This window comes from Bradyrhizobium sp. SPXBL-02 (assembly GCF_051853065.1).
Classification (GTDB): domain Bacteria; phylum Pseudomonadota; class Alphaproteobacteria; order Rhizobiales; family Xanthobacteraceae; genus Bradyrhizobium.
In genome coordinates this window covers 3,113,321-3,167,719 of the sequence record NZ_CP182474.1, presented here as the reverse complement: position 1 = coordinate 3,167,719, position 54,399 = coordinate 3,113,321, and the positions used below count along the sequence as shown (strand labels likewise).

Annotated in this window: 60 protein-coding genes (2 of these 60 only partly in view); 32 read left to right on the top strand and 28 right to left on the bottom strand. The window is 65.2% G+C overall.

Going from position 1 to position 54,399, the window contains the following annotated elements; all coding sequences use genetic code 11:
- Positions 1–174: the beginning of a TetR/AcrR family transcriptional regulator gene (locus ACNJYD_RS14485; RefSeq protein WP_212258070.1), read on the bottom strand. Its footprint begins 519 nt before the window's first position; only the first 174 of its 693 coding nucleotides appear in the window; it begins with the start codon at positions 172–174; its stop codon lies off the left edge, out of view.
- Between the two features lie 109 nt (positions 175–283).
- On the opposite strand from ACNJYD_RS14485, the gene ACNJYD_RS14480 reads away from it, so the two are divergent.
- The 3 genes from ACNJYD_RS14480 to ACNJYD_RS14470 are packed head-to-tail and all read left to right on the top strand — an operon-like array spanning position 284 to position 1,506.
- Entirely contained in the window at positions 284–619 is a 336-nt protein-coding gene (locus tag ACNJYD_RS14480) for an ArsR/SmtB family transcription factor (protein WP_172783015.1), read from the top strand.
- Positions 616–1,077 (top strand): SRPBCC family protein, encoded by a 462-nt coding sequence (locus tag ACNJYD_RS14475; RefSeq protein ID WP_212258068.1) that lies wholly within the window; start codon positions 616–618, stop codon positions 1,075–1,077. Before ACNJYD_RS14480 ends, ACNJYD_RS14475 begins: the two co-directional genes overlap by 4 nt.
- Before the next feature lie 15 nt (positions 1,078–1,092).
- Positions 1,093–1,506, top strand: a complete 414-nt coding sequence (locus tag ACNJYD_RS14470) for a GFA family protein (RefSeq protein WP_439366729.1) — start codon at positions 1,093–1,095, stop codon at positions 1,504–1,506.
- 117 nt (positions 1,507–1,623) lie between these two features.
- Here the strand turns inward: ACNJYD_RS14470 and ACNJYD_RS14465 are convergent, their stop codons facing one another.
- The 10 genes from ACNJYD_RS14465 to ACNJYD_RS14420 all read right to left on the bottom strand — a co-directional run bounded on the left by ACNJYD_RS14465 (position 1,624) and on the right by ACNJYD_RS14420 (position 9,570).
- Positions 1,624–2,034 carry a DUF2000 family protein gene (locus ACNJYD_RS14465; RefSeq protein WP_439366728.1) on the bottom strand — a complete coding sequence of 137 codons (411 nt, stop codon included), beginning with the start codon at positions 2,032–2,034 and terminating at the stop codon, positions 1,624–1,626.
- Between the two features lie 65 nt (positions 2,035–2,099).
- A complete protein-coding gene (locus ACNJYD_RS14460) occupies positions 2,100–2,489 on the bottom strand; it encodes a DUF4189 domain-containing protein (RefSeq protein WP_172783011.1) in 390 nt (129 codons plus the stop codon).
- A gap of 197 nt (positions 2,490–2,686) precedes the next feature.
- Positions 2,687–4,291, bottom strand: a complete 1,605-nt coding sequence (locus ACNJYD_RS14455) for an NTP transferase domain-containing protein (RefSeq protein WP_439366727.1) — start codon at positions 4,289–4,291, stop codon at positions 2,687–2,689.
- Positions 4,288–4,989 carry an XdhC family protein gene (locus ACNJYD_RS14450; protein WP_212258063.1) on the bottom strand — a complete coding sequence of 234 codons (702 nt, stop codon included), beginning with the start codon at positions 4,987–4,989 and terminating at the stop codon, positions 4,288–4,290. The genes ACNJYD_RS14455 and ACNJYD_RS14450 overlap by 4 nt, the downstream gene beginning before the upstream one ends.
- Positions 4,990–4,991: 2 nt before the next feature.
- Positions 4,992–5,315 carry an XdhC family protein gene (locus ACNJYD_RS14445; protein WP_025037240.1) on the bottom strand — a complete coding sequence of 108 codons (324 nt, stop codon included), beginning with the start codon at positions 5,313–5,315 and terminating at the stop codon, positions 4,992–4,994.
- Between the two features lie 10 nt (positions 5,316–5,325).
- Complete coding sequence (locus ACNJYD_RS14440; protein ID WP_439366726.1) at positions 5,326–6,528, bottom strand: vWA domain-containing protein; 1,203 nt, start codon at positions 6,526–6,528, stop codon at positions 5,326–5,328.
- Between the two features lie 141 nt (positions 6,529–6,669).
- On the bottom strand, positions 6,670–7,593 hold the full coding sequence (locus ACNJYD_RS14435; protein ID WP_172783007.1) for an AAA family ATPase: 924 nt from the start codon (positions 7,591–7,593) through the stop codon (positions 6,670–6,672).
- A 61-nt stretch (positions 7,594–7,654) separates the two neighbouring features.
- On the bottom strand, positions 7,655–8,461 hold the full coding sequence (locus tag ACNJYD_RS14430) for an FAD binding domain-containing protein (protein ID WP_439366725.1): 807 nt from the start codon (positions 8,459–8,461) through the stop codon (positions 7,655–7,657).
- Between the two features lie 27 nt (positions 8,462–8,488).
- Entirely contained in the window at positions 8,489–8,974 is a 486-nt protein-coding gene (locus ACNJYD_RS14425) for a (2Fe-2S)-binding protein (RefSeq protein ID WP_014494194.1), read from the bottom strand.
- A 149-nt stretch (positions 8,975–9,123) separates the two neighbouring features.
- Complete coding sequence (locus ACNJYD_RS14420) at positions 9,124–9,570, bottom strand: SRPBCC family protein (RefSeq protein WP_036012850.1); 447 nt, start codon at positions 9,568–9,570, stop codon at positions 9,124–9,126.
- 172 nt (positions 9,571–9,742) lie between these two features.
- Here ACNJYD_RS14420 and ACNJYD_RS14415 point away from each other — a divergent pair, with 172 nt between their 5' ends.
- The 3 genes from ACNJYD_RS14415 to ACNJYD_RS14405 all read left to right on the top strand — a co-directional run bounded on the left by ACNJYD_RS14415 (position 9,743) and on the right by ACNJYD_RS14405 (position 12,391).
- Entirely contained in the window at positions 9,743–11,098 is a 1,356-nt protein-coding gene (locus tag ACNJYD_RS14415; protein WP_439366724.1) for a 3-carboxy-cis,cis-muconate cycloisomerase, read from the top strand.
- 15 nt (positions 11,099–11,113) lie between these two features.
- Positions 11,114–11,896, top strand: coding sequence for a 3-oxoadipate enol-lactonase (gene pcaD, locus ACNJYD_RS14410; protein ID WP_172783004.1), 783 nt, complete (start codon positions 11,114–11,116; stop codon positions 11,894–11,896).
- Positions 11,897–11,998: 102 nt separating this feature from the next.
- Positions 11,999–12,391: a carboxymuconolactone decarboxylase family protein gene (locus ACNJYD_RS14405; protein ID WP_212258060.1), complete on the top strand. Its 393-nt coding sequence runs from the start codon at positions 11,999–12,001 to the stop codon at positions 12,389–12,391.
- On the opposite strand, the gene ACNJYD_RS14400 is transcribed toward ACNJYD_RS14405, so the two are convergent.
- Positions 12,353–12,892 carry a hypothetical protein gene (locus tag ACNJYD_RS14400; RefSeq protein WP_212258059.1) on the bottom strand — a complete coding sequence of 180 codons (540 nt, stop codon included), beginning with the start codon at positions 12,890–12,892 and terminating at the stop codon, positions 12,353–12,355. The genes ACNJYD_RS14405 and ACNJYD_RS14400 overlap by 39 nt on opposite strands.
- Positions 12,893–13,154: 262 nt before the next feature.
- Positions 13,155–13,328 (bottom strand): hypothetical protein, encoded by a 174-nt coding sequence (locus ACNJYD_RS14395; protein WP_212258058.1) that lies wholly within the window; start codon positions 13,326–13,328, stop codon positions 13,155–13,157.
- Between the two features lie 264 nt (positions 13,329–13,592).
- Here ACNJYD_RS14395 and ACNJYD_RS14390 point away from each other — a divergent pair, with 264 nt between their 5' ends.
- From ACNJYD_RS14390 to ACNJYD_RS14370, 5 genes are all read left to right on the top strand, one after another.
- Entirely contained in the window at positions 13,593–14,510 is a 918-nt protein-coding gene (locus tag ACNJYD_RS14390; protein ID WP_212258057.1) for an ABC transporter permease subunit, read from the top strand.
- A gap of 5 nt (positions 14,511–14,515) precedes the next feature.
- The gene (livM, locus tag ACNJYD_RS14385) at positions 14,516–15,835 is read left to right on the top strand and encodes a high-affinity branched-chain amino acid ABC transporter permease LivM (RefSeq protein ID WP_212258056.1); all 1,320 of its coding nucleotides are present in this window, start codon (positions 14,516–14,518) and stop codon (positions 15,833–15,835) included.
- Positions 15,832–16,665 (top strand): ABC transporter ATP-binding protein, encoded by an 834-nt coding sequence (locus ACNJYD_RS14380; RefSeq protein WP_212258055.1) that lies wholly within the window; start codon positions 15,832–15,834, stop codon positions 16,663–16,665. Before livM ends, ACNJYD_RS14380 begins: the two co-directional genes overlap by 4 nt.
- Positions 16,662–17,399, top strand: a complete 738-nt coding sequence (locus ACNJYD_RS14375) for an ABC transporter ATP-binding protein (RefSeq protein ID WP_212258054.1) — start codon at positions 16,662–16,664, stop codon at positions 17,397–17,399. The genes ACNJYD_RS14380 and ACNJYD_RS14375 overlap by 4 nt, the downstream gene beginning before the upstream one ends.
- Positions 17,400–17,550: 151 nt before the next feature.
- The gene (locus ACNJYD_RS14370; protein ID WP_172782997.1) at positions 17,551–18,669 is read left to right on the top strand and encodes a branched-chain amino acid ABC transporter substrate-binding protein; all 1,119 of its coding nucleotides are present in this window, start codon (positions 17,551–17,553) and stop codon (positions 18,667–18,669) included.
- A gap of 107 nt (positions 18,670–18,776) precedes the next feature.
- Here ACNJYD_RS14370 and ACNJYD_RS14365 read toward each other — a convergent pair whose 3' ends face one another.
- Positions 18,777–19,163, bottom strand: a complete 387-nt coding sequence (locus ACNJYD_RS14365) for a response regulator (protein ID WP_439367476.1) — start codon at positions 19,161–19,163, stop codon at positions 18,777–18,779.
- Between the two features lie 234 nt (positions 19,164–19,397).
- Between ACNJYD_RS14365 and ACNJYD_RS14360 the strand changes: the two genes are divergently transcribed.
- Genes ACNJYD_RS14360 through ACNJYD_RS14350 form a run of 3 tightly spaced genes read left to right on the top strand, consistent with a single transcriptional unit; the run spans position 19,398 to position 23,546 of the window.
- Positions 19,398–22,223 (top strand): PAS domain S-box protein, encoded by a 2,826-nt coding sequence (locus ACNJYD_RS14360; protein WP_260379849.1) that lies wholly within the window; start codon positions 19,398–19,400, stop codon positions 22,221–22,223.
- 58 nt (positions 22,224–22,281) lie between these two features.
- Complete coding sequence (locus ACNJYD_RS14355) at positions 22,282–23,280, top strand: P1 family peptidase (RefSeq protein ID WP_439366723.1); 999 nt, start codon at positions 22,282–22,284, stop codon at positions 23,278–23,280.
- Between the two features lie 53 nt (positions 23,281–23,333).
- The gene (locus ACNJYD_RS14350; RefSeq protein WP_260379851.1) at positions 23,334–23,546 is read left to right on the top strand and encodes a KTSC domain-containing protein; all 213 of its coding nucleotides are present in this window, start codon (positions 23,334–23,336) and stop codon (positions 23,544–23,546) included.
- Between the two features lie 114 nt (positions 23,547–23,660).
- Here the strand turns inward: ACNJYD_RS14350 and ACNJYD_RS14345 are convergent, their stop codons facing one another.
- The gene (locus ACNJYD_RS14345) at positions 23,661–24,431 is read right to left on the bottom strand and encodes an EF-hand domain-containing protein (RefSeq protein ID WP_439366722.1); all 771 of its coding nucleotides are present in this window, start codon (positions 24,429–24,431) and stop codon (positions 23,661–23,663) included.
- Positions 24,432–24,685: 254 nt separating this feature from the next.
- Here ACNJYD_RS14345 and rpe point away from each other — a divergent pair, with 254 nt between their 5' ends.
- The 5 genes from rpe to ACNJYD_RS14320 all read left to right on the top strand — a co-directional run bounded on the left by rpe (position 24,686) and on the right by ACNJYD_RS14320 (position 26,663).
- A complete protein-coding gene (rpe, locus tag ACNJYD_RS14340; RefSeq protein ID WP_439366721.1) occupies positions 24,686–25,387 on the top strand; it encodes a ribulose-phosphate 3-epimerase in 702 nt (233 codons plus the stop codon).
- Between the two features lie 49 nt (positions 25,388–25,436).
- Complete coding sequence (locus ACNJYD_RS14335) at positions 25,437–25,925, top strand: hypothetical protein (protein ID WP_439366720.1); 489 nt, start codon at positions 25,437–25,439, stop codon at positions 25,923–25,925.
- 201 nt (positions 25,926–26,126) lie between these two features.
- Positions 26,127–26,267, top strand: a complete 141-nt coding sequence (locus ACNJYD_RS14330) for a hypothetical protein (RefSeq protein WP_172782990.1) — start codon at positions 26,127–26,129, stop codon at positions 26,265–26,267.
- Positions 26,268–26,272: 5 nt separating this feature from the next.
- Positions 26,273–26,452: a hypothetical protein gene (locus tag ACNJYD_RS14325; RefSeq protein WP_212258046.1), complete on the top strand. Its 180-nt coding sequence runs from the start codon at positions 26,273–26,275 to the stop codon at positions 26,450–26,452.
- Positions 26,453–26,474: 22 nt separating this feature from the next.
- Positions 26,475–26,663 (top strand): hypothetical protein, encoded by a 189-nt coding sequence (locus tag ACNJYD_RS14320; protein WP_025037262.1) that lies wholly within the window; start codon positions 26,475–26,477, stop codon positions 26,661–26,663.
- Positions 26,664–26,792: 129 nt separating this feature from the next.
- Here ACNJYD_RS14320 and ACNJYD_RS14315 read toward each other — a convergent pair whose 3' ends face one another.
- The 5 genes from ACNJYD_RS14315 to ACNJYD_RS14295 all read right to left on the bottom strand — a co-directional run bounded on the left by ACNJYD_RS14315 (position 26,793) and on the right by ACNJYD_RS14295 (position 31,142).
- Positions 26,793–28,226 (bottom strand): serine/threonine protein kinase, encoded by a 1,434-nt coding sequence (locus tag ACNJYD_RS14315; RefSeq protein WP_439366719.1) that lies wholly within the window; start codon positions 28,224–28,226, stop codon positions 26,793–26,795.
- A gap of 6 nt (positions 28,227–28,232) precedes the next feature.
- Positions 28,233–28,973: a metallophosphoesterase family protein gene (locus ACNJYD_RS14310; protein ID WP_439366718.1), complete on the bottom strand. Its 741-nt coding sequence runs from the start codon at positions 28,971–28,973 to the stop codon at positions 28,233–28,235.
- Positions 28,974–29,090: 117 nt separating this feature from the next.
- A complete protein-coding gene (locus ACNJYD_RS14305; protein WP_212258044.1) occupies positions 29,091–29,696 on the bottom strand; it encodes a hypothetical protein in 606 nt (201 codons plus the stop codon).
- A complete protein-coding gene (locus ACNJYD_RS14300; RefSeq protein WP_439366717.1) occupies positions 29,689–30,375 on the bottom strand; it encodes a hypothetical protein in 687 nt (228 codons plus the stop codon). Before ACNJYD_RS14300 ends, ACNJYD_RS14305 begins: the two co-directional genes overlap by 8 nt.
- Positions 30,372–31,142, bottom strand: a complete 771-nt coding sequence (locus tag ACNJYD_RS14295) for a MotA/TolQ/ExbB proton channel family protein (protein ID WP_172782984.1) — start codon at positions 31,140–31,142, stop codon at positions 30,372–30,374. The genes ACNJYD_RS14300 and ACNJYD_RS14295 overlap by 4 nt, the downstream gene beginning before the upstream one ends.
- 199 nt (positions 31,143–31,341) lie before the next feature.
- Here ACNJYD_RS14295 and ACNJYD_RS14290 point away from each other — a divergent pair, with 199 nt between their 5' ends.
- The 3 genes from ACNJYD_RS14290 (at position 31,342) to ACNJYD_RS14280 (ending at position 33,779) form a co-directional block, all read left to right on the top strand.
- Complete coding sequence (locus ACNJYD_RS14290) at positions 31,342–32,712, top strand: sensor histidine kinase (RefSeq protein WP_439366716.1); 1,371 nt, start codon at positions 31,342–31,344, stop codon at positions 32,710–32,712.
- A gap of 7 nt (positions 32,713–32,719) precedes the next feature.
- Positions 32,720–33,373 carry a response regulator gene (locus ACNJYD_RS14285; protein ID WP_212258040.1) on the top strand — a complete coding sequence of 218 codons (654 nt, stop codon included), beginning with the start codon at positions 32,720–32,722 and terminating at the stop codon, positions 33,371–33,373.
- Positions 33,374–33,479: 106 nt separating this feature from the next.
- Positions 33,480–33,779 carry a hypothetical protein gene (locus tag ACNJYD_RS14280; RefSeq protein ID WP_172782981.1) on the top strand — a complete coding sequence of 100 codons (300 nt, stop codon included), beginning with the start codon at positions 33,480–33,482 and terminating at the stop codon, positions 33,777–33,779.
- 28 nt (positions 33,780–33,807) lie between these two features.
- Here the strand turns inward: ACNJYD_RS14280 and ACNJYD_RS14275 are convergent, their stop codons facing one another.
- Positions 33,808–34,395, bottom strand: a complete 588-nt coding sequence (locus tag ACNJYD_RS14275; RefSeq protein ID WP_439366715.1) for a TetR family transcriptional regulator — start codon at positions 34,393–34,395, stop codon at positions 33,808–33,810.
- A gap of 553 nt (positions 34,396–34,948) precedes the next feature.
- Here ACNJYD_RS14275 and purB point away from each other — a divergent pair.
- Together purB and ACNJYD_RS14265 are read left to right on the top strand one after the other, a co-directional pair.
- Entirely contained in the window at positions 34,949–36,256 is a 1,308-nt protein-coding gene (gene purB / locus ACNJYD_RS14270) for an adenylosuccinate lyase (RefSeq protein ID WP_439366714.1), read from the top strand.
- 174 nt (positions 36,257–36,430) lie between these two features.
- Positions 36,431–37,603: a M20 aminoacylase family protein gene (locus tag ACNJYD_RS14265; protein ID WP_370140512.1), complete on the top strand. Its 1,173-nt coding sequence runs from the start codon at positions 36,431–36,433 to the stop codon at positions 37,601–37,603.
- A gap of 37 nt (positions 37,604–37,640) precedes the next feature.
- Here ACNJYD_RS14265 and ACNJYD_RS14260 read toward each other — a convergent pair whose 3' ends face one another.
- A complete protein-coding gene (locus ACNJYD_RS14260) occupies positions 37,641–39,482 on the bottom strand; it encodes a caspase family protein (protein ID WP_439366713.1) in 1,842 nt (613 codons plus the stop codon).
- Between the two features lie 172 nt (positions 39,483–39,654).
- On the bottom strand, positions 39,655–41,562 hold the full coding sequence (locus ACNJYD_RS14255) for an acyl-CoA synthetase (RefSeq protein ID WP_439366712.1): 1,908 nt from the start codon (positions 41,560–41,562) through the stop codon (positions 39,655–39,657).
- 229 nt (positions 41,563–41,791) lie between these two features.
- On the opposite strand from ACNJYD_RS14255, the gene ACNJYD_RS14250 reads away from it, so the two are divergent.
- Positions 41,792–42,871, top strand: coding sequence for a SecDF P1 head subdomain-containing protein (locus ACNJYD_RS14250; RefSeq protein WP_439366711.1), 1,080 nt, complete (start codon positions 41,792–41,794; stop codon positions 42,869–42,871).
- A 240-nt stretch (positions 42,872–43,111) separates the two neighbouring features.
- Positions 43,112–43,918 carry a Crp/Fnr family transcriptional regulator gene (locus ACNJYD_RS14245; RefSeq protein ID WP_172782974.1) on the top strand — a complete coding sequence of 269 codons (807 nt, stop codon included), beginning with the start codon at positions 43,112–43,114 and terminating at the stop codon, positions 43,916–43,918.
- Between the two features lie 10 nt (positions 43,919–43,928).
- Here the strand turns inward: ACNJYD_RS14245 and ACNJYD_RS14240 are convergent, their stop codons facing one another.
- Positions 43,929–44,570 (bottom strand): glutathione S-transferase family protein, encoded by a 642-nt coding sequence (locus ACNJYD_RS14240; protein ID WP_439366710.1) that lies wholly within the window; start codon positions 44,568–44,570, stop codon positions 43,929–43,931.
- Positions 44,571–44,791: 221 nt separating this feature from the next.
- On the opposite strand from ACNJYD_RS14240, the gene murI reads away from it, so the two are divergent.
- From murI to ACNJYD_RS14215, 5 genes are all read left to right on the top strand, one after another.
- Positions 44,792–45,589 carry a glutamate racemase gene (murI, locus tag ACNJYD_RS14235; protein WP_439366709.1) on the top strand — a complete coding sequence of 266 codons (798 nt, stop codon included), beginning with the start codon at positions 44,792–44,794 and terminating at the stop codon, positions 45,587–45,589.
- A 61-nt stretch (positions 45,590–45,650) separates the two neighbouring features.
- The gene (locus tag ACNJYD_RS14230) at positions 45,651–46,424 is read left to right on the top strand and encodes an HpcH/HpaI aldolase family protein (RefSeq protein ID WP_439366708.1); all 774 of its coding nucleotides are present in this window, start codon (positions 45,651–45,653) and stop codon (positions 46,422–46,424) included.
- Between the two features lie 216 nt (positions 46,425–46,640).
- Positions 46,641–47,408: an acyltransferase gene (locus ACNJYD_RS14225; protein WP_260379870.1), complete on the top strand. Its 768-nt coding sequence runs from the start codon at positions 46,641–46,643 to the stop codon at positions 47,406–47,408.
- 221 nt (positions 47,409–47,629) lie between these two features.
- Positions 47,630–48,247 carry a 30S ribosomal protein S4 gene (rpsD, locus tag ACNJYD_RS14220; RefSeq protein ID WP_439366707.1) on the top strand — a complete coding sequence of 206 codons (618 nt, stop codon included), beginning with the start codon at positions 47,630–47,632 and terminating at the stop codon, positions 48,245–48,247.
- A gap of 87 nt (positions 48,248–48,334) precedes the next feature.
- A complete protein-coding gene (locus ACNJYD_RS14215) occupies positions 48,335–49,402 on the top strand; it encodes a threonine aldolase family protein (RefSeq protein WP_439366706.1) in 1,068 nt (355 codons plus the stop codon).
- A 63-nt stretch (positions 49,403–49,465) separates the two neighbouring features.
- Here the strand turns inward: ACNJYD_RS14215 and ACNJYD_RS14210 are convergent, their stop codons facing one another.
- Genes ACNJYD_RS14210 through grxD form a run of 4 tightly spaced genes read right to left on the bottom strand, consistent with a single transcriptional unit; the run spans position 49,466 to position 52,940 of the window.
- Positions 49,466–50,725, bottom strand: a complete 1,260-nt coding sequence (locus ACNJYD_RS14210) for a serine hydrolase domain-containing protein (RefSeq protein ID WP_439366705.1) — start codon at positions 50,723–50,725, stop codon at positions 49,466–49,468.
- 1 nt (position 50,726) lies between these two features.
- Positions 50,727–52,013 (bottom strand): serine hydrolase domain-containing protein, encoded by a 1,287-nt coding sequence (locus ACNJYD_RS14205; protein WP_439366704.1) that lies wholly within the window; start codon positions 52,011–52,013, stop codon positions 50,727–50,729.
- 42 nt (positions 52,014–52,055) lie between these two features.
- Positions 52,056–52,610: an O-acetyl-ADP-ribose deacetylase gene (locus ACNJYD_RS14200; protein WP_439366703.1), complete on the bottom strand. Its 555-nt coding sequence runs from the start codon at positions 52,608–52,610 to the stop codon at positions 52,056–52,058.
- A 3-nt stretch (positions 52,611–52,613) separates the two neighbouring features.
- A complete protein-coding gene (gene grxD, locus ACNJYD_RS14195; RefSeq protein ID WP_018647423.1) occupies positions 52,614–52,940 on the bottom strand; it encodes a Grx4 family monothiol glutaredoxin in 327 nt (108 codons plus the stop codon).
- 239 nt (positions 52,941–53,179) lie between these two features.
- On the opposite strand from grxD, the gene egtB reads away from it, so the two are divergent.
- On the top strand, positions 53,180–54,399 hold the 5' portion of the coding sequence (egtB, locus tag ACNJYD_RS14190) for an ergothioneine biosynthesis protein EgtB (protein WP_439366702.1). The gene runs 79 nt beyond the window's last position; the window shows 1,220 of its 1,299 coding nt (coding positions 1–1,220); its start codon is at positions 53,180–53,182; its stop codon lies beyond the right edge, outside the window.

The window sequence follows — 54,399 nt, the reverse complement described above, 5'->3', positions numbered from 1 at the left end:
CGCAAAGCCGCGCGCGATGAACTCCTCCATCGCCGCCTCGACGATCGCCGCACGCCGCTCCGCCGCCCGCGTGGCGCGGTTCGAGGCAGGTGCTGCATCGGGGCCTGCAGGCGCAGGACCGGTCGCGTGGGAGGCCGGAGAGGGCAAGGCGGCTTTGGTCGGCTTCTTCGTCATTTGAAATTTATGACTGACTAGTCAGTCATAGTCAAGACCGCAAAGAACAGGCCATTCCAGTAGACGAATTAGTGTTGACTAATGCATTAGTATTCGCTAATTTGATTTCATGATCGAAGCCGCCCCAAATCCCGTCACCACCGTGATGCGCGCCCTTGCCGATCCGACCCGCCGCGCCGTGTTCGAGCGCGTGTTCGACAGCAAGGAGATCAGCGTCGCCGAGCTGACGCGCGGCAGCGGCGTGACCCAGGGCGCGATCTCGCAGCACCTGAAGTCGCTGAAGCAGGCCGGCCTCGTCGCCGAGCGCGCCGAGGGCCGCAACGTCTATTACCGCGCCGCGCCGCAAGGACTCGAGCCGCTGGTCACCTGGATGGACCATTACGGCGTCTTCTGGCGCGAGCGTTTCCAGAACCTGCGTGACCTCTTGAAGGAGATCGACCCGTGAGTGCTGCCGCGTTGAAAGCCGACACAAGAGACATCGTCATCGACGAGGTCTTCCCTCACACAGCCGAGACGATCTGGAAGGCGCTGACCAGCGCGCAGCTGATCGGGCGCTGGCTGATGCAGCCGACCGGCTTTGAAGCCGTCGAAGGCAAGGCCTTCACCTTCCAGACCACCCCCGGCGGCAATTGGGACGGCGTGATCCATTGCCGGGTTCTGGAGGTCGTGACCCTCAGGCGCCTCGTCTACGCCTGGAAGGGTGGCGACGAGCGCAACACCGGCTATGGCGCACCGCTCGACACCGTCGTGACCTGGTCCCTCACCCCGGTCGAAGCCGGCACGCGGATCCGCCTCGTCCATGCGGGCTTCGTCCTGCCCAGGAACGAGTCGGCCTACACGGTGATGAGCGGCGGCTGGAAGAAGGTCGTTCGCAAGCTCGATGAGATCAGCGGCGAAGGTTGAGTGGGAGATATCGCGATGGAAAAGCCCTATACCGGCGGCTGCGCCTGCGGCGCGATCCGCTATTCGATCGAAGGGGAGCCCCTCTTCAGCAATCACTGCCAGTGCCGGGACTGCCAGCGGGAAAGCGGCAGCGGCCATGGCTCCTACGCGACCTTCGCGCGCGCCGGTGTCACGCTGACGGGCAATGCCAAACACTGGGACATGGTCGCCGATAGCGGCAAGGTGAAGACGCGCGGCTTCTGCACACAATGCGGCGTAGCCGTCTACATGACCTTCGCCGCGCAGCCCGATGTCTTCACCATCCGCGCGGCAAGCCTCGACGAGCCCGCCCGCTACAAGCCGCAGGCGGTGACCTTCGCCGCCCGCGGCCATGAGTGGGACCCTCTCGACGCCGGCCTGATGAAATTCGAGGGCATGCCGCCGGGGTAAACACGCACTCCGTCATTGCGAGGAGCGAAGCGACGAAGCAATCCAAACACTTGCGCCGAACGATTCTGGATCGCTTCGCTTCGCTCGCAATGACGATGGAGCTCTTGAGCGGTGCGACTAACTATGGAATTTCAGGCCATCGACGATCTTGTCGATCACCTTGCGCTCGGCGCGCATGGCGATACCGACGAGATTGAGATCGGCGCGCGCAACCGCCCTCACCGCCTCGCGGTTGGCGGCGTCGTGCGTGGTCTTGAACATGTCCTCGGTGTAGACCGCCACCTTGACGTTGCGGGTGAGCGCGCGGTCCAGCGCGCGCGACAATGCAGGACCATCGGCGCCGTAGATCAGAATCGGCTGGCCGATCAGCGCATGATACTTGGTGCCCGAGGCGTCCTCATAGGCTTCGCCGATGCATTCCGGAAAGGCCGCGGCGATGCCGCTGGTGAGGAAGGACGCGACGTTGAGCTTCTGCCAGGCTTGAAGATCGGTGCGGATCACGACGGCGATCTTGGTGTCGAACTGCATATGGGCCTTCCACTGTCATTCCCAAGGCGATGCTACGCAACGCCCCATCACGACAGCAAGAGGAATCAGCCTTTCGCGTCGCAGGCCCAGGCGCGGATCACGCATTCCTTGCCGCCGTATTTGTAACATTCACGCGTAGCGGCATTGAGCGAGGCCGAGATCTGCGGCTTGACGGCGTAGCCATAGGCGCCGCAGGGGTTGGTCATATCGACCGACATCGCGGCACAGGCGCGCTTCATCGTCACGGTGGTGCAATCGCCCTTGCACTGCTTCTGCGCGGCGGCGCGGGCCTCGTGCTCGTGGCCATAGTCAAAGGCCTGGCCGTAGGCGCCGCACTTGCCGACTGCAAACGCGCCGGCCGCGTGCGCATCCGTGATGTGGCGGGCGCCGGCGACGCAAACGGACAGCGCAAAGAAAAACATCGCGCAACGGCGCGCGACGACGTTCGAAGCCATGGAAAAACCCCTCCCCCCAAGGCAGGTCGGGGCAACTCTAAGCGGCGGTCGTTTCCAGATGGTGAATGGGTGGTTGAAATCGGGAGGCTTGGGAGGCGCCGTAGGGTGGGCAAAGCGCAGCGTGCCCACGAATTGTCGATCGCAATGACGAGACGGTGGGCACGGCGCTGCGCGCCTTTGCCCACCCTACGGCACCCTCATCCGCGTCTTGCCGCTTCCAATGCCTGCGGCGTGTCGATGTCGAGGAAGGCGCTCTCGCCGTCCACCGGCACCTCGGCGACGGCCTCGGTGTGCTTGGCGATCAAATGCCGCGCGCCAATGTCGCCGTCGAGCGTCATCAGCTCCTTGAAGAAGCGGCGCGACCACAGCACGGGGTTGCCGCGGCGGCCTTCGCTGACGGGCACGACGATGAGGTTGCCGCGGTCCGGTGCAAAACTGTCGATGAGCCGGTCGATCAGGCCGGCGTCGATCAGCGGCATATCGCCGAGACACACCACGGCGCCGTCGCAGGTCTCGGGCACGGCCGCGATTCCCGCCTTGACCGAGCTGGCGATGCCGCCGGCGAAGTCAGGGTTGCGGACGAATTTCACCTTCAGGCCTTGCAGCGCCTGCTCGACCAGTTCGGCCTGATGACCGGTGACGACGATCACCTCGGATGCCTTGGAGGCCAGCGCCTGCTCAGTGGCGAGGCGCACCAGCTTCTTGCCGTCGAGCTCGGCGAGCAGCTTGTTCGGTCCGCCCATCCGCGTCGAGCGGCCCGCCGCGAGCACGATGGCCGCGACCTGGCTGTTGCCCTCGGTCTCGGGCTTGGCGCGCGGCTGCGGCCGCGTCACGATCTCCATCAAGAGGCCGCCGACGCCCATGCCCATCAGCTCGGACCGCGTCACCTCGATGCCGGCGAGAAGCCGCATCAAGACCCAGTCAAAACCGTTCTCGACCGGCGAGCGCGCGCAGCCCGGCGCGCCCAGCACCGGCACGTCGCCGGCGCGGGCGATCAGCAAGAGATTGCCGGGGTCGACCGGCATGCCGAAATGCTCGATCTCGCCGCCGATTCCGGTCACCGCCGCTGGAATCACGTCGCGGCGGTCGGCGATCGCTGACGCGCCGAACACGATCACGAGCTCGGCGCCGAGCCCAAGCAATTCCTTGATCGCGGCCGACAGCGCCTGCTCCTCGTGCGGGACCCGGCGCTCGGCAATGATGCTGGCGCCGGCCGGGGCCAGCCGTTCGGCGGTGACGCGCAGGGTCTTGTCGATCACCTTGGTGGACAGGCCAGGCAGCAGCGTCGAGACCACGCCGACGCGCTTGATCACGTAAGGCGCCACCTTCAACACGTCCTTGCCCGCCGCCTTCACCGCGGCATCGCGCAAACTCGCTTCGACGCCGAACGGGATGATCTTGACGGTGCCGACCATCTCGCCCTCGACCACCGGCTTGTAGGCGGCGAGCGTCGCAAAGGTGATGGCTTCGTCGATGTTGTTGATACGGTCGACCGCGGCGCGGTCGATCACCAGCACGCCCGCTCGCGCGGCGAACAGATTGGCGCGGCCGGTGAACGCGCGCTCGACATGGATGCCCTCGCCGCCGGTGGCGAGCGCGATGCTGGCGGCCGCAACGTCCTCAGAGACGTCGCCCGCCTCCAAGCGCACCACGACGATGTCCTTGATGCCGGCGCGCTCCAGCGCCTCGACCTCGGCAGGCCCAATCGTCGTGCCCTTCTTCAGCACCAGCGATCCCTGGCGCAGGGTGTGGACGGTCACCCCGCCAATCGCATCCCTCGGGCTCGCCGGGCCGAACTTCATGCCGCTTCTTCTTTTTCCTTGGGAGGCAGCCGAAGCACGGCCGTGATCTCGGCCATGATCGCCACCGCGATCTCGGATGGCGAGACCGCGCCGATCGCAAGGCCAATGGGCGCGTGGATGCGCGCGATGTCGCTTTCCTTGGCGCCCTGCGCCCGCAGCCGGTCGCCGCGCTTGGCATGCGTCTTCCGCGAGCCGAGCGCGCCGATGTAGAAGCAGTTGCGCTCGAAGGCGTGCAGCAGCGCGGGGTCGTCGATCTTGGGATCGTGCGTCACCGCGACGAACGCCGTGTAGGCGTCGACGTTGAGCGGCGGCAGCGCAGTATCAGGCCATTCGGCGATCAGCGGAATGTCCGGAAAGCGCTCCGGGCTCGCGAAGGCCGTGCGTGGATCGACCACGGTGACGTCATAACCGAGCGAGCGCGCCAGCGGCGCCAGCGCCTGGCTGATATGGACCGCGCCGACGATGACGAGCTTTGCCGTCGGAGCATAGACGTTGAGGAACAGCTTCTTGCCGGCGGCCTCGACACTGGCGCTCTTGCCCGTGCGAAGCTGCTTGTCCAGCTCGGCGCGCAGCGGATCCCTGGCGAAATCCTTCGCCTTCACCAGGCGCTGCTCGCCGCTCTCGGTGTCGGTCACCAGGATCACCGGTCGGCGCGCGGCGCGCTCGGCATTAAGTTCGTGCAGGATATCGAGCTTCACGGCTAACCGACCTTCTCGACGAAGACGCGGATGGTGCCGCCGCAGGACAGCCCGACATTCCAGGCGGTCTCGTCGGCGACGCCGAACTCCAGCATCTTCGGTTTGCCGCTCTGGATCACATCCATGGCTTCGGTGACCACGGCGCCCTCGACGCAGCCGCCGGACACGGAGCCCAGGAAGGTGCCTTCGTCGTTGATGACGAGGCTGGAGCCCGCCGGGCGCGGCGCCGAGCCCCAGGTCTCGACGACCGTCGCCAGCGCAACGCCTCGGCCGGCCTTCTGCCAGTCCTCCGCCGCCTTCAGGATGTCCTCGTCGCGATCGAGCATGGCTGGCCTCTCAAGCTGCGGAGCGGATCAGGCTGCGGTGATGCGGGGGCAGCGGCTGGGAGAGCGTCGTGATCAGCTCCTGGATCGAACTCAAATTATGCACGGGCCGGAATTCGTCAACGTGGGGGAGCATCATTTTGATGCCCTGCGCCTTGGCCTCAAAGCCGCCAAACCGGAGCAGCGGGTTCAGCCAGATCAGCCGCCGGCAGGACCGGTGCAGCCGGTCCATCTCGAAGGCGAGCCTGGAATCGGCCTCCCGTTCCAGCCCATCGGAGATCAGGAGCACGATGGCGCCCTGGCTCAGCACCCGCCGCGCCCACAATTTGTTGAAGTTGTGCAGCGAGGCCGAGATGCGGGTGCCGCCGGCCCAGTCCTCGACCGACGCCGAACAGCTCGCCAGCGCCTCGTCCGGATCGCGTTGGCGCAGCGCCCGGCTGACATTGGTGAGGCGCGTGCCGAACAGGAACACCGAGACGCGCTTGCGGGCATCCGTGATCGCATGCAGGAAATGCAGGAACAGTCGGGTGTATTCGCTCATCGAGCCCGAGATGTCGAGCAGCGCCACGATCGGCGCCGGCTTCTCGATCCGCCCGAGGCGATGGATGTCGATGATGTCGCCGCCGGTGCGTAAGGATGCGCGCAGCGTCCGGCGGAGGTCGAGGCGCAGGCCGCGGGCATCGGGCCGTTGCCGGCGCGTCAAGAGCTCGGCCTGCGGCAGGTGCATCCGCTCGATGGCACGGAGCGCCTCGGCGATCTCCGCCGCGCTCATCTGCGCAAAATCCTTCTTCTGCAGGATCTCCTTGTCGGAAACCGACAGGCGCAAATCCTGCTCCTGGTGCTGCGGCGTCTCGGTCATGCGCGGCTGCGACATCGCCTCCTGGACGCGGCGGGCGCCGGCCTGGGGCTTCTTCTTGGCCTCGTCCGGCAGCGGCACCGAGTCCAGCATGTGCTTCCACTCTTCCGAGGCACGGAAGAACAGGTTGAAGGCCTGCTTGAAGATCAGCGCATGCTCGTGACGCTTGACGAAGATCGCCTCCAGCGTAGTGAAGACGTCGGAGCGGTTGCCGATGTCGATCACCTGCAGCGCGCTCATGGCATCGATGACGGCGCCCGGCCCGACCGGCATGCCGGCGGCACGCAGCGCGCGGGCGAAGCCGACGATGTTGTCGGCGAATTGCTCGGTCTTTTCGGGGGCAAGGTGGTTGATGGCCATGGTCTATCCTCGCTCCGTCATTCCGGGGCGCGCCACTTGGCGCGAGCCCGGAATCCATTCATCCACCGTCGCCGCTGCCCAATGGATTCCGGGTCCGCGCTGACGCGCGCCCCGGAATGACGAACTCAATCTGACGCGAGATCAATTCTCGCTCGTCGCGTCCTTCAGCACCTTCTGCAGCGTGTCGCCCTGCATGCGGGTGATGTCGTCCTGGTACTTGAGCAGCGCGCCCAGCGTGTCGCCGACCACTTGCGGGGTCAGCGAGCGGGCATCGAGCTCGGACAGGGCGGTGGCCCAATCGATGGTCTCGGCGACGCCCGGCGACTTGTAGAAGTCCTGGTTGCGCAGCGCCTGCACGAAGCGCACGACCTGCTGCGACAGCTTGGCTGAGATGCCGGGCACGCGCGTCTTGACGATCGCAAGCTCGCGCTCGGCGGCGGGATAATCGACCCAGTGATAGAGGCAGCGCCGCTTCAGCGCGTCGTGGATCTCGCGGGTGCGGTTGGAGGTGATGATGACGATCGGGGGGTGCGGTGCCTTCACCGTGCCGAATTCGGGGATGGTCACCTGGAAGTCACTGAGGATCTCGAGCAGGTACGCCTCGAACGCCTCGTCGGCGCGGTCGAGCTCGTCGATCAGCAGCACCGGCGGTCCCGCGACATCGGGCTCAAGCGCCTGGAGCAGCGGCCGCTTGATCATGTAGCGATCCGCGAAGATGTCGCTGGACAGCTGATCGCGATCGGTGTCGCCGGCGGCTTCCGCCATCCGGATCGCGATCATCTGCGCGGCGCTGTTCCACTCGTAGACCGCGGAGGAGACGTCGAGGCCTTCATAGCACTGCAGGCGGATCAGCTTCCGCCCCAGCGCCGCCGAGAGCACTTTTGCGATCTCGGTCTTGCCGACGCCGGCCTCGCCTTCCAGGAACAGCGGCCGGCCCATGCGCAGCGACAGATACGTCACCGTCGCCAGCGATCGCTCGGCGAGATAGCCGCGCGACGTCAGGAGTTCGAGCATCGCATCGACCGATGCCGGCAAAGCACCGGAAGAAGTGGCCGCTGAAGTCATGAAAAAGCCAGTCTCGCTACGCCCTCACCGGGACAGGTCTGGACCGAGGAATGAGGTCAGCTCATTCCTTGGCATTGGCGGCGTCGACGGCGCGGCGCGTCAGCACGCCGATGAGATGCGCGCGGTATTCGGCGCTGCCGTGGATGTCGCTGTTGAGGCCTTCCGCCGGTACCGCGATGCCCTCCAGCGCCTTCGAGGCGAAGCGCTTCTTCAGGGCCTCCTCGAATGCGGTGACGCGGAACACGCCTTCGGAGCCCGCACCGGTGACGGCAACGCGCACATCCGACGGACGCCGCGCCACGAACACGCCGACCAGCGCATAGCGCGAGGCCTGGTTGCGGAACTTGACGTAGGCGGCCTTCTTCGGCAGCGGAAACATCACCCTGGTGATGATCTCGTCCGCTTCGAGCGCGGTCGTGAACAGGCCCTGGAAGAACTCTTCCGCCTTGAGACGGCGCTTGTTGGTGACGATGGTGGCGCCGAGCGCGAGCACCGCGGCGGGATAGTCGGCCGTCGGATCGTTGTTGGCGAGCGAGCCGCCGATCGTGCCCCTGTGGCGCACGGCGGGATCGCCGATTCCGCCGGCGAGATTCGCCAGCGCCGGGATCGCCTCGCCGACGATGGCCGAGGTCGCGACCTCGGCGTGCTTGGCGGTGGCGCCGATCACCAGCGAGCGGCCCTTCATCTCGATCGTGTTGAGCCCCTCGATGTGGGAGAGGTCGACCAGATGCGGTGGGCTCGCGAGGCGCTGCTTCATGACGGGAAGCAGCGTGTGACCGCCGGCGATCACCTTGGCGTCCTCGTTCTTCACCAGGAGGTTGGCCGCCTGGCGCACGGTGCCGGGGCGATGATATTTGAATTCGTACATTTGAATGTCCTGATCGCGGGGTGCGCGTTACGCGAGATCGGATTTCGCCATTGCCTTGGCTCCGGCGGAGATCGACGCCACGATGTTCTGGTAGCCCGTGCAGCGGCAGAGATTGCCTTCGAGCTCCTCGCGAATGGTGTGGTCGTCGAGTTCGTGACCCTTGCGGTGCACGATGTCGATCGCGGTCATGATCATGCCCGGCGTGCAGAAGCCGCACTGCAGGCCGTGGTGCTCGCGGAAGGCCTCCTGCATCGGATGCAGCGGCGCACCGTCGGCAGCGAGCCCCTCGATCGTCTTGACCTCGTGACCGTCGGCCATCACCGCAAGCGTGGTGCAGGACTTCACGGCCTTGCCGTCGAGATGCACGACACAGGCGCCGCACTGCGAGGTGTCGCAGCCGACATGGGTGCCCGTCAGCCGCAGATTCTCGCGCAGGAATTGCACCAGAAGCGTGCGGGGATCGACGTTGGCCGTCACAGGATTGCCGTTCACGATGAGGGAGATTTTTGCCATAAGCACTCTCTATCAGCGCCCCAACGGGTCCCGTCGAAGCGGTTCTTATAATTATTCCAACCCATCATATGGGCCATTATGCCCCGGGGCAACATCGCCCAGGGCGCAAGGCGCCATGCCGAAGGCGCTATGCTAAAGGTATTGGACCTTCAGCCCTGCACCGCCTTGGCGAAGTTCGCGAAAAATTCGTCGGCCAGCTTCTTGGCGGCGCCATTGATAAGGCGTTGGCCGAGCTGCGCCAACTTGCCGCCGATTTGCGCCTCGACGTCGTAGGAGAGCAGCGTGCCGCCGTCCTTCTCGGCGAGCTTGACGGCCGCGCCGCCTTTGGCGAATCCGGCCACCCCGCCCTCGCCCTCGCCGGAAATCTTGTAGCCGTTCGGCGGGTCGAGATCGGACAGCGTGACCTTGCCCTTGAAGCGCGCCGACACCGGCCCGACCTTCATTTTCGCCGTCGCGCGGAAGCCGCCGTCGTCGGTCTTCTCCAGCTCCTCGCAGCCGGGGATGCAGGCCTTCAGCACCTCGGGATCGTTGAGCTTGGCCCACACGGCCTCGCGCGGCGCCGCAAGCTGGACTTCGCCGTTCATCGTCATGGCCATGAGGGTGCCTCCCGGATCGCGCAACTATAGTGCTGATCAAGTAACGCAGCGACGCGGCAAAGAAAAGGCCGGCGCCCGGTCACGTGCAATGCATATTCGCAACTGCAAAATGACGTGTGCGGGCGGTGGGGGATTGGCAGGGCCGGGCCATGATGATTAGGTCGCGCGCAACATGAGCACATCCATCTCCCCCCTGCTCGCACCGATGCTGTCGAGCGCCGCCGTGCGCGCGATCTGCGACGATCGGTCGACCCTGCAGAACATGCTCGATTTCGAGGCAGCCCTGGCACGCGCCGAGGCCGCCAGAGCGGTGATTCCGGCATCCGCCGTCGGACCGATCGAGGCGGCATGCAAGGCCGATGGCTTCGACCTCGCCGCACTGGCGGAGGCCGCGACGCGATCGGGCAATCTCGCCATTCCCCTGGTCAAGATGCTGACCGCGAATGTCGGCAAGAATGACGCGGACGCCGCGCGCTACGTGCATTGGGGCGCGACCAGCCAGGACGTCATCGACACCGCGACCATGCTGACGCTGCGCGCCGGCATCGCCGCATTGGACGCCGACCTCAGCCGCGCCATCAAGGGCTTTGCCGCGCTGGCGCGCACCCATCGCAATACCGCGATGGTGGCGCGGACCTGGCTCCAGCACGCGCTGCCGATGCCGTTCGGGCTGAAGGCAGCCGAATACGCCTCGAGCCTTGCCCGCGCCCGCTGCCGCCTGCGGCGGCTCTCCCGCGAGGGCCTCGCCCTGCAATTCGGCGGCGCCGCCGGCACGCTCGCTGCGCTCGGCGACAAGGGGCTCGCGGTGGCCGAACGGCTGGCGCAGGAGCTGAACCTGCCGCTGCCGGAGGCGCCCTGGCATACCCATCGCGACCGCATCGCCGAGGCTGCATCCTGCTTCGCCATTCTCGCCGGCAGCTGCGGCAAGATCGCGCGCGACGTCTCGCTGCTGATGCAGACCGACGTCGCCGAAGCGTTCGAGCCGGCCGGCGAAGGCCGCGGCGGCTCCTCGACCATGCCGCACAAGCGCAACCCGGTCGCCGCCGCAAGCGCTCTGGGCGCTGCGACCATGGCCCCGCACCTTGCCGCGACGATTTTCGCCGCGCAGGTGCAAGACCACGAACGCAGTGCCGGCCCCTGGCACGCGGAATGGCCGACGCTGCCGCAATTGATGCTGGTCACCTCCGGCGCGCTGGCTGCCGTCGTCGACATCGCCGAGGGTCTCGAGGTTGATGCGGCCCGCATGCGCAGCAATCTCGATGCGACGCACGGGCTGATCATGGCGGAGGCCGTCACCTTCGCGCTCGCCGAAGCCATCGGCAAGAGCGACGCACATCATCTCGTCGAGGCCGCGAGCAAGCGCGCCGTCGCCGAGAAGAGGCATCTGCGCGAGGTGCTGTCGGCCGATTCGCAAGTCACCGCGCACCTTACGCCGGAAAAAATTGCGGCACTGTTCGAGCCGATGGCCTATCAAGGGGCGTCACAGGCGCTGATCGACCGCCTGCTCGACAACCTCGATCAAGATTAGGAGTGGAGACGCCGCATGCCCATGATCGATGCCGACGGATGCCTCCTCAACGTCTCCGTCGAAGGCCGCGACGGCGGGCCGACCTTGATGCTGTCGAACTCGCTCGGCTGCACGCTGCAGATGTGGGAGCCGCAGATGAAGGCGCTGACGCAGGTGTTCCGCGTCATCCGCTACGACCGCCGCGGCCATGGCAAGTCGAACGTTCCGCCCGGCCCCTACACGATGGAGCGCTTCGGCCGCGACGTGCTCGCGATCCTCGACGATCTCAACATCGAGAAGGTGCATTGGTGCGGCCTGTCGATGGGCGGCATGGTCGGGCAATGGCTCGGCGCTAACGCGCCCGAAAGGTTCGGCAAGCTCATCCTCGCCAACACCTCCTGCTATTATGCCGAGCCGACCCGATGGCTGGAACGAATCGAAGCGGTGAAAAAAGGCGGCATCGCCGCGGTCGCCGACGCCGTGATCGCGGGCTGGCTCACCCAGGATTTCCGCGAGCGCGAGCCTGCGATCACCGCAAAGATGAAATCGATGCTGCTGGCGTCACCCGTTGAAGGCTATCTCGCCTGCTGCGAGGCGCTGTCGACGCTCGACCAGCGCGCGCTGCTGCCGAAGATCAAGAGCCCGACGCTGGTGATCGCCGGCCGCCACGACGTGGCGACGCCGATCTCGGCGGCCGAATTGATCCGCTCCAACATTCCCGGCGCCAGCATGACCATCATCGACGCCGCGCACATTTCGAACGTCGAGCAGCCGCATGCGTTCACGGATGCGGTGGTGGGGTTCCTGACGCAGCGCTGATCTCACAACTCGTCATTGCGAGCGCAGCGAAGCAATCCAGACTGCCGCCGCGGAAAGATCCTGGATTTGTGCGCTGCGCTCGCAATGACGAAGGAGGAAACAATGGACGACCAGAAGCGCCGCGATGCCGGCATGAACGTGCGCCGCAAGGTGCTGGGTAATGCCTGGGTCGACAAGTCGATCGCGAACCGCAATGCGTTCAACACCGACTTCCAGGACTTGATCACCCGCTACGCCTGGGGCGAGATCTGGACGCGGCCGCATTTCGACGAGCGCACGCGGCGCGTGCTCGTGATCGGCACCATGGTCGCGCTCGGGCAATGGGACGAATTCCGCCTGCACGTGCGTGCGGCGCTCGCCGAGGGCGGCTTCACGCCCGACGACATCAAGGAGATCCTGCTGCAGCAGGCGATCTATTGCGGCGTGCCGGCGGCGAACCACGCGGTCAAGGAAGCCTCAGCGATTGTGCAGGAGCTCGGCCTGCTCAAGATCTAAAGGCTGAAGATTCGGCGGCGCGGCGGCCTCGGCCGTCTTCGGCGCAGCCGCCGGCTTCTCGATCACGACCACGATGGCCGCACCGAGCAAGAGCAGCAGCTCGGTGGCGTGCAGCCGAAGCGCGGCCAACTCGCCGACCTTCGAGGCCATCACCATGCTGGCAAAGGAGATCAGGCTGCCGATCGCCAGCGCAATCCCGAGCGCCTCGTCACTGCCGCCGCCCTTGCGGGTTCGGGGAATGCAGAGCAGCACGAGATAGATCGCGAAGAACGCCACCACGGTCAGCCGTCCGAGCGCCAGCAGCCAGGCGGCACGCACCGTGTCCATGCCCGCCATCTGCAGGTGGTCGCTCAGGTACAGCGCCACCGCGACGCTCGGCCGCTCGTAAAGGCCGTGCACGGGCGCAACAATGATGTTGAAGGCGACGAGGCTCCATACGGGAATGAAATAGGCCGCCAGCAGCGCGCCGTTGACCGAGCCGATCCGCCAGTTCCTGAACATCCGCTTCCCGCCTGGTTTGCCGCGCCTTCGATGGAAGGCGGCGGCCATGCCGGAGCTAACTCGCATCAGAGTGTGGCGGCAATTTAAACCCTTTGTTTACCTTAACTGCCTGCTCCCGTGGCGTCATTCGGGTGCGCAGCCCCAGACCCGGAATCTCGAGATTTCGGGTTCGGCGCTTCGAGTCGCCCCGGAATGACTCTTCAATAAGAAAAAGGCCCCGCCTCTCGGCAGGGCCTCACCCTCTTACTCCTGGGCTCCCAAACTACTTGTCCTGCTGACCCTGCTGGCCCGGGCGATCACCCTGGCGCATCGGATCGTTCTGCTGCTGCTGTCCGGGTTTCTGACCGCCGCCCTGCTGCTGCCCTGGCTGACCTGGGCGCTGCTGGCCGGGGTTCTGGTTCTGCTGACCCGGATTCTGGTTCTGCTGCTTCGTCATTCGGGGAAACTCCCTTGTTGGACGTCAGAGGGAAGACAACGACCCGCATCCACTTTGGTTGCCTGCGGAACCCGGTTCCTCGCAGGTGCGGGAACCCAGCGGGCAAAATGATCTCTGTACAAGCCTTAAGGCGGAGACCGGGCCAGTTGCAGCCGCCAGTTCCCTCCTGTTACAAAACCATGTGAACGCTCAAGGGCTGCCGGGGCCCAAGAACTCTCTGCAAGAGCTCCCTTTGAGCCGCGTCAAGTTTGGGTACGGCAGCTTATGGATTATTTCGCCCAGCAGCTCATCAACGGCCTCGTGCTCGGCTCCATCTACGGCCTGATCGCGATCGGCTACACGATGGTCTACGGCATCGTCGGCATGATCAACTTCGCCCATGGCGACGTCTTCATGATCGGCGGCTTCATCGCCCTCATCACCTTCCTGATCCTGATCTCGCTCGGCCTCACAGCCGTTCCCGTGATCCTGCTCGTGGTGCTGCTGGTGTCGATGGCAATCACCGCGCTCTATGGCTGGACCATCGAGCGCATCGCCTACCGGCCGCTGCGCCATTCCTTCCGCCTCGCCCCGATGCTGTCGGCCATCGGCATGTCGTTCGTGCTGACGAATTATTCGCAAGTGGCGCAAGGCGCCCGCGTCAAGCCGATCCCGCCTTTCATCACCGGCGGCTATACGCTGCACGAGAGCGCCGACGGCTTCGTGATCCAGCTCTCCAACATCCAGATCATGGTGGTCCTCACCACCATCGTGCTGCTGGCGATCTTCACCTGGCTGGTGTCGCGCACCCGGCTCGGGCGCGACATGCGCGCCTGCGAGCAGGATCAGACCATGGCGGCGCTGCTCGGCGTCGACGTCGACCGCACCATCTCCATGACCTTCGTGATCGGCGCCGCGCTCGCCGCCGTCGCGGGCCTGATGTACCTGCTGTATTACGGCCTGGTCGACTTCTTCATGGGCTTCGTCGCCGGCATCAAGGCCTTCACTGCCGCCGTGCTCGGCGGCATCGGCTCGCTGCCCGGCGCCATGCTCGGCGGGCTTGCGATCGGCCTGATCGAGACGTTCTGGTCGGCCTATTTCTCGGTCGAGTACAAGGACGTTGCGGCGTTCTCGATCCTGATCGTCGTGCTGATCTTCATGCCGACCGGCCTGCTCGGCCGTCCCGAAGTCGAAAAAGTCTGACGCGCGTGACAGCTCCCTCGACCCACACGACCAAACCTGCAACGGGCATCCCCGCCCTCCTCAAGACCGCCTTCATCAACGCAGTGATCGCGCTGGTGCTGTTCTCGCTGATGGTCGGCATCCGCACCGAGGCGGGCTCCGACGGCCAGCTCACTTACTGGACGCGATTCGGCGAGCTCGCCTCCCTCGTCGCCGCCGTGTTCGGCGGCTCGATCGTGATCGAGCTGCTCAGGCAATGGATCGGCCCGGCCGGCACCGAGAAGCTGGTGCCACCAGCGGTGCAGAAGGGCATGTCGCTGGTCGGCCGCTACCTTGCACCCGCGCTGCTGATCTTCACGCTGCTGGTGCCCGTCATCTTCTATAACCAGCGCTACATCCTCGACCTCGCCATTCTCGTGCTGACCTATGTGATGCTGGGCTGGGGCCTCAACGTCGTGGTCGGGCTCGCCGGCCTGCTCGATCTCGGCTACGTCGCCTTCTATGCGGTCGGCGCCTATTCCTACGCGCTGCTCGCCACCAATTTCGGCTGGTCGTTCTGGATCTGCCTGCCGCTCGCCGGCATCCTCGCCGCATTCTGGGGCGTGCTGCTCGGCTTTCCCGTGCTGCGCCTGCGCGGCGACTATCTCGCCATCGTGACGCTCGCCTTCGGCGAGATCATCCGCCTCGTCCTGATCAATTGGCAGAGTCTGACCGGCGGACCGAACGGCGTATCCGGTATTCCGCGTCCGACCCTGTTCGGCATTCCGCTGAGCAACACCGACGATGGGCTGGCCGCCATGCTCCGCATCGAGTATTCGCCGACCCACCGTATCGTCTTCCTGTTCTATCTGATCCTGGCGCTGGCGCTGCTCACCAACTGGGTGACGATCCGCCTGCGCCGGCTGCCGATCGGGCGCGCCTGGGAGGCCTTGCGCGAGGACGAGGTCGCCTGCCGCGCGCTCGGCATCAACACCACCACCACCAAGCTGACGGCGTTCGCGACCGGCGCGATGTTCGGCGGCTTCGCCGGCGCCTTCTTCGCCACCCGCCAGGGCTTCATCAGCCCGGAATCCTTCACCTTCCAGGAATCGGCGCTGGTGCTCGCCATCGTCGTGCTCGGCGGCATGGGCTCGCAGCTCGGCGTCGCGCTCGCGGCGCTGACCATGATCGGCGGGTTCGAGCTGTTCCGCGGCCTCGAGACCTATCGCATGCTGGTGTTCGGCTGGGCCATGGTGCTGATCATGATCTGGCGGCCACGGGGCCTCGTCGGCCATCGCGCGCCGACCGTCTATCTGAAGAAGGCGCAGGCCATCTCCTCCGACCTCGTCAAGGAGGGCCACGGATGAGCGGCGAGCGTATCCTCCACGTCGATCAGCTCACGATGCGCTTCGGCGGCATCGTTGCCGTGCAGGACCTGTCGTTCGCGGCGGAGCGGCGCAAGATTACGGCGCTGATCGGACCGAACGGTGCGGGCAAGACCACCGTGTTCAACTGCATCACCGGCTTCTACAAGCCGACCGGCGGCGCCATCCGCCTCACCCACGATGACGGCAGGGAAATCGCGCTCGAGCGGCTCAACGACTTCCGTATCGCCAAGCAGGCCAAGGTCGCGCGCACCTTCCAGAATATCCGCCTGTTTCCCGGGATGACCGTGCTCGAAAACCTGATGGTGGCGCAACACAACATGCTGATGCGCGCCTCGGGCTTCACCTTGCTCGGCCTTGTCGGCGCGCCGGCCTATCGCGACGCCGAAAAGCGCGCGATCGATCTCGCCACCGACTGGCTGAAGCGGGTCAGCCTGCTCGACCGCGCCGACGATGCGGCCGGCAATCTCGCCTATGGCGATCAGCGCCGCCTCGAGATCGCGCGCGCGATGTGCACCGAGCCTGCACTCCTGTGCCTTGACGAGCCGGCTGCAGGCCTCAACGCGCGAGAGAGCGCCGCGTTGAACGAACTCCTGCTTTCGATCCGCAACGACCTTGGAACGTCGATCCTCCTGATCGAGCATGACATGTCGGTCGTGATGGAGATCTCCGACCACATCGTGGTGATGGATCACGGCGTGAAGATCGCACAAGGCACGCCGCGCGAGGTGCGCGACGATCCCAAGGTGATCGCCGCCTATCTCGGCGCCGACGAGGAAGAGGCCATGGCCGTCATGGAGAGCGGATCGTGACGGCGGCATCCCCCCTGCTCGCGATCCGGGGCCTGCGCGCGGCCTACGGCAAGATCGAGGCCTTGAAGGGCGTCGACGTCGACATCAATTCCGGCGAGATCGTCGCGCTGATCGGCGCCAACGGCGCCGGCAAGTCGACGCTGATGATGACGATCTTCGGCAAGCCGCGCGCCCGCGCCGGGCAGATCCTGTACGAGGGCAAGGACATCACGGCCGTCCCGACCCACGAGATCGCCCATTTGCGCATCGCGCAGTCGCCTGAAGGCCGCCGCATCTTCCCGCGCATGAGCGTCGCCGAAAACCTCCAGATGGGGGCCGACGTCACCGAGAGCACGCCGGCGGAACGGGAGAGCACGCTCGAGCGCGTGTTCGCCCTGTTTCCCCGCCTGAAGGAGCGTTTCGCCCAGCGCGGCGGAACCCTGTCCGGCGGCGAGCAGCAGATGCTGGCGATCGGCCGCGCCTTGATGAGCCGCCCTCGCCTGCTCATGCTCGATGAACCCTCGCTGGGGCTCGCCCCGCTCATCGCGCGGCAGATTTTCGACGCCATCCGCACACTGAACCGGCAGGACGGCCTGACCGTGCTGATCGTCGAGCAGAACGCCAACCATGCCCTCAAGCTCGCCCACCGCGGCTATGTCATGGTCAATGGCCTGATCACGCTGGCCGGCAGCGGCGCCGAATTGCTGCAGCGCCCCGAGATCCGCGCCGCTTATCTGGAAGGCGGCCGGCACTGACCGGCCCCGCCCTGCGCGAGAATGCGGCTAGATATCTTGACCTATGCCCGTATTTTGCCGGTGACTTCTCCTCGAATTCATTCAAGAATGGCGCCGGTTTGAACCGGGCATGCCCGGCAACTTCCACAGGCGACCACCCGCGAGGTATCTCATGAAATCACTGAAGCTCATCGGTCTAGCATTCGGCGCATCGCTCGCGCTGTCGAGCGCGGCATTCGCGCAGGATGTCACCGTCGCAGTCGCAGGCCCGATGACCGGCGGCGAGTCCGCCTTCGGCCGCCAGATGAAGAACGGCGCCGAGATGGCCATCGCCGACATCAACGCCGCCGGTGGCGTCAACGGCAAGAAGCTCGCGCTCAACGCCGAGGACGACGCCTGCGATCCGAAACAGGCCCGCTCGGTGGCGGAAAAGATCGCCGGCGCCAAGATCCCGTTCGTCGCCGGCCATTTCTGCTCGTCGTCTTCGATCCCGGCCTCTGAAGCCTATGCGGACGGCAACGTCCTGCAAATCACTCCGGCTTCGACCAACCCGCTCTTCACCGAGCGCAAGCTGTGGAACGTGGCGCGGGTCTGCGGCCGCGACGACCAGCAGGGCCTGATCGCCGCGCAATACATCGCCAAGAACTACAAGGGCAAGAACATCGCCATCCTCAACGACAAGACCACCTACGGCAAGGGACTTGCGGACGAGACGAAGAAGGCGCTCAACAAGGCCGGCATCACCGAGAAGCTCTACGAGAGCTACAACAAGGGCGACAAGGACTTCAACGCGATCGTCTCGCGCCTGAAGAAGGAGAATGTCGAGCTCGTCTATGTCGGCGGTTACCATCAGGAAGCCGGCCTCATCCTGCGCCAGATGCGCGATCAGGGCCTGAAGACGGTGCTGATGTCGGGCGACGCGCTCGCCGACAAGGAGTACGCCTCCATCACCGGTCCCGCCGGCGAAGGCACGCTGTTCACCTTCGGTCCCGATCCGCGCAACAAGCCGACCGCGAAGAAGATCGTCGAGGCGTTCAAGGCCAAGGGCATCGATCCGGAAGGCTATACGCTCTATACCTACGCTGCGCTGCAGGTCTGGACGCAGGCGGTCAAGAAGGCCGGCACCACCGACGCCAAGAAGGTCATGGAGACCATCAAGGCCGGCAAGTGGGACACGGTGCTCGGCCCGATCGAAATTGACGCCAAGGGCGACCTCAAGCAGATCGACTATGTCGTCTACAAGTGGGACGCCAAGGGCAATTACGCCGAGCTCGGCGCCAAGGGTTCTTGATCAAGGGTTCCTGATCAAGGAAGCTCGTCGGGGATCCCGATCAGCGATCCCCGAAGGCTCTGCCATCGCGACCGCGCCCCGGCTTGCCGGGGCGTTCTTTTGCCCGGTCAGAACGCGGCCGAGATCTCGCCGCCCGCCGCGGCCTGGGCCTTGCGGAGCGCTTGCAGCAGATCGTCCGGCCGAAACGGCTTTTGCAGGCAGGCGACGTTAGCGAGGTGGGGCGATTGGTCCATGAAATCGAGCGCCGTCATCCCGGATACCGCAATCACGGGCAGCGCCGGCGCGCGCTCGCGCAGGGCCGTGATGACATCGACGCCATTGGTATCGCCGAGGAAGATGTCGACGATCGCCGCGTCAAAGGGGCTTTCCGCAAAGGCCTTCAGCCCCGCCGCGCCGCCTTCGGCCTCCACGACCTCGAAACGATTGACCCGAAGCACGATCGCGATCATCGCACGGACGTCCTTCTGGTCGTCGATGATGAGCACGCGTGGCATCGGAGCAACTCCCGATCTCGAAACCAAAATCGCCTGTTTCAAACCTGGAACCCGCCGCAGCGGATGGGCATTATGACCCCGCCCCGTAAAGCGCACCTTACTGATCCCTGTTCCGTGCATCCACCGAAATTAGGTAAGCTGTAACCCTCGGTTGAGTCGCAAACCGGTTCCGTCACGACCCGCGCCCAAAACCCGCTAGGATGAACGGATTGCCGGCGAATGAGACTAGCGGAGATGCTCAAACCCGACCTACTCAACACCGAGGCGCGCGAACTGGACGTGCCTGCGACGATCGACCGAACCACCTTTCTGTCGACCCTGCCGGCCACCTCGACCGACCGCACTGCAGCATTGACGATTGTCGGTGTGTCCTCCCTGCTGTTCGCCGCGGCCGTGCCCTTCGCCGGTACCCCGCTCCTGCCGGTCCCCGCCTTCGTCGCCAGCTATCAATCCGCGCTGGCCGTGAGCGACATCGTCACGGCCGTGTTGCTGCTATCGCAATTTGCGATTCTGCGGACCCGCGCGCTGCTGTGGCTCGCGAGCGGCTATCTCTTCACCGCCGCGGCGGCGCTGGTTCATGCCCTCACCTTCCCCGGCCTGTTCGCACCGACCGGACTCCTGGGCGCGGGCCGGCAGACCACGGTCTGGCTCTACATGGTCTGGCACGCCGGCTTTCCGCTCTGTGTGATGGCGTATGCCTGGCTGAAGGAAAAGGACGGTGGCCCCCGGATCCGCGGCGCGGCAAGCAACGCGATTTATGGCAGCGTGCTCTGCGTCATCGCCGCGATGGCCGTCTTCGCCTGGATCGTCACCGCACAGCACGATCGGTTGCCGGTCCTGCTGAGCGAGGGCCGCTACACGGCGACCATGATCGGAGTCGTGTCCTTCGTGTGGTCGCTGAGCTTTGCCGCGCTGGTCTCGCTCTGGTTCCGCAGGCCGCATACGGTGATCGATATCTGGCTCATGGTGGTCATGTGCGCCTGGCTGTTCGACATCGCACTGTCGGCGATCGTCAACGTCGCGCGCTTCGATCTCGGCTTCTATGCCGGCCGGCTCTACGGCCTCGCCGCGGCGACCTTCGTGCTCGCGGTGCTTCTGATCGAGAATGTCCGCCTGCAGGCGCGTACGGTGGGCCTCGTCGGAAGGCTGCGCCAGCAATCGGCCTCGGAACGCGACTATTTCGGCAAGCGCCTCGCGCTGTACGGCGCAGTGGTCGAATCGTCCAATGACGCGATCATCACCAAGTCGCTCGACGGCATCATCACCGGCTGGAACAAGGCCGCCGAACATCTGTTCGGCTACTCCGCCACAGAGGCCGTCGGCAAGCCGATCGACATCATCGTGCCGCCGGATCGCAAGGGCGAAGTCAGGAGCATCCTCAACCGGATCGCCAGCAACGAGTCGATCGCCCAGCACGAGACCGTCCGAACCCGTAAAGACGGCCGCCCGCTGGACGTCGTCCTGAACATCTCACCGCTGCGGACCGACGATGGAGAGATCATCGGCGCTTCCAAGATCGCCCATGACATCACCGAAGAGAAGCAGGCCAGAGAGAAGCTGCGCCGCGAGACCGAGGAACGGCAGCGCATCTTCGAGACATCGCAGGACCTGATCCTGGTCACCGACGGCTACGGCAATTTCGTCCAGGTCAGCCCGAGCGTGCAGAACATTCTCGGCTACAGCCCCGAGGACATGGTCGGGCACAGCGCGATCGAGTTCATCCATCCCGACGATCTCGAGAAGACGCGGAGCGAGATGCGCGCAGCCCGTCGCGGCGCGGTCAAGCGGAGCTTCGAGGCGCGCTATTACCATTACGACGGTCACGAGGTCTCGCTGAACTGGATGGGCACGTGGTCCGAGCCGGTGAAGCGCCACTTCTTCATCGGCCGCGACCTCACCGACAAGCAGGCAGCCGAAGCCCAGCTCCGGCAGGTCCAGAAAATGGACTCGATCGGCCAGTTGACCGGCGGCGTCGCCCACGACTTCAACAACGTGCTGACCGTCATCACGGGCACGATCGGCATTCTCAGCGACGCGGTCGCCGACCGGCCCGAGCTTGCCGCCATCACCAAGCTGATCGACGACGCCGCCGAGCGCGGCGCGCAGCTGACCAAGCATCTGCTCGCCTTCGCCCGCAAGCAGCCGCTCCAGCCGCGCGAGATCGACGTCAACGCACTGGTGCTTGAAGCCGCCAAGCTGCTGCATCCGACGCTCGGCGAGCAGATCAGCATCATGCCGCAGCTCACCGAGGATGCCTGGCCGACGCTGGTCGACCCGGGCCAGTTGTCCACCGCGATCCTCAATCTCGCGCTGAACGCGCGCGACGCCATGCCCGAGGGCGGCACCCTGGTGCTGGAGACCCGCAACATCTTCCTCGACGACGGCTATGCCAGCATGAACCCCGACGTCGTCGCCGGCAATTACGTGATGATCGCCGTCAGCGACACCGGCAGCGGCATTCCTGCCGAGCTGATCGACCGGGTGTTCGATCCCTTCTTCACCACCAAGGAGGTCGGCAAGGGCACCGGCCTCGGCCTCAGCATGGTGTTCGGCTTCGTCAAGCAATCGGGCGGCCACATCAAGATCTACAGCGAGGAAGGCCACGGCACGAGCGTGAAGATCTACCTGCCACGCTCGACCGGGGTGCAGGAGACCGAGTTCGAGGCGCTCCAGAATGCGCCCATCACCGGCGGCAACGAGAAGATCCTGATCGTCGAGGACGATGCGCTGGTGCGGCAGTATGTCGTGACGCAGGTCAAGAGTCTCGGCTATACCGCGCTCGAGGCCGCCAACGGCGCCGAGGCGCTCAATATCATCGACAGCGACGAGACCATCGACCTGCTGTTCACCGACATCATCATGCCCGGCAACATGAACGGCCGCCAGCTGGCCGACGAAGCGCACAAGCGCCGCCCAGATTTGAAGACGCTGTTCACCTCGGGCTACACCGAAAACGCCATCGTCCATCACGGCCGGCTCGATTCCGGCGTGCTGCTGCTGGCCAAGCCCTACCGCAAGTCCGAGCTCGCCAAGATGCTCAGGACCGCGCTCGCCTGTTGAGCCTGCGGCATTGCCGCGCTATCGCAGATCGTGAATTGCTCTCGACGACGAGGCCGCCGTGAAGAACCTTCTCACCGATATCGCCGGCGTCCGGGTCGGCCATGCCGAGGACCCGAAAGTCGGCTCCGGCGCGACCGCGATCATCTTCGATTCTCCCGCGATCGCCGCGATCGACGTTCGCGGCGGCGGCCCCGGCACGCGCGAGGATGCACTGCTCGATCTTGCCAACACGGTCGAGCGCGTCGACGCGATCGCGCTGTCGGGCGGCTCGGCCTTCGGCCTCGACACCGGCGGCGGCGTGCAGGCCTGGCTCGCCGAGCAGGGCCGCGGTCACCGGGTTCGCGAAGCGCTGATCCCGATCGTCCCTGGGGCGATCCTGTTCGACCTGCTCAATGGCGGCGACAAGGCCTGGGGACGCTTCTCGCCCTATCGCGACCTCGGCTATGCCGCGGCGACCGCCGCCGCCAGCGCGGATTTCGCCCTCGGCAGCGTCGGCGCCGGCTTCGGCGCCACCACCGCGACGTTCAAGGGCGGGCTCGGCTCGGCATCGGCCGTGACGCCGAGCGGAATCAAGGTCGCGGCGATCGTCGCCGTCAACGCGGTGGGCAGCGTCACCGTCGGCAATGGCCCGTGGTTCTGGGCGGCACCGTTCGAGGTGGACGGCGAATTCGGCGGACGCGGCCTGCCGGACAAGTTCACCGAGGACATGCTCCGCATGCGCATCAAGGGCGGACCTGCCGCGAGCGCGCGCGAAAACACCACCATCGGCGCCGTCGTGACCAACGCGGTGCTGACCAAGCCCCAGGCCAAGCGGCTGGCGATGATCGCGCATACCGGCTTCGCCCGCGCGATCTATCCGGTGCACGCGCCGACCGACGGCGACGTGCTGTTTGCCGCCGCCACGTGCGAAAAGCCGATCGAGCCGCTGGTTGGCCTCACCGAGCTCGGCACGATCGCCGCCAACGTGGTCGCCCGCGCGATCGCCCGCGGCGTCTACAGCGCGACGCCCTTGCCCTTTCCGAGCGCGCAGGCGGCCTGGAAGGACCGGTTCGGCTAGGCCAGAAACGAAACGGCCCCCAAAGCGTTACCCCGCGGACAAGGTGTGCGGCCATGCCCTCTTCCGTGATCCGCTTCTTTCGCTATGCGCCCGATACACGCGAGCTGAAGGTGACGTTCGTCAGCGGACGCCTCTATGTCTATGAGGATGTTCCGCCCGAGGTCGCTGCCGCGTTCGGGGATGCGCGCGCAAAAGGAACGTTCTTCAATCGCGAGATCCGCGACCGCTATGCCTATCGTGACATCACGCACGAATATGCGAGCTAAAGCGCGATGCGATGAGGATGAATCGTCATCGCGCTTTAGGTTATTGTTTGAGCATGATCTTTTCGGAGAACCGCTACGCACTTTTCCGGATCATGCTCTAGCTTCAGGATGCACTCACACGCTGATCGACATCGATGAAGCCGCTGCTCCCGCAGTGGCCTGCGCCTGGCGCTGCATCATCTGCCCGAACCAGTCATAAGGCGAGTTGCCGCCACCTTTCGCATTCGACGCGCTGGCGGCGCCCGGCACCGTCGTCGACATCTTGAAGCCGTCGGCATAGGTGACGGTGGTGGTGGTCGAGCCGTCGGCATTGGTCGTCGTGGTCGACGTCGAGCCGCGGCTGGATTGCGACGAGGAATCCGAGCCATCGCCCGCGCCCTGCGCGTGATCACGGCCGTGACCGCCCCTCAGCGCCTTCGTCATCTCGCCGAGATTGATGCTGCCATCCGCATTCGCATCCATCTTCGAGAACACGTCGTCGGCCTGGGCCAGGTTGGTGCCGCCCGCGCCGAGCGCGTCCTCGAACTCGGACTGGGTGATCTTGCCGTCGCCGTCCGCGTCGATCTGCGAGAACAGATCCTTCAGCGCAGCCTCCCGGCTCTTCGACGTCGAGGAGGTCGAGTTCGACGAGGCCGCGCCGTCGGCCGACTGGCTCTGCGCCGCGAACAGCGCGTTCATCGTCTCCGACGAGATCTGCGGATATTTGCCTGCATTGACCGACGAGGTCGCGCCGGCCGTGCTGCTGCTGCCACTGTCGATTGCGAACGGATTGACCGGCGCGCTCTGCGAGGCGCCCGTCTTGTGCGCCGCCGAGGACGATTTCGAGTTCGTCAGCGACTGGATCGCGTCGAGCGCGCTCGATACCGCACCTAGGGCTAACAACATTGCACAACTCCAACGGGATGCGACATGCCGCGATCAATGTTCTCCGGCTGAAGTCAGCAAGCACCGTGCCATCGCGAAAAGCTCAATGAAATCCGCACCCATCAGGTCGTGCAGGGCGCGGGAACATCGGCAATTCATGCCGCCAGCGGCAGAAATTTCCGCCCACAGGAAGCGCGTCCCTCCTGCATTGCCCGCCACAAGGGCCCATGTTAGGCGAGGCCATTCGTCGTCCGTCCGCCACGGGAAAACGCGCCATGACACAAGCTTTCGCCCCCCGCCCACTGGCCATCGCGCCCTCGATCCTGGCCTCGGACTTCTCCAAGCTCGGTGAGGAGGTGCGCAGTGTAGACGCCGCCGGTGCCGACTGGATCCATCTCGACGTGATGGACGGGCACTTCGTTCCGAACATCTCCTATGGCCCTGATGTCATCAAGGCGATGCGCCCGCACACCAAGAAGATCTTCGACGCGCATCTGATGATCTCGCCCTGCGATCCCTATCTCGAGGCCTTCGCCAAAGCCGGCTGCGACCACATCACCGTGCACGCGGAGGCGGGTCCCCACCTGCACCGCTCGCTCCAGGCGATCCGCGCGCTCGGCAAGAAGGCCGGCGTCTCGCTCAATCCGGCGACGCCGATCAGCGCGCTCGAATACGTCCTCGACCTCGTCGACCTCGTGCTGGTGATGTCGGTCAATCCGGGCTTCGGCGGCCAGGCCTTCATTCCCTCCGCGATCAACAAGATCCGCGACATCCGGGCGATGGTCGCGGGCCGTGCGATCGACATCGAGGTCGACGGCGGCGTCGGCGCCGATGTTGCGGGCGCGCTCGCCGCGGCCGGCGCCAACGCCTTCGTCGCCGGCACCTCGGTGTTCAAGGGCGGCACGCTGGACGCCTACAAGACCAATATCGCCGCGATCCGCAACGCGGCGGCAACGGCGCGCGGCGAGGCGATCTGACGGCGCTTCGCGGTCCGAACCGGCCTTGCGGCCGCTGCGACCAATGGGAATGGATGAAATCCGCGCCACTCTGTTTTGCGCAGGCCTGCGGCGCCTGCTCGCCGAGACCCTTCAGGAGGGGGAGCAGGTGGTCTGGCAGGGTCAGCCCGACGGCGTTGCCCGCATGATGATGTGGCGGTTTCTCTGGTGGATCGGATTCCCCTGGCTGTTGCTGACAGTCATCGCCGTCAGGAACGATTGGATCGACCAAGCGACCCAACCTCTCGCGATGCTTGGAGTTGGGATGGTTGCAGCTCCGTTCGTGATGCTGCTGCAAGACCTGCAGACGCTTTATGTGATCACCGACCGCCGCGCGCTGATCGTGCGCACGGCCTGGAGCAGACGCAGCGTGACTGCTACTTCGTTCGACGCCATGGATGCAGTGTTCGAAATCCTCGACATCGGCGGCGGCGTCGGCCACCTCAACTTTGCGTCAGGGTGCTCGACCCGTTCGCCCGATACCGACTACACCGGGCGCTATGGGTTTCGCTGTGTTTGAGACGCACGGCGCATCCGGGATATCCTCGATCATGCGCGCACCGGCAAAGTACGTCGGTCGCACCCGGAAAGAACTGCGGCTTCTACGGGTTCTGCAACGCGCAAAGCTTAAAATTGTAACCGTGGTCCGTACTCATCCGGACTTCACTGATTCGCGCAAATCACTGCAAGTGATTCCTGCCTGTTTTCGCGGGAGCACATCATGACGACGACCCTGGTTTGGACTGGCGTGGCGTTGTGGATTGGTTTCAGTGCGTTTGTCGTGTTTGGTCCATCGGCCGGCCCGGTCGAGGCCCCGGCCCGTTCGGCCCGCAACATCGGCCGCGCCCGCGACAGGGGCTGACGTCCATGCAGATCGCACTCGTGAAGCGTCGGCCGAAGCGCAGGTGCCGGATTCCACGGCGCCCGCATCCGAGCCTCGATGATTTCTTCGGCCGCCTCGAGCGCACCGATGGCACGCTGGACGATAATGCCGGGCCCGACAATTCGGACCTCGAGCGTTCGCTTGGCTCGCCGCGCCGCCACTGAGACTTCTTTTCCGGACCGCCCCATGAAACCGCATTGCCCGAACTGCCTGAAGGAAATGACCAAGGCGTCCGCGTCGCGTAACCTGTTCAATTGCGAGCCTTGCCGCGAGATCATCCAGTATTTTGGCGGCAGCGCGGATCACGGCGAGCCGGGGCCGCAATTCTCCTGGCCGATCCGCCGCAAGCGCGCCATGGCCGTCCACGCGGCCTGATCCAGCCCCGCAAATGACCCCGGCCGGCCTAAAGCGCGATGCGATTAGGATGAATCGCCATCGCGCTTTAGGTTATGGTTTGAGCATGATCTCTTCGGAAAACCGCTGCACACTTTTCCGGATCATGCTCTAACCTTCGCCGGCCTCCGCTCCTTCGGCGTCCCCAGCCATCCGCGGCGGCCGCACCACGGTGACGGTGCAGCTCGCCTCCGAGGCCACCTTGGCCGACACGCTGCCGAGCAGCGTGCGCCGGAACGAGCTCTGCCGGGCGCCGATGATGACGTGGTCGACCTGGTTGGCCTCGGCAAACTCCAGGATCGCGGCGGCGGGGTCGACCGCCTCCAGCACGTGAGCCGACAGCCGGCTCTCGTCCAGCTTGAGCGGCGTTGCCCAATGCCTGAGCGCGACCAGGCGGTCGATATGCTTGTTGGAGCCCTGCTCGTCCAATGTCCGATCGATCGCGATGCGGTTCAGCTTGAGCACGTTGACGCAGGCAAGCCGTGCCGAAGGCAAGGTGGCGAGGATGCGCTCGGTGGTCACGCGCAGCGCCTCATTCAGCTCCGGAGCGCCCTCCGCGGTGTCGAGCGCAACGGCGAGGATTGGGCTCGATGCGATCTGGGCTGCGACGTCCGATTTCGCGCGCGGCGCCATGGCGCCCTGGTTAAAGCGCCGCCGCCAGGCGACGCCGAGCGAATCGCGTTTCACCCGCTCCGAGCGCGCGGTGAGCTTGACCTTGTCGGGATGGGCGAGATCGAAGGCGAGCTGGGACGCCGTCGGATAGCGCCACACCGGCTCGATCTCCAGACACCGCAACACCACCTCCTGAAGCCAGGGCGGATAATCCGCGCGAAGCTTCCGCGGCGGATGCGGATCGCGCCACAGCCGGCGCCGCATCGCCCGTAGCGTCTCGCCCTCGCCGAACGGCCGCTCGCCGGTGGTGAAGAAATAGAGCAGCACGCCGAGCGAAAACAGATCGCTGCGCGGATCGTCGCGCACCCCGAGCAGCCGCTCGGGTGCCATATAGGGCGCGGTGCCGTAAGGCAGGCGGAATTCCTCCTGGAGGAGGTCCGGCAGGTGGTTGTGATGCGACAGGCCGTAGTCGATCAGCACCGCCTCGCCGCTCTCGCGAAACATGATGCTGCTCGGCTTGATGTCGTGATGGATCACGTTCTGCCGATGCAGATCGGCAAGCGCTGTCGCGATCCTGGCGACGAGCTGCCGCGCCTCGTCATAAGGCAGCGGCAGGTCGGGGAGCCGCTTGTACAGCGTGGCACCTGAAATGCGCTCGATCACGACATAGGCTTGGCGGGCAAAATCGCCGGTGCCGAAGCAGGCCGGCACGTGCGGCCCCGCAAGCCGCGGCAGGATCATCATCTCCATCTCGAAGGAGACGATCGCGGCGGGGTCCTCGCCCTCCGACACCCGCGGGATCTTCATCAGCATGGGCACGTCGATGCCGGGATGGGTGACGGTCCACAGCGTCGCCATGCCGCCGGCATGCACGCATTCGCCGATGGTGTAACCGTCGATCTCCGCACCTGATCTGACCAGGGGTTTCGGCATCGGCCTCTAGCGCCCCTGCGACAGGCGGTCGGCGAGCCAATGCGGCAGGCCGTTCTCGCGGATCCGGCTCGCGGCCGTCTCGATATCGTAGGGCGCACGGCAATAGGTGATCTGGCTCGACACGGTGTCGAACAGCGCGAAGGCCGCCGACGGATCACCATCGCGGGGCTGGCCGACCGAGCCGAGCACCGCGAGCCATTGCCGTCCGCGCAGGAGCTGCACGGGGACGTCGGTCTTCGGCACGAAGCTCGTCATCTTCGCCGTCACCGACATCGAATAGAGCGCCGGCCTGTGGATGTGGCCGCAAAAGGTGACATGGGCCTGCGTCGCAATCAGGCTCTTGGCGGCGTCCACGGTCGAGCGGACATAGTGCCAGCGCTGCGGATGCGAGGCTTCCGCGTGCACGAACAGGCGGCCATCGTCCTCCACCTGCATCGGCAATTCGGCCAGGAACCGCCGCTGCGCGGTGTCGAGGCGGCCGCGGGTCCATTCGATCGCGATCTGCGCCTCGGTGTTCATGGTCTCGGCCGTGGAATTGATCGCCTGGTCGTGATTGCCGCGCACCGCGACGGCGCCCTGCGCGACCAGCTCCATCGCGGTGTCCACCGCCCATTCCGGATCGGCGCCATAGCCGACGAAATCGCCGAGCAGGACGAACTGCTCCGCGCCCCTGGCGCGGGCAACCCTCAGGCAGGCCTCGAACGCCTGCCGGTTGCCATGGATATCCGAGAAGACAGCGAGAAGCACGCACCCTCCACCCTCAAATTCCTATTCGAGGCCGATGAGGCCAAATTGAGGGACGTCAACAAGATGCGCCAGCACCGGGCCGTTTGCCAGCACTGCCCTGCCGTGATGGTGAAGGGCCTATTGCTCGTCCTTCGGCGGCATCCGAGGCGGCGGAATCGGGGTGAACACGGCGCCTTGGGCACCGGCCGGCGGGGCATTGAACTCGCCGGTCGAGGAATCGCCGCCGCTGGTCTCCAGGATGGTCTTGGGCGTCACATACTCCCGGACCATGTCGATCAGGCTGCCGTCGCCGCCGCCGAAATCCGCGGCGCGCCCGCCTTGCGGATGACCGGCCGCGATCTCGTTCTCCGCGGCGTGGGTCTTGTCGGCCAGCCGGTCATTGTAGGGCACACGAAAGGCGCGCGGGATGCCGCTCGGGCGATTGTCCTCGTCCAGCGCCTCGACCCAGAGATAGATCGAGCCGGGATCGCCCTGAAGCGAATGCGGCTCGACGATGCGGGCCTTCAGCAGCTTGAAGGTCGCCGGTAGCCGGTCGGAGCTGGCCCAGCCGAGCAGGCCGCGCATTTCGGTGAAGCTGACGATGTAGAAGGTGCTGGTCACGACCACGGCGACCGCCTTCAGCGACCAGTGCAGCCGCGCATAGACCAGAACGACCAGCAGCAGCGCGCCGATGACGGCATACGCGACCGACAGCGTCAGGATGACCGTCTGCGGATTACTCACGGCGCACCCTCACAGCGTTCCTGCTCACACCGGTCTTGGGGTCGACGTCGGCGCCGTTGCGCCAGCTGCTGCGAAACGTCTCCAGCAGCGATTTCGGTCGCTGATCGACATTGACGACCTTGCCTTCCGCATCGATCCGGAAACGGACCGCGGTCTTCTCGTCGCCGGTATGGTCGAGCGTGAACTTGTTGTCGAAGATCACCTGCGCGGTCGGATTGAGCTTCTGCACCTTCACATTGGCTGTCACAGGCGCGCCGGTAGTGGCAACGAAATGCGAGACGTTGACGGTGTATTCTCCAGCGAGGATGCCGCGCACGGTGACGATCTCCTCGCGGATGGGCGAGGCGATCTTCTTGCCGTTGACGATGATGAAATCGTTGGCCCCGCCGCGATCGTCGCGGTCGAGCGTCAGGAAGCCGGCTTCGCGATGGCGATACCAGGCGATGTTGCCGGCGGGATCCTGCACGAACAGGTCGAGATCGTCGGGGTGGTTGTCCGGCCAGTCCAGCGTGATCATGAACTCCGCCTTGGAGTCGATCTTGCCGTCCTTGGCATCCGGAGAGACCGCGAGCAACGCCAGGAAGAACAGGAACGCGATCACCTGCAGCGCCTTGAACAGCATCACGCCGAGGGGATCGAACGGCTCCTCGCGCGGATAGAGACCGAAATCATCCATCATGACGGCGTTCCAGCGCCTTTTCGCTCGAGCACCGGCGTCACATAGGTCTCGGTCAGCACCACCGCATCCGAGAACACCCGCTGGGTCGCGGCATCCAGCATGTAGTACTGGATGCGGACCAGGATCGAGCCGACGAGGCCGGCGAGTGTCGTGTACATCGCGACTGCCATGCCGTCGCTCATCAAGCCCATCGAGGAGCGCATCGCGACCTTGTCTGCGGCATCGAGCCCCGCGATCGGCGCCAGCATGATGATGAAGCCGATGATGGTGCCGAGCAGGCCGAGCTTCATCAGCGTATCCGAGACGAAGGCCCCGAACCCGTTGGAGCCGCGCAGGCGGTCGGCGAGCGTCCGCAGCAGCAGCGTCTGATCGACCGGGCGATAGCCCTGCGCGGCGGCCTTGGTCACCAGGCTTTCGATGTGGTCGCGCACCAGTCCGCGCGGCAGCGCCACAGCGCTCGCATCGAGCGCCTTGCTGCCGCCGGCCGCCGACAGCACTGCGCGGCAGCGCCGCGCCGCCGCCCCTTCCCGCGCGATCGCCCGCGTCCGCAGGAAGCAATGGCCGCAGGTGACAATGTAAAGCGCCGCGATGACGCTGGAAATGTAAGTGCGGTCCGAGGTCAGCATCAGATGGATCAGGCCGAAGCGCCACAACAGCACGACGGCAAAGATCGAGAGCCCGGTGAAGATCATCCAGAACAGCAACGCGCTGCGCTCGGATGGATCGGCAGCCTGGCTCGCAATTGGTCCAATCGTCATCGAACTCATGCTGCACCGCTCCTGGCTTGCAAGCACCGGCCTGCAACGTGTCCTCGCCGATTAGATCAAAGCCGCCGTTTCAGGTCCAAAGACCCATGCCCAATCCGGCTTGGGAAATTTGCCCGAGCTGCAATCCCGGCGTTCGCTGAGATTGGCAAGGCACGGCGGCGTTGTTAGGCTGACCTTACCAAACGTCGGGGGTGATCGCATGCGCCTCGTGCTTCAGCTTGTCGCCCGCCTGCTTCTGATCGTAGCGCTGTGCCTGGCAGCCGCGACAATATGGGCTACGTTCGAGGCCTATCGCAGCGTCGATCGGGCGACGGCGGCTTCGGCGCAGCGGGTCGCGCAGGCGCTTCAGGCGCTGTATTGGCGCGAACTGTTGTTGCGCAGCAGCAGGGCGCGCGAGCATCTACTGCCGGTTCCGGATTGGCGTACCCTGGAGACGATGAAGCTGATCTCACCCGGCGTCTGCGTCGAGTTCCAGCCCGCCGCGGCTTTCGAGAAGCCGCTCTGTGGCCAGAGCGAGGGGTTGGGCAAGACGCCGCCACGCTGGTTCGCGGCCATCGTGCCGACCTTCCTCGGCAGCCACGCCGAGGTGGTGCGGCCCGTCAGTCCGCGCGCCGCGGCCGCCGGCACCGTCGTTGCGACGCCCGATGCAGCGGCCGCGATCTCGATCGCCTGGGACTACATCCTCAACGTCATCGACGTCGCGCTGCTGATGGCCGCGGCGATCGCCCTGCTCGCCTCGCTCGCCATCGCGCACGCACTTGCGCCGGCGCGCGCGATCGTCACCGCGCTTCAGCGCATGGCGCGCGGTCAGTATCACACCAGGCTGCCGCGCTTCCGCTCCATGGAGCTGGCGATGATCGGCAGCGCCGTCGGCGAGCTCGGCGGCCGGCTGGAGGAAGCGACCGAGCAGCGCGCCGCGCTGACGCGGCGCCTGATCGAGATCCGCGACGACGAGCGCCGCGCGCTCGCCCGCGAGCTGCACGACGAGTTCGGGCAGAACCTGTCCGCCATCCTCGCCTTCGCCAACACGATCGAGACGGCGAGCGCGAAGCAGAACGGAGACGATGGGATCGCGCAAGACGCGCGCATGATCTCGCAGGCGACGCACCATCTGATGGCCTCGCTGCGCGATGCGCTGAAGCGGCTGCGCAATCCGTTGCCGGAGGAGCTCGGGCTCGAGGCGAGCCTCGTCAATCTCGTCGACAGCTGGCGCTCGCACAGCGCGGCGCGACCGGCGATCCAGCTCGATCTCAGGGGTGACCTCACCGACATCAGCGGTCCGGCCGCCACAACGGCCTATCGCGTGGCACAGGAATGCCTGACCAACGCGCTGCGCCACAGTGCAGCGCGCGAGATCTCGCTCCGCGTCGAGCGGCGCGCGGGCGAGGAGGATGCGCTGCTGATCCGCGTCGAGGACGACGGCGGCGGCGATGCGGAGCGCGTCGCGCAATCGGCCGGCTTCGGCCTGACCGGTATCCGCGAGCGCGTCACGGCGGCCGGCGGATCGCTGTCGATCCTGCCCGCCCGCGGCGGCCTCAGCGTGGCCGCAACCATTCCGCTCGCTGCGTGAGGCGGAAATGAGCGAGGTGGCGGCAACAGGCATCTCCGTGCTGCTGGTCGACGACCATCCGATCGTGCGGCAAGGCTACCGGCGCGTGCTGGAAAGCCAGGGCGATCTGCATGTCGTGGCCGAAGCCGACAACGCCGCGGACGCCTACAGCGCGTTCAAGGCGCATGACCCCGATGTCGTCGTATTGGATATCTCTATGCCCGGCGCGAGCGGGTTGGAGGCCATTCGCAACATCCGCGCGCGCAGCCCGCGTGCACGCATTCTCGTCTTCACCATGCACAACGAGGCCGTGCTGGTGAAATCAGCCTTCGGCGCCGGCGCATCCGGCTTCGTCACCAAGAGCAGCGAGCCGTCCGCAGTCGTCAACGCCATCCGCAGCGTCGCCCGCGGCGAGCGCGCCATGAGCGATGACATCGCACATGTGCTGGCAGAGGACAGCCTGTCGCCGACCGGCTCGGTGCTGGACCAACTGGGTGAGCGCGAGATCGAGATCCTGCGCCAGTTCGCCGGCGGCGCCACCACCGAGGAGATCGCGGCGCATCTCAATCTCAGCGTCAAGACCGTGCAGAACTATCACTACCTGATCAAGTCGAAGACCGGCGCGCGCACCGATGCGCAGCTGGTGCGGCTCGCCGCGACCTGCGGGCTGACGAGGATTTAGCAGCAAAGCTGCCGCACAGCCCTCGAGGGTGCTTCAATCTGCTGAACGAAATTGGAACGGTTCCGATCCAGCCCCGGTTAGTACGGCAGAGAAGGAGTAAAGGGTCATGAGTAAGGGTCACCCCAAGGCAATCGACCATCCCCCGATCATCACCGTAGGCGAGCTCATCGACGAACTTTGCCGCCTGCCGGACACGGCCATCGTCCACTTTCGCTGCCCGATGTTCGATCAGGAACTGACATTCTACCGGCTTCGAAGGCGGTCAAAGGACGCCGTCGAAATCGCAGTCAATGCCTATCCGGATAGTCCTCCGGTCGTGCCGTCGTCCGATCCTGCCTTCCACACGCGAAGACATTCGGCACCCTCGCTCCGCGACGGCGCCGCTCTCCAGAAGACGCGAGGTTGATTGAAAGACCAAGGTGTGAAAGGCGGCCTTAGGCCGCCTTCAACCCACGCAGCAGCAGCGCCAGTGTCGCATCGACGCGCGCGGAGAGATCGGCGTCCTTCCATTCCTCGGCATGAGCCGGATGGTGGAAGCGGACGGTCGCATCGAAGATCGCGCGCGCGGTCGCCTTGACGTCGTCCACGGCGAATTCGCCGTTCTTCACGCCGTCGCTCAGGATCCCCGCGATCTGGTCGATCATGGTATCCTTGTGGCATTTGACGGCCGCGCAGGCCTCGCGGGCCAGGGTTAGATAAGTTTCGAACATCTCGGGATCGTCGAGCACGCGCGAACGCTTGGCCGCGAACAGGGTGCGCAGCCAGCGGTCGAGCCTGTCAGGCGCGGGCCCCTGCTCCTTGGCGATCGCCAGCAGCGGGGCATCGATGCGGTCCAGCCAGCGCTTGGCAACGGCCTCGCGCAGCGAGGCCTTGCTGGGGAAATGGCGGTAGACACTGCCGTGGCTCACATCGAGCGCACGGGCAACGTCGACCACGGTGGCCTTGGCAAGTCCGTAGCGCCTGAGCACGTCCTCGGTGACTTCGAGGATCCGCTCCGGCGTCAAGACAACGGCTTCATTCATGCCAGCACCATGTTCCCGTTAGGGGCTCAGTTACCCGGCAGTAGGGCTGCTTCCGAAGCGCCCGTGCCGGTCGTTCGGAAAGCCTATGCCTTAATGAGGCAGTTTTGCAGCCTGCGCCGCGATCTGGCGCGCCACCAGCAAATTGAGCCAATGCCCAATCGCGCCGGTGAAATTGAGGATTTCGGTCGTCATTGTCCAAGTCTCCATTCGTCCGCGGTCCCGTTCTTCAATCCGCCCTCCGATCCGCTGTGGATGTCGGGCTCCCCGGGGCTGTCGCGGGACGCCCAATCGGAGCGTCCGGGAACGGATATACACATCTCGCTGACAGATTTCAATATCTGTCAGTCAATGATCCGTGATTGACAGTTAATATCTGCGCCCAGGCGCCGCCATCCCGTCCGGCCGGTCCGGTGGAAAGGTCGGCGATCCCCCTCTCCTGAAGGCCCAGATCGTTTGTTTCGCCCTGCCCGCTCTGTTAAATCACGGCGTAAAAAGCATTTTGGCCGGCGCCGCCCTTTTCGGGACCGCCCGCCCACCTTCCTGGAGCCGCCCAATGATCCCCCGCTACACCCGCCCGGAAATGGCCTCGATCTGGGAGCCGCAGACCCGGTTCAAGATCTGGTTTGAGATCGAGGCGCATGCGGCGGACGCTCTCGCCGAGCTCGGGACCATCCCCAAGGAGGCCGCCAGGACGGTCTGGGCCAAGGCCAAGGACGCCGTCTTCGACGTCGCCCGCATCGACGAGATCGAGCGCGAGACCAAGCACGACGTCATCGCCTTCCTCACCCACCTCGCCGAGATCGTCGGCCCCGAGGCGCGCTTCGTCCACCAGGGCATGACCTCCTCGGACGTGCTCGACACCTGCCTCAACGTCCAGCTCACCCGCGCCGCCGACCTCTTGCTTGCCGACCTCGACAAGGTGCTGGCCGCACTGAAGAAGCGCGCCTTCGAGCACAAGATGACGCCGACCATCGGCCGCAGCCATGGCATCCATGCCGAGCCCGTGACCTTCGGCCTCAAGCTCGCTTATGCCTATGCCGAGTTCACGCGCGCCAAGGAGCGCCTGATCGCGGCACGCAAGGAAGTCGCGACCTGCGCCATCTCCGGCGCCGTCGGCACCTTCGCGCAGATCGACCCGCGCGTCGAAGAGCACGTCGCGAAAGCCATGGGCCTGGTGCCGGAGCCGATCTCGACGCAAGTGATCCCGCGCGACCGTCACGCCATGTATTTCTCGACCCTCGGCGTGATCGCCTCCTCGATCGAGCGCATCGCGGTGGAAATCCGACACATGCAGCGCACCGAGGTGCTGGAGGCCGAAGAGTTCTTCTCGGAGGGACAAAAGGGCTCCTCCGCGATGCCGCACAAGCGCAACCCGGTGCTGTCGGAGAACCTCACCGGCCTGTCCCGCATGGTGCGCGCCTATGTGACGCCGGCGCTGGAGAACGTCGTGCTCTGGCACGAGCGCGACATTTCGCACTCCTCGGCCGAGCGCATGATGGGCCCCGACGCGACCGTGACGCTCGACTTCGCGCTGGTGCGTCTCGCCGGCCTGATCGACAAGCTGCTGGTCTATCCCGCCAACATGCAGAAGAACCTCGACCGCCTCGGCGGCCTCGTGCATTCGCAGCGCGTGCTGCTGGCGCTGACCCAGAAGGGCGCCAGCCGCGAGGACGCCTACAAGCTGGTGCAGCGCAACGCCATGCCGGTCTGGCGCGGCGAGGGCGACTTCCTCCAGCTGTTGAAGAAGGACAGTGAGGTGAAGAAATATCTCACCGACGCCGAGATCGAGGAGCAGTTCGACCTCGGCTATCACCTCAAGCACGTCGACACGATCTTCAAGCGCGTGTTCGGAGAAGCGTAGGATCGTATAGGGTGGGTTAGCCTTGCGGCCTGCGCGAAGCGCAGTCCGCTGGGCGTAACCCACCTCTTTCGCTCCCACGGAGACAAACAATGGTGGGTTACGCCGCGCAGATGCGCTATGCGCATCTGCAGGGCTAACCCACCCTACAAACGACGACAAAAAACGGATTCCCTCATGCCCATCGTCAACCGCGTCGCCGCCCTCTCCGACGAAATGGCCGCCTGGCGCCACGACTTCCACGAGAACCCCGAGCTGCTCTACGAAGTCCACCGCACCGCCGGCATCGTCGCCGATCGCTTGCGCGAATTCGGCTGCGACGAGGTGGTGACGGGCATCGGCCGCACCGGCGTGGTCGGCGTGATCCGTGGCCGCAAGTCGGCATCCGGCAAGACCATCGGCCTGCGCGCCGACATGGACGCACTGCCGATCATGGAGACGTCGGGCGTGCCTTATGCCTCAAAGGTCCCCGGCAAGATGCACGCCTGCGGCCATGACGGCCACACCGCGATGCTGCTGGGCGCGGCCAAATATCTCGCCGAGACTCGCAATTTCGATGGCACGGCCGTGATGATCTTCCAACCCGCCGAGGAAGGCGGCGGCGGCGGCAAGGCCATGGTCGAGGACGGGCTGATGACGCGCTGGAACATCCAGGAGGTCTACGGCATGCACAACATGCCGAACCTGCCCGAGGGCCATTTCGCCACCACGCCCGGCCCGATGCTCGCCTCCTCCGACAACATCCAGATCATCGTTCGCGGCAAGGGTGGCCACGCCGGCGCCGGCCCGCATAAGTCGGTCGACAGCGTGCTGATCGGCTCGCAGATCGTGAACGCGCTGCAATCGATCGTGGCGCGCAACGTCGATCCGCTCAAGTCCGCCGTCATCTCGATCACGCAATTCCACTCCGGCACCGCCTTCAACATCATCCCGGAGGTCGCCGAGCTTGCCGGCACCGTGCGCACGCTCGACCCTGAGGTGCGCGATCTCGTCGAACGCCGCATCGGCGAAGTCGCCGACAGCATCGCCCGCGCCTATGGCGGCTCGGCCGAAACGAAATACACGCGGATGTATCCGGTGACGATGAACCATGCCCGCGAGGCCGGCCTTGCCGCCGACGTAGCGCGCGACATCGTCGGCGCCGATCGCGTCAACGACAAGTTCGTCCCGATGATGGGCGCCGAGGACTTCTCCTTCATGTTGGAAGCACGCCCCGGCGCGATGGTGCTGGTCGGCATGGGCGACGGCAACGAGTGCCACCACCCGGCCTACGTATTCAACGACAACATCCTCGGCCACGGCGCCTCGTTCTGGGCGCGCCTGGTCGAAACGCGGATGCCGGCGGGGTAGGACCAGTCTTGTTAATGGGAGACGAGGCGCGGTCTGGTCAGTTGCAGATCTCGCCAGTCATCTTCATGATTCCGCTGCCTGGACTAGCCACCGTACCAAGACGGCAGCCCTTTGCGACCGGTCTGCAGCCGGCTTGATTGCAGATCATCTGACCGGACGCTTGCGACTTTGGTGCCGCAGATTCCGCCTCTTTCCTGTCCTGATCGCGCTTCTTCGGTTCCTCGCGAGTCGCGACCGGCTTCTTCTCTTGCACCTTCTCGCACTCGTTGTCGTCGCCGACGCGATAGCCGGCGCGGCAGGTGATCTTCACGCATTGATCGCCGTCGGCCTTGAAGCCGAAATTGCACACCAGCGGACAGACCCGTCCCGGCTTTGCCTTCAGCGCGTCGAGTGCATCAACGCTGGCGAGCTTCACGTCGAACTGGGTGCCGGCGTATTTGTTGAAGAGCGTCAGCGAACGCTGCGCGGCCGAGCTCCACTCGCCCTCCGCCGCTGAGGTCAGGCAGCCGACGCGGCGCAGTTCGCTCTGCACGGATTTCGCGAGTTCGGCCGCCGATAAGGTCGACTTCGGCCCCGGCGAGAGCGCAGCCACTTTCTGGTTCTCGACTTCGGGCATCTGCCGATCGGCGGCCGGCTTGGCGCCCTGCTCCGCTTTCTCGGCGGCCTGCTTGGCCGCCAGCTCGGCCTTGGTCTTCTCCGCCGCCTGTTTCTCTGCGAGCGCTTGCGCCGCCGCCGCCTCGGCGGTCTTGCGCTGCTTCTCGGCCGCTTCCGCCTTGGCCTGTTCGATCTGCTTTTGCTTCTCCGCAGCGATTCGCGCCTCTTCGGCGGCCTTGGCCGCAGCAGCCGCCTTCTCCTGCTCGGCCTTCTGGGCGCGCTCGGCAATAAGCCTTGCCTTTTCGTGCTCGGCCGCCTTGGCCTTTTGCTCGGCAGCAACGCGCGTCTCTTCGGCGCCGATCTTGTTCAACTGTCCCTTGGCGAGGTTGGCATAGAAGCCGTCCGGATACGCCGCCAAAAAGGCTTCCCAGGCATCGCGCGTCGCAAGCTGAAGCGCGAGCTCGTAGTCCCTGCGAACGGCGTCCTGCGGGTTTGCCTGCGGACCGGTTGCCGCCGGCTTCACCACGAGCGGCACGTCGTCGCCGCCGAGCGAGCCGTAGACATAAGGCTCCTGCTTGTAGCCGGTCGTCTTGAGCACGTCGTCGCGTACGAAGCCGAACGCCTTGCGCAGATCGAGGCCCGGCTTCGGCAGGTGCTCGACCAGCGCGGTGGCGAACGGGCTGTTACGAGAATCGCCGTCGGATGCGGTCGAACCGGCCTTCGCGGCAAAGGCAATCATCGTATTCGGGCTGGTTGGCTCCACCTTGGCAAGGCCCCGTCCGATCGCCCGCGAGGCCAGCGTCCGCTTCATCGTCTTCGCAAACGGGTTATCGCGGCAGGCATCAAGGATGATCAAACGCAGCTGCTTGGCGGGCTCGACTGCGAACAATGCGCGCTCGACAGGGATGGTCTCGTCGAGAACGTCGCCATCCGTCTCCAGCGTGGCGTCGGTCGGAATGAGATAATTGTTGCCGTCGAGCTCGATGCCGTGGCCGGCATAATAGATCACCGCCATTTCCGCGTCGCGCGACCTGCCGGCGAACTCGCGCAACATGCGCCGCATCTCGCTCGCACTCAGATCTAACCGGACGTCGACGGAATCGAAGCCCGCCTTCTTGAACATGCCGCCGACCAGGGTGGCATCGTTCACGGGATTGGTGAGCTTGGGCGCGCTCTTGTAGGCGGAATTGCCGATGACGAGCGCGACCCGCCGATCGGCATGTGCCGATCCGCAGGCCAGCAAGGTCGCAAAAATCAATAAACCAAACAGCCGAAACGGAATCACTTGCGTCCCCCCGGATGCAATTTCCTGAGACTATCCGGAGCATCGATGAAAGCCAAATTTTCCTATGTGAGGTCGATCACATAAACTCTTCGATTGCGGCTTATGGCTAATGCAGTCGGGCCTCGCCCCACAGGCGCGGCGCGAGCTTGGTCGATCCGACGTGCCATCATACCTACCCCTGCACCACCTCGTGGCGCATCACGAATGGGGCGAGCAGTGCGTGCACCTCGCTCTCCACCGCTTCGCGCTGGCTCGCCGGCAGGCCCGTCAGCGTCACGGTCGCGATCGAGCCGTGGCTGCCGTGCGGACCGACCTTGACCTTGCAATCGATGCCGCGCTCGACCAGCGGCGCCAGCACCCTGGTGAACACGCGCGCGGCGGCGTCCCAGCGCAGTTGCGGCTTGAACACCTTGCCGACGCCCGTCACCGGCATCGGGTCGATCGGGATGACCTGCACCGGAACTGCGGCGCGCTCCGGCGTGCGCTCGCGCACCCAGGCTTCCAGCTCGCCCGGCTCGACCTTTGCGCCGGGCTTCAGCTGCACGTAGCCCACCGGCAGTTCGCCTGCGTAAGCATCGGGCTGGCCGACCACGGCGGCGAAGCCGACGGCGGGATGACGGAACATGATCTCCTCGATCGGCGCCGGGTCGATGTTGTGGCCACCGCGGATCACGAGATCCTTGGCGCGGCCGGTGATCCAGAGATAGCCGTCGGCATCAAGCCGGCCGAGATCGCCGGAATTGACCCAGACCCCATCGATAAAGGCACCGTTATTGTGCTCGTCGTTGAGATAGCCGCCGAACACGCCGGGGCCGGCCATGATGACGACCCCGATCTCGTCCGGCTTGCAGTCGCGGACCAGGCGGCCATCGGCGTCGAGCTGCACGATGCGCACCCGCGCGTAAGGCATGGGAAGGCCGACCGATCCGAGCCGGATCGGCCGGCCCGGATAAGCGAGCGTGTGCACGCTCGAGGTCTCGGTCATGCCATAGACTTCGACAACCGGCAGCTTCAGCTTCTCCTGAATCGCCGAGCCGACGGCGACCGGAATAGCCGAGCCGCCCCCTGCCGCGTATTTCAGGCTCGAGATGTCCGCATTCCCCGGCGGCACCGCCAGCGTTGCGGCGAGCACCGTCGGCACGCTCGACAGCGCTTCGGGCTTGAAGCGCGCGACGAGCTGCCAGATGTTCTTCACCGCATTCGGGTTGCGCCAGCCGCTCGGCGACAGCACGACCAGCGAGCCCCCGCCCGACAGCATCGTCAGCACCTGTGTCAGCGATCCGCCGACGTGAAACAGCGGCATGCCGAACAGCAGGTTGGCGCCGGGCTTCCCCTGCAACAGCAGATTGAGCGCCCAGGCCTGATAGACTTGGTTGGCATGGGTATGCCGCACCAGCTTCGGCGTGCCGGTGGTGCCGCCGGTGTGGAAATAGGCGGCGATGTCGCTGCCGCGAATCTTGCGTCCGCTGACGAGCCGGTCCGACGGCTGCTGCTTGATCAGGTCGCTGAAGGCGAAGATGCCATTGGCCGGATCGCCGCCGCCGAACACCTGCACGATGGCCTTCAGATGCTTCAGCTGCGGGCGGATCTGCTCGACCTTCTGCCAGATGTCGGTGCCCGGCATCGGCCCGAGCGCCACCAGGATCTTGGTGTTCGCAGCTTCCAGGATTTCGGCGATCTGGTGCGGCTCGAGCAGCGGATTGACGGGATTGGCGATGCCGGCGGCCTCGGCGCCAAACAGAGTGACGAACGCATCCGGCACCAACGGCAGCATGAAGCTGATGACGTCGCCCTTCCCGGCGCCGAGCGCGTGAAACATGTTGGCGGCCTGGGTGACGCGCGCGATGAAATCGCGGTGCGTGACGACCAAAGGCGTGTCGGCGGGATCGGCATTTTGCAGGAACTGGATCGCCGCCCCGTCGGGATTGCGCTCCGCACCAAGCCTGATGGCGTCATAGGTGCTCTCGGCCGCGACGCGGTCGGCGTAGGGAACCTGCTCGAACGCCCGGACCTCCTCGTCCGTGAGCAGAGCCGGATAGTCGTTGCCGATCAACCGATCGAGCGCGTGGATGCCCGCCATGAAATTCCGTCCTCCCTCAGATGCTTGTCCCCGCCACGTATCTTTTGACGTTTTGGTTCGGCGAAGGGCTCGGCCTAATGCCCGGCCGACCCGGACCAGAATGATGGATGATTTCCATTTCGTCCATTGCCCAGCCGCAGTGGCGCTTGAACCTCTGCGCCTGATCCGGGGACCAAGAACTGGCACTGAATTCGCCCGCCAGCGCCCTGCCGCAAGACACGAGGTCACCATGACGATGCCCCTGCGGAACCGGATCACACGGCTGATCGCTGCGTTTGCGACGGTATCGGCGATCGCCCTGCCCGGCGTCGCGCTTGCCGACAGCCAGCTCGACAAGGTGCGCGTCAAGGTCGCGGCCTTCATCGCCGACAAGATGGAGAAGCTGGGCGGATCGCGCATCGTCTACAGGGTGGACGCCGACGCCTTGCGCGAGGCGGTCGTCACGGATTTGCGCGACGACGTCTACAAGATCCTGCGCGAGGGCCGCATCGCGTTCTCCGGACTTGCGATCCGCGACGGCGGCGTCGACGTGAGGATCGCGGACGCCAAAGGCCGCGAACAGCTCACGCGCAAGCTCGTCGCGGCGGCGGAGGGATTGCCCACGCACGCGCTCACCGTCACCGACGCCGGCGACGGGCCGCTCAGGCTCGCGCCGACCGATGCCGCATCCGCTGCGCGGCTGCGCGATCTCGTCGAAGATTCCATCGCCATGATCGAGCAGCGCCTCAAGGACGCCGACGTCAAGTTCGCCAGCGTCCAACCTGAGGGGACGGACCGCATCCGTATCTTCCTGCCGGGGATGATGGAGCCCGAGCAAATCGCCGCGATCTTCGCCAGGAAGGTCAAGGTCGGCTTCCGCCTGATTGACCTCTCGATGTCCGCAGAGCAGGCGCAATCGGGCACGCCGCCGGCGGGCACGGAAGTCCTGCTCGGCTTCAAGGACCAGCGTCCTTATCTCGTCGCCAAGGACAGCGCGCTCGAGGGCGGCGATATCAGCTATGCCGGCCCGGGACTGACCGGCGAGAGCAAGGAGCCGATCGCCTCGTTTCGCTTCAACGGCCGCGGCACGCGGCGCTTTGCCCATATCACGGCAGAGAACGTCGGAAAGCCCTTTGCCATCGTGCTCGACGACAAGGTGATCTCCGCTCCCGTGATCCGCGAGCCCATCACCGGCGGCTCCGGCCAGATTTCCGGCAATTTCACCCTGGAGGAGGCCAACAGCGTCGCCATGCTGCTGCGCGCCGGCTCGCTGCCGGGGCGCCTTGGTCTCGTCGAGCAGCAGGTCGTGCAACCCGCCGCCAAGCCGTAAGCGAAGGTCGCCCTTCGCTGTCGCCCAAGCCCGTCCGCGACGCCGGATCCTCCGCGGCTGGCCCGAATCACGGCCTCCGCGGCCAGACGCGCAACCAACGGGCAATTGCCGAAACGCCCGATCAGGCTAAAATTTGCCTCTTGCGGCACGATGGCCGGAAGCGTCATTCAAGCGGCCGTCATTCGATTTCGGCTATACGGGTGCCGACCAGGACTGAATGCCTTACGTGGGGTTAGTACCATGCCGTCCGGCAGCGCAGACATTTCGTCGATCCTCGACCGCATCCTCGAGGCGGCCACGGACAACCTCAGGATCGCGAAAATCCTGGTCCAGATGGGCCTCGATCCCGACAACGTCACCTACGACGCGATCTTCAATCGGCTGCTGGAGATCTTTGTCCACAACATCACGTTCGCCAATTTGTTCGCAGCGGTCGGCGCCGGCTTCTTCGTCGCCACCCTCCTGATGCGGACGATGGTGCCCCTGCGCGTCGCCAACATGATCGGCTGCGCGTTCTTCGCCGCTTTCGGCGCACTCACCGCCAACGTCGCCACGTTCCTGCTCTATCTGCTGCTGCTGCCGATCAACGCCCTGCGCCTGCGGCAGATGCTCAAGCTGGTCAAGAAGGCGCGGCATGCGGCCGAAGGCGACATGTCGATCGAATGGCTCAAGCCGTTCATGACCGAACGCAGATATCGCCGCGGCGACATCCTCTTCAAGCTGCGAGATCCCGCGCAGGAGATGTTCCTCACCGTCACCGGCAAGTTCCTGGTCAAGGAGATCAACGTCGAGATCCTGCCCGGAGCGCTGATGGGCGAGCTCGGCTTCCTCACACCGGACAACCGGCGCACGGGAACGGTTGAATGCATCGAGGACGGCCAGGTGCTGACGATCACCTATGACCGGCTGCTGGAGATCTACTTCCAGGATCCGCAGTTCGGCTATTACTTCCTGGTGCTGACCAGCCAGCGCCTGTTGCAGAACATCGACCGCCTGCAGAAGCAGCTGGCATCCGAGCGCGGGACCACCACGAACAGGATCGCGTAAGCGCTGCCGCTCAACTCAAGAGCAGCGCCATGCCGGGATCGCCCTTCTCCATCGCGCGACGGTATGCCGGGCGGGCGCCGATACGGCCGAGATATTTGACCACATTCTGACAGCGCGCGAGATCATAGGGCTGGAAATAACGCATCGTGGTGAGCGAGAACACCGTCATGATGTCGGCCGTGGTGAAGGCGCTGCCCGCCAGATATTCGGACTCGCGAAGCCGTGCGTCGAGAAGATCGTAGGCGCGGTCGAGGCGCCCCTTCATGGCGAGCAGGGTCGGGTTGTCCCTGGCGAGATCGAGCCGGCTCAGGATCATCATCCGCCCCATGCCGGGCTGCAAGGTGCCGTTGGCGAAATGAAGCCAATACAGAAATTGGGCGAAGGCGGGATCATTGGGACCGAGCACGAGCCGGCCGTTGCCGTATTTAGCAACGATGTAGTCGACGACGGCGCCGGATTCCGCAAGCACCAGCTCGCCGTCGGTGATGACCGGCGCCGTGCCGGCCGGATGCAGCGCCTTGTACTCGGCCGGCGCCAGCATGGTCGCGGCATCGCGCGTGTAACGCTTCATCTCATAAGGAATTTCGAGCTCCTCGCAGAGCCAGACAATGCGTTCGGATTGCGATTTACCGAGATGGTGGACCGTGAGCATGTTGCTTTCTCTGCGAGATCGCCGACCGGCGAAACGCCGTCTTGTTCCGCGGCTAGTGTGAGCTGTCAACCTGCGGGCGGACGCCCCCTTGCCGCTTCGGCCGACCCGATGGCGAATATCGCATAAGCCGGAAATTCGGCGTCCCGACCTGCGGTCCCGGCCCCACGCCGCAAAATCGCCCCAAAAACCGAATGGTAACCATGCCGGGCTAGGGTGGCGACGTGACCAATTCTCCGACGATCCTGGTGTTCGATTCCGGCCTTGGCGGGCTCACTGTGCTGCGTGAGGTCGTAGCCGCCCGCCCGGACGCGCATTACGTCTATGTCGCCGACGACGCCTTCTTCCCCTATGGCCACCACAGCGAGGACGAGATCATCGCCCGCGTCGTGCCGCTGATGGGGGAGCTGATCGGCCGGCATGATCCGGACCTTGTCGTCATTGCCTGCAACACGGCGTCCACCCTGGTCCTGTCTCACCTGCGCGCCGCCTATTCCGTGCCCTTCGTCGGCACCGTGCCCGCGATCAAGCCGGCCTGCGCGCAGTCCAAGACCCGCCGCGTCTCGGTGCTCGGCACCAAGGGCACGGTGAAGCGCGAGTACACCAAGGCGTTGATCCGCGATTTCGCGCAAGGATGCGAGGTGACGCTGGTCGGCTCGCCCGCGCTCGCTTCGCTGGCCGAAGCCGAGCTCAGCGGGGCTCCGATCAGCGACGAAGCCATTCTCGCCGAGCTCGCTCCCTGCTTCGTCGGCGACCCCTCGGATGCAACATCGCGCACCGACACCGTGGTGCTCGCCTGCACGCATTACCCGCTGCTGCTCGACCGGATGAAGATGCTCGCGCCCTGGCCGGTCGACTGGATCGATCCGGCGCCCGCGATCGCCCGCCGCGTCTCCGACCTGCTCGGCCAGCGGATCGGCGGCATCGTGCAGTCCGGCGCCGAGATGATTTTTACATCGAACCGCGTGCATGGTCTCAGCGCCACGCTGACGGCGTTCTTCGGCGGACGCGCGCTGGCCTGAGCTTGCGCCCTAGCGGCGCGCTGCTAGGCTTTGTCGTCGCCATCGTCCCGCAGGTTTTTCCATGTCGGTCCCCGCAAAGCCGCTGAACCGCCTCCGTCAATTGTGGCGCGAGGGCCGCCCCGCCTTCGGCGCGATCGCGACCATCCCGAGCGTGCAGATGGTGCAGATCATGGCGCGCTCGCTGGACTGGATCATCGTCGATCTCGAGCACGGCCCGATTGGATTGACCGAAGCACATGCGATGATCGCCGCGACCACGGGCACACCGTGCACGCCCCTGGTGCGGATCGCCGCGAACGAGCCGTGGCTGGCGAAAGCGCCGATGGACATCGGTGCCTTCGGCATCAACTTCCCGATGATCACGAGCCGGGCGGATGCCGAGAAGGCAGTGCGCAGCGTGCGCTACCCGCCGCGCGGCGACCGGCTCTGGGGCCCCTTCCACGCGCCGTTCCGCTGGGGCCAGTCGATGCCTGATTACATGGCCTCTGCCGACGAGGAGATGATCTGCATGATCACGATCGAGCACGTCGATGCGGTCGATCGCATCGACGAGATCATGGCAACGCCTGGTATCGACGTCGCGGTGATCGGTCCCGGCGATCTCGCCACCTCCATCAACAAGCGCGGCCAGATGGACGATCGGCAATTGCTGGACCTGATCGCGCGCGCCGAGGCCGGCATCCTCAGGAGCGGCGTGCCGATCGGCGGGGTGGCGCGCAGCGCCGACCAGGCCAATGCGCTGATCGACCGCGGCTACCGCGCGATCGCGCTGGGCTTCGACTGGTCGCTGTTCCAGCGCGGCATCATGGCGGCATACGAGGGGGTCAGGCGCTGAACTAGCCGATTGACTCATTACCGCGGCGTCGCCAGGACCGCGCGCTCAAGATATAAACAATTGAAAATAGATGATTTTGGTCTAAGTGAGGTTCGTCTTTGGCGATGCCTAGTGCGGCGAACCGACCGGCCCCAAGCGGATTGGTTCATGCTAGAGCGAGCGGGCGGGCTCCGCTCGCTGCACATATTTTGATCTTTGATTTGGAACCGGAGGCCTATGCGCGGGACGCCCAAAACCATTTCGCTGCGGCGCCGTCTGATCTGCGACCTCATGCACGCCTCGATGGGCGTACCTTTCGTTTCACTGGCCCGTTCGCTCAATATCCGCCCCCTGCTGGAGGCCCGCGCGGGCGCAACCGCGCCCGCCGGTTGGGCCGCGATGTTCGTCAAGGCTTTCGCCCTGGTTGCAAAGGACGAGCCGATCCTGCGCACGGTTTACACAAAATGGCCCTGGCCGGCCCTCTATGAGCTGCCGAAGAGCGTGGCGACGGTCGCGATCGCGCGTGTCGATGATGGCGAGGAATGTGTGCTGCCGCAGCGAATCGCCGCTCCTGAGGCTCTTTCGCTGGCAGCCATCGATGCGGAAATCCGCCGCGGCAAGACGGCCCCGATCGAGGACGTCCCGATGTTCCGCAAGATCATGCGGGCGACGCGCCTGCCGCTGCCATTGCGGCGCCTGTCCTGGGCCGTCGGTCTGAATTTGGGCCGTCAGCGCGGCAACTGGTTCGGCAGCTTCGGGGTGAGCTCGGTGGCGGCCTATGGCGGCGGCGAGCTGCACCCGATCACGCCGGGCCCCTTTGTCGTGAGCTATGGGCTGGTCCAGCCGGACCAGACCATCCACGTCGTGATCCGCTGGGACCACCGCGTCACCGATGCCGCCCCGATCGCGCGGGTCCTGACCCGGCTGGAACAGGCCCTGAACACTGAAATTGCTGCCGAATTGCGGGCGGCGGGGTCAAAGCCGGTCCGGGCGGTCAGGACATAAGAATACCGTTGTCGCACGCCCAGGACTGACCGGCTAAAGAATTGACAGCCAACCCCAAACTCCCCTAAAAGCCGCCTGCTCGCGGGCCGTTTCGGCCCGCGAAGCGTTTCGCGACCCGTGGTCCTCTCCCTTAAGCTTTGGGGATCGGACCTGTCGGTGCCGGGACCATCCCGTCACACAGGAGGGCGCGTTTCCTCAAACCATGACCTGAAGAGGACGCGATGACTAAGCGCAGTGAGGCGAAGTACAAGATCGATCGCCGTATGGGCCAGAACATCTGGGGCCGCCCGAAGAGCCCCGTGAACCGCCGTGAATACGGCCCCGGCCAGCATGGCCAGCGCCGCAAGGGCAAGCTCTCCGACTTCGGCGTGCAGCTGCGCGCCAAGCAGAAGCTGAAGGGCTATTACGCCAACATCAGCGAGCGCCAGTTCCACGGCATCTATGTCGAGGCCAGCCGCCTCAAGGGTGACACCGGCGAGAACCTGATCGGCCTGCTGGAGCGCCGTCTCGACGCGGTCGTATACCGCGCCAAGTTCGTCTCCACGATCTTCGCCGCACGCCAGTTCATCAACCACGGCCACGTCAAGGTGAACGGCCGCAAGGTCAACATCTCGAGCTATCAGCTCAAGGTCGGCGACGTGATCGAGGTCAAGGAAAGCTCCAAGCAGCTCGCCCACGTGCTCGAAGCCAGCCAGCTGCCCGAGCGCGAGGTCCCGGACTATCTCGAAGTCGACCACGGCAAGATGACCGCGAAATACGCCCGCATCCCCGGCCTCTCCGACGTGCCGTTCCCGGTGCAGATGGAGCCGCATCTGGTCGTCGAATTCTATTCGCGCTAAGATCTGAATATCGAAAGGCCCCGGTTCGCCGGGGCCTTTTTGCTTAAGAGCCACACTTCAGTGGCCGCACTGCTTAGGAGCCGTCGCATGCTCTACACCCCTCCCCCCATCGATCCCAAGGCGCCGCCGGTACGCATCAATCTGCTCTCGGACACGCAGACCAAGCCGACGGCAGGGATGCGCGAGGCGATGGCGCGCGCGGAGGTCGGTGACGAGCAGGTCGGCGATGATCCGACCGTGAACGCGCTGTGCGAACGCGTGGCCGATCTGCTCGGCAAGGAGGCGGCGGTCTACATGCCCTCGGGCACGATGTGCAACGTCACCGCGACGCTGGTGCATTGCCGTCCCGGCGACGAGATCCTCGCCCATGAGACCGCGCATATCATCGCCCGCGAAGGCGGCGCGCATGCGGCGATCGGCGGCTTCCAGGTCACCCAGCTCAAGGGCCCCGATGGCCAGTTCACGCCGGAGACTCTTCGCAAGGCGCTGCATCCGCGCACGCGCTACCAGCCGCCGCAGACCGTCGTCAGCGTCGAGCAGACCGCCAATATCGGTGGCGGCACGATCTGGAAGAAGGCGGTGCTCGACGAGATCGTCGGGGTCGCCAGGCAGCACGGCCTCGTCACCCATATGGACGGCGCACGCCTGCTCAACGCCACCGTTGCGAGCGGCATCTCGCCGCGCGACATGACCGCGGGCTGGGACTCGGCCTGGATCGACTTCTCCAAGGGCCTGGGCGCGCCAATCGGCGGCGTGCTCGCAGGCTCGCGCGCCTTCATCGACGCGGTCTGGCAGTGGAAGCAGCGCCTCGGCGGCTCGATGCGGCAGGCCGGCATCTGCGCCGCGGCCTGCATCTACGCCCTCGACCACCACGTCGAGCGCCTGGCCGACGACCACGCCAATGCGCGCGCGCTCGCGGGCGGATTGGCGCAGATCTCAGGCATGGAGGTGCAGGAGCCCGAAACCAATCTCGTGTTCTTCAAGCCCGACGGCGCCGGCATTCCCGGCGACAAGATGGTCGCAGCGCTGCGCCAGCGCGGCGTGACGCTCGCGATGATGGATGGCCGCATCCGGGCCTGCACGCATCTGGACGTCAATGCGAGCCAGATCGAGGAGACGATCGGCTACGTGCGCGAGATCGTGCGCGGGGCGTAATCGGAGCGTTTTCGAGCGAAGTGGATACCGGTTCGCGTAAAGAAAACGCGTCAAAACGAGAGTCTACCGCCCCATCGCCTGATAGATCAGCGTCTTCAGCGCGAGCTGGATCCGGCCGCGCTGCGAGGGGGTCTGCACCAGGAAGATTCCGAACAGGTCGTCCTCAGGATCGATGAAGAAGAAGGTGCCGCCGACGCCGTCCCAGCGATATTCGCCCAGCGGCCACTTCGTGCCCGGCGGCACCGCGATACGCACGGCGAAGCCGAGGCCGTAGCCGCTGGTCTCACCCGGATAGTAGTTCTTGTCGCGTTCGATGCGGGTTTGGGGACCGATGTGATCCGACGTCATCAAGGCGATGGTTTCCGGCTTCAGGTAGCGTCGACCTTCAAGCGTGCCGCCGTTGAGCAGCATTTGTGAGAAGCGCGCATAGTCGCCGACCGTGCCGACGAGACCGCCGCCGCCCGACTCCCATCGCAGCGGCTTCCTGATATCGCGAACCTGCGTGATCGGGCTGATCGCCCGATCCTGCGGCATCGGCTCGGCGATACGCGGCCATTTGGCGGGATCGGCGACGTAAAACGCCGTGTCCTTCATCCCGAGTGGGTCGAGCAGCCGCTTCTTCGCGAACTCGAACAGCGATTCCCCCGAGATCACCTCGATGATGCGCCCGAGCACGTCGGTGGAGTGGCCGTAGTCCCAGATCGTGCCGGGCTGTTCGGCAAGCGGCAGTGCAGTGATCTTCGCGACGAATTCGGCATTGGTCGAATTCCGGTCGAACAGTCCGGCGTCGGCATAGAGCTTGTTCACCAGGTCCCCGCCATAATAGCCGTAAGGGATCCCGGCGGTATGCCGCATCAAATCCTCGACCGTCACCGCCCGCTTGAGCGGCTCGAGTTCCAGCGAGACCTTGTCGTCCTCGGCCTTCTTCTCGACGCCGACCTTCATGCCGGCAAAGGCCGGAATGTATTTCGAGACGGGATCGCTGATCGCAAGCTTACCCTCCTCGACCAGCATCATCGCCAGGACTGAAGTGATCGGCTTGGACATCGAATAGAGGCGGAAGATCGTATCCGCGCTCATCGAAAGTTCGGTCGCGACGTCGCGGACGCCGAAATTCTCGTAATAGACCGGCTTGCCGTGTTGCTGGAGCAGCAGAATCGCTCCCGGAATCTTGCCGGTCGCGATCTCGTTCCTGATGTAGTCGGAGACTTTTGCCAGGCCTTCGGGCGTGAAGCTGTGTGCGCGGCCCTCTGAGCCCGCCCGCGCACCTACGGCGCCGAACAAAAAGACGAGCGCCGCGAACAGCGCGCGGCGCCCGTTCATGTCAGTTCTCCATGGCTTCATAGACCAGCTGCTTCAATGTTCGCTGCACGCGCTGGCGCTCGCTCGGGGTCTGCTCCAGCAGCACGAAGAACATGTCCTGCTTGGGGTCGATCACGAAATAGCAGCCGGAGGCCCCGTCCCACTTCAGTTCGCCGAGGTTGCCGGGCGGCGGCGGCTTGGCGTTGCCGGGATCGGTACGGACCGCAAGCCCGAGGCCGAAGCCGAAACCGTCGCCGGGAAAGTAGAAATAGTCGCGCTCGACGCCGGAGCCCGGGCCGACCTGATCGGTCACCATCAGCTTGAACGTCTCAGGCTTGAGAATGGTCTTGCCATCGAGACTGCCGCCGTTGAGCAGCATCTGCGAAAAGCGCTTGTAATCCGCCATGGTCGTGACCATGCCGCCGCTGGCAAACTGGATTTTCTTGACGACCGTCGGATCATTGATGCGGCCGACGCGGAAATCGGAATCGTTCGGCACTGGCTGGGCCAGAATCTTCTGCTTCTCGGGGTCCGTGACCAAAAAGCCGGTATCGACCATGCCGAGAGGATCGAGCAGCTTCTCGCGCATGATGTCGATCAGCGGCTTGCCGGCAGCGACCTCCATCACCCGCGCCAGCACGTCGGTGGAGTGGCCGTATTGCCAGAGCGCGCCCGGCTGGTTGTGCAACGGCAGCTTGGCGATGCGTTCGGCGAACTCGGCCAGATCGAAATCGCCGGCATAGATGTTGGCCTCGCGATAGGCCTTGCGGACCAGGCTGTCGCCGTAGAAGCCGTAGGTGATGCCGGAGGTGTGCGTCATCAGATCGTGCACGGTCATCGCCCGCTTCGGCGGCACCAGCTCGAGCGACTTGGTGCCGTCCTCGGCCTTCTTCTCGACGCCGACCTTCACATTGGCGAAGGAGGGAATGTATTTCGAGACGGGATCGTCCAGCTTGATCTTGCCGTCCTCGACCAATTGCATCGCGACCACCGCGGTGATTGCCTTGGTCATCGAGAACAGGCGGAAGATGGTCTTGTCCGTGATCGGAGCCTTGCTGACCACGTCCTGCACGCCGAAGACTTCGTGATAGACCGGCTTGCCATGCTGCTGGATCAGCACGTTTGCACCGGCGATCTTGCCGGTCGCGACCTCGTTCTTGAAGAACTCGGTGATCCTGCCGAGCTTCTCCTGATTGAAATGGGCGCCGGCTGGAATCTCGTAAGTGCCCTCCGCGCGCGCCAGCGACATCGCGGCAAGCGACAGCAGCGCGCCGCAGGCGAGCACACGCAACCCAGATCGTGAAATCATATCCCCTCCCCGGAACATGGCGCTCGGAGTGTACTGACCAGCTCAATCGGCACAAGGGCCGCCGTGTTGCGCAAGCGTCTCGGCATGGAGCTTGGCGCTCGGCTCGGAGAAGCAGCAGAACACGACGCGAGCGACGGTCGGCGCCAAAGCCAGCCCTTCGATCGTCGTGCGCACGGCGATATCGGCCGCCCGTTCGGCAGGAAAGCGATAAATGCCGGTCGAAATCGCGGGAAATGCCACCGAGATCAGCTCGTGCTTCGCGCAAAGCGCCATGGACCGCCGATAGCAGGCTTCGAGCAGATCGTCCTCGCCAAGCGTGCCGCCATTCCACACCGGACCGACGGTGTGGATCACATGCGCGGCCTTGAGCCGATAGCCCCTGGTGATCTTCGCGTCGCCCGTCTTGCAACCGTTGAGCATGCGGCATTCGGCGACGAGCTCGGGCCCGGCTGCCCGGTGGATCGCGCCGTCCACGCCGCCCCCACCAAGGAGCGACGTGTTCGCGGCGTTGACGATGGCGTCAACACTCAATGTGGTGATATCGGCGACGATGACTTCGAGCTCCGCGCCGCCAATCCGGCGCGTCAGCACGGTCATGTGTCAGGCCGCGACGACGACGCCCTTCTCGGAGAAGAGCTGCTGCAATTCACCGGCCTGGAACATCTCGCGGACGATGTCGCAGCCGCCGATGAACTCGCCCTTCACGTAGAGCTGCGGAATGGTCGGCCAGTTCGAATATTCCTTGATGCCGTTGCGGAGCTCGGCGGATTCGAGAACGTTGAGGCCCTTATAGCCGACACCGATATGGTCGAGGATCTGGACGACCTGGCCGGAGAAACCGCACTGCGGAAATTGCGGCGTCCCCTTCATGAACAGAACCACGTCGTTGGATTTCACTTCATTGTCGATGAATTCCGCGATGCTCATATCCGTGTCCTTCTGGGGCAGAGCCCTCACCAATTGCTTCGGGCCGGCTCCGCCGATTTAACCCGATACCTGCCTATATATGTAGCCCAAACCGTTGTGCATCCAAAGTAAAATGGCGGCGACGGGTACTTGGGCGGCCGGGTTGAGCCCGCCGGGTCCATAGGCTGATGACATTAATATCATCGCCGCAGAGGACTTTCATACCGTAACGGAGCCCCTATCTAGGACGAACCTCGGTTTTGGAACCGGGCAACGCCAACAACGTTCTCTTGTCCTGTCTGGAGAAAAACGTGACGAAACAAGCCTCAGCCACGGTTGCGCCCCAGCTTTCGTCACCGTCCTCCCACCAGGACGACCTCGCCCAGCGCCTGGAAGCGGCGTTCCTCGGCGTTCGCAATGAGACCCAACGGCGGGCAGCGCCGCTGTCGCCCGAGGACCAGCAGATCCAGTCCATGCCCGATGCCAGCCCGACCAAATGGCACCGGGCCCATACCACCTGGTTCTGGGAGCAATTCCTGCTCGGCGAGCATGCTGCCGGCTACCGGCCCTTCCATCCCGATTTCGCGTTCCTGTTCAATTCCTATTACGTCAGCGCCGGGCCGCGGCATGCCCGCAATCATCGCGGCGACATCACGCGCCCCAGCGCCGACGAGGTCGGCGCCTATCGCAAATACGTCGATGCGGCCGTCAGCAAATTCTTCCGCGAGGCCGGAGCGGACAAGCTGCGCACAATCGCGCCGCTGGTGGAGGTCGGGCTCAACCACGAGCAGCAGCATCAGGAATTGATGTTCACCGACATCCTGCATGCCTTTGCGCAAAACCCGATCTACCCGGCCTATGATCCGGACTGGCGCTTCCCGGCCACCACGCGCGGCGGCGATGACTGGCTGACGCTGAACGAAGGCATCCACACCGTCGGCCATGTCGACGACGGCTTTCATTTCGACAACGAGAAGCCGGCGCACCGCGCCCTGGTCGGTCCGGTCAGGATCGCCCGCAATCTGGTCACCAATGCCGAGTGGCTCGCCTTCATGCAGGATGGCGGCTACCGGACCGCAACCCTGTGGCTGATGGACGGCTTTGCCGCGGCCGGCAAGGAAGATTGGCAGGCCCCCGGCTACTGGCGCGAGGTCGACGGCGCATGGCAGGTGATGACGCTGGCCGGCCTCAAGCCGGTCGATCCGGACGCGCCGGTCTGCCACGTCAGCTATTACGAGGCGGATGCGTTCGCGCGCTGGTCCGGCAAGCACCTGCCGACCGAGATGGAATGGGAAGTCGCGGCCCGCGCCGGCCAGCTCAACGACGCCTTCGGCCTTGTCTGGCAATGGACCCGCAGCTCGTACGCGCCCTACCCCGGCTATCGCGCCGTCGAGGGCGCGCTCGGCGAGTACAACGGCAAGTTCATGGTCAACCAGTTGGTGCTGCGCGGCTCCTCGCTTGCAACTCCGGCGGACCACAG

Excerpts from the sequence above, each read along its gene's own strand:
- ACNJYD_RS14480 (WP_172783015.1), top strand. The coding sequence starts at position 284 with ATGATCGAAGCCGCCCCAAATCCCGTCACCACCGTGATGCGCGCCCTT.
- ACNJYD_RS14470 (WP_439366729.1), top strand. The coding sequence starts at position 1,093 with ATGGAAAAGCCCTATACCGGCGGCTGCGCCTGCGGCGCGATCCGCTAT.
- ACNJYD_RS14465 (WP_439366728.1), bottom strand. The coding sequence starts at position 2,034 with ATGCAGTTCGACACCAAGATCGCCGTCGTGATCCGCACCGATCTTCAA.
- ACNJYD_RS14460 (WP_172783011.1), bottom strand. The coding sequence starts at position 2,489 with ATGGCTTCGAACGTCGTCGCGCGCCGTTGCGCGATGTTTTTCTTTGCG.
- ACNJYD_RS14455 (WP_439366727.1), bottom strand. The coding sequence starts at position 4,291 with ATGAAGTTCGGCCCGGCGAGCCCGAGGGATGCGATTGGCGGGGTGACC.
- ACNJYD_RS14445 (WP_025037240.1), bottom strand. The coding sequence starts at position 5,315 with ATGCTCGATCGCGACGAGGACATCCTGAAGGCGGCGGAGGACTGGCAG.
- ACNJYD_RS14440 (WP_439366726.1), bottom strand. The coding sequence starts at position 6,528 with ATGGCCATCAACCACCTTGCCCCCGAAAAGACCGAGCAATTCGCCGAC.
- ACNJYD_RS14435 (WP_172783007.1), bottom strand. The coding sequence starts at position 7,593 with ATGACTTCAGCGGCCACTTCTTCCGGTGCTTTGCCGGCATCGGTCGAT.
- ACNJYD_RS14430 (WP_439366725.1), bottom strand. The coding sequence starts at position 8,461 with ATGTACGAATTCAAATATCATCGCCCCGGCACCGTGCGCCAGGCGGCC.
- ACNJYD_RS14425 (WP_014494194.1), bottom strand. The coding sequence starts at position 8,974 with ATGGCAAAAATCTCCCTCATCGTGAACGGCAATCCTGTGACGGCCAAC.
- ACNJYD_RS14420 (WP_036012850.1), bottom strand. The coding sequence starts at position 9,570 with ATGGCCATGACGATGAACGGCGAAGTCCAGCTTGCGGCGCCGCGCGAG.
- ACNJYD_RS14415 (WP_439366724.1), top strand. The coding sequence starts at position 9,743 with ATGAGCACATCCATCTCCCCCCTGCTCGCACCGATGCTGTCGAGCGCC.
- pcaD (WP_172783004.1), top strand. The coding sequence starts at position 11,114 with ATGCCCATGATCGATGCCGACGGATGCCTCCTCAACGTCTCCGTCGAA.
- ACNJYD_RS14405 (WP_212258060.1), top strand. The coding sequence starts at position 11,999 with ATGGACGACCAGAAGCGCCGCGATGCCGGCATGAACGTGCGCCGCAAG.
- ACNJYD_RS14400 (WP_212258059.1), bottom strand. The coding sequence starts at position 12,892 with ATGTTCAGGAACTGGCGGATCGGCTCGGTCAACGGCGCGCTGCTGGCG.
- ACNJYD_RS14395 (WP_212258058.1), bottom strand. The coding sequence starts at position 13,328 with ATGACGAAGCAGCAGAACCAGAATCCGGGTCAGCAGAACCAGAACCCC.
- ACNJYD_RS14390 (WP_212258057.1), top strand. The coding sequence starts at position 13,593 with ATGGATTATTTCGCCCAGCAGCTCATCAACGGCCTCGTGCTCGGCTCC.
- ACNJYD_RS14380 (WP_212258055.1), top strand. The coding sequence starts at position 15,832 with ATGAGCGGCGAGCGTATCCTCCACGTCGATCAGCTCACGATGCGCTTC.
- ACNJYD_RS14370 (WP_172782997.1), top strand. The coding sequence starts at position 17,551 with ATGAAATCACTGAAGCTCATCGGTCTAGCATTCGGCGCATCGCTCGCG.
- ACNJYD_RS14365 (WP_439367476.1), bottom strand. The coding sequence starts at position 19,163 with ATGCCACGCGTGCTCATCATCGACGACCAGAAGGACGTCCGTGCGATG.
- ACNJYD_RS14360 (WP_260379849.1), top strand. The coding sequence starts at position 19,398 with ATGCTCAAACCCGACCTACTCAACACCGAGGCGCGCGAACTGGACGTG.
- ACNJYD_RS14350 (WP_260379851.1), top strand. The coding sequence starts at position 23,334 with ATGCCCTCTTCCGTGATCCGCTTCTTTCGCTATGCGCCCGATACACGC.
- ACNJYD_RS14345 (WP_439366722.1), bottom strand. The coding sequence starts at position 24,431 with ATGTTGTTAGCCCTAGGTGCGGTATCGAGCGCGCTCGACGCGATCCAG.
- rpe (WP_439366721.1), top strand. The coding sequence starts at position 24,686 with ATGACACAAGCTTTCGCCCCCCGCCCACTGGCCATCGCGCCCTCGATC.
- ACNJYD_RS14335 (WP_439366720.1), top strand. The coding sequence starts at position 25,437 with ATGGATGAAATCCGCGCCACTCTGTTTTGCGCAGGCCTGCGGCGCCTG.
- ACNJYD_RS14330 (WP_172782990.1), top strand. The coding sequence starts at position 26,127 with ATGACGACGACCCTGGTTTGGACTGGCGTGGCGTTGTGGATTGGTTTC.
- ACNJYD_RS14325 (WP_212258046.1), top strand. The coding sequence starts at position 26,273 with ATGCAGATCGCACTCGTGAAGCGTCGGCCGAAGCGCAGGTGCCGGATT.
- ACNJYD_RS14320 (WP_025037262.1), top strand. The coding sequence starts at position 26,475 with ATGAAACCGCATTGCCCGAACTGCCTGAAGGAAATGACCAAGGCGTCC.
- ACNJYD_RS14315 (WP_439366719.1), bottom strand. The coding sequence starts at position 28,226 with ATGCCGAAACCCCTGGTCAGATCAGGTGCGGAGATCGACGGTTACACC.
- ACNJYD_RS14300 (WP_439366717.1), bottom strand. The coding sequence starts at position 30,375 with ATGATGGATGATTTCGGTCTCTATCCGCGCGAGGAGCCGTTCGATCCC.
- ACNJYD_RS14295 (WP_172782984.1), bottom strand. The coding sequence starts at position 31,142 with ATGAGTTCGATGACGATTGGACCAATTGCGAGCCAGGCTGCCGATCCA.
- ACNJYD_RS14290 (WP_439366716.1), top strand. The coding sequence starts at position 31,342 with ATGCGCCTCGTGCTTCAGCTTGTCGCCCGCCTGCTTCTGATCGTAGCG.
- ACNJYD_RS14285 (WP_212258040.1), top strand. The coding sequence starts at position 32,720 with ATGAGCGAGGTGGCGGCAACAGGCATCTCCGTGCTGCTGGTCGACGAC.
- ACNJYD_RS14280 (WP_172782981.1), top strand. The coding sequence starts at position 33,480 with ATGAGTAAGGGTCACCCCAAGGCAATCGACCATCCCCCGATCATCACC.
- ACNJYD_RS14275 (WP_439366715.1), bottom strand. The coding sequence starts at position 34,395 with ATGAATGAAGCCGTTGTCTTGACGCCGGAGCGGATCCTCGAAGTCACC.
- purB (WP_439366714.1), top strand. The coding sequence starts at position 34,949 with ATGATCCCCCGCTACACCCGCCCGGAAATGGCCTCGATCTGGGAGCCG.
- ACNJYD_RS14265 (WP_370140512.1), top strand. The coding sequence starts at position 36,431 with ATGCCCATCGTCAACCGCGTCGCCGCCCTCTCCGACGAAATGGCCGCC.
- ACNJYD_RS14255 (WP_439366712.1), bottom strand. The coding sequence starts at position 41,562 with ATGGCGGGCATCCACGCGCTCGATCGGTTGATCGGCAACGACTATCCG.
- ACNJYD_RS14250 (WP_439366711.1), top strand. The coding sequence starts at position 41,792 with ATGACGATGCCCCTGCGGAACCGGATCACACGGCTGATCGCTGCGTTT.
- ACNJYD_RS14245 (WP_172782974.1), top strand. The coding sequence starts at position 43,112 with ATGCCGTCCGGCAGCGCAGACATTTCGTCGATCCTCGACCGCATCCTC.
- ACNJYD_RS14240 (WP_439366710.1), bottom strand. The coding sequence starts at position 44,570 with ATGCTCACGGTCCACCATCTCGGTAAATCGCAATCCGAACGCATTGTC.
- ACNJYD_RS14230 (WP_439366708.1), top strand. The coding sequence starts at position 45,651 with ATGTCGGTCCCCGCAAAGCCGCTGAACCGCCTCCGTCAATTGTGGCGC.
- ACNJYD_RS14225 (WP_260379870.1), top strand. The coding sequence starts at position 46,641 with ATGCGCGGGACGCCCAAAACCATTTCGCTGCGGCGCCGTCTGATCTGC.
- rpsD (WP_439366707.1), top strand. The coding sequence starts at position 47,630 with ATGACTAAGCGCAGTGAGGCGAAGTACAAGATCGATCGCCGTATGGGC.
- ACNJYD_RS14215 (WP_439366706.1), top strand. The coding sequence starts at position 48,335 with ATGCTCTACACCCCTCCCCCCATCGATCCCAAGGCGCCGCCGGTACGC.
- ACNJYD_RS14210 (WP_439366705.1), bottom strand. The coding sequence starts at position 50,725 with ATGAACGGGCGCCGCGCGCTGTTCGCGGCGCTCGTCTTTTTGTTCGGC.
- ACNJYD_RS14205 (WP_439366704.1), bottom strand. The coding sequence starts at position 52,013 with ATGATTTCACGATCTGGGTTGCGTGTGCTCGCCTGCGGCGCGCTGCTG.
- ACNJYD_RS14200 (WP_439366703.1), bottom strand. The coding sequence starts at position 52,610 with ATGACCGTGCTGACGCGCCGGATTGGCGGCGCGGAGCTCGAAGTCATC.
- grxD (WP_018647423.1), bottom strand. The coding sequence starts at position 52,940 with ATGAGCATCGCGGAATTCATCGACAATGAAGTGAAATCCAACGACGTG.